At 61.4% G+C, this 57,671-nt stretch carries 44 protein-coding genes (2 of these 44 running past the window's edge); 18 read left to right on the forward strand and 26 right to left on the reverse strand.

Going from position 1 to position 57,671, the window contains the following annotated elements:
• Positions 1-984 carry the end of a DUF4394 domain-containing protein gene (locus O9Z63_RS11880; RefSeq protein ID WP_270125437.1) on the forward strand. 996 nt of this gene lie to the left of the window's left edge, so 984 of the gene's 1,980 nt are visible here — the last part of the coding sequence; the start codon falls outside the window, past its left edge; it ends in the stop codon at positions 982-984.
• Between the two features lie 100 nt (positions 985-1,084).
• Here O9Z63_RS11880 and O9Z63_RS11885 read toward each other — a convergent pair whose 3' ends face one another.
• Positions 1,085-1,804 (reverse strand): RDD family protein, encoded by a 720-nt coding sequence (locus O9Z63_RS11885; protein WP_270125438.1) that lies wholly within the window; start codon positions 1,802-1,804, stop codon positions 1,085-1,087.
• Between the two features lie 191 nt (positions 1,805-1,995).
• On the opposite strand from O9Z63_RS11885, the gene O9Z63_RS11890 reads away from it, so the two are divergent.
• The 6 genes from O9Z63_RS11890 (at position 1,996) to O9Z63_RS11915 (ending at position 8,860) form a co-directional block, all read left to right on the forward strand.
• Entirely contained in the window at positions 1,996-2,949 is a 954-nt protein-coding gene (locus tag O9Z63_RS11890) for a stage II sporulation protein M (RefSeq protein WP_270125439.1), read from the forward strand.
• Positions 2,950-2,981: 32 nt separating this feature from the next.
• A complete protein-coding gene (locus O9Z63_RS11895; protein WP_270125440.1) occupies positions 2,982-3,965 on the forward strand; it encodes a hypothetical protein in 984 nt (327 codons plus the stop codon).
• A gap of 41 nt (positions 3,966-4,006) precedes the next feature.
• Positions 4,007-4,801: a DUF4129 domain-containing protein gene (locus O9Z63_RS11900; RefSeq protein WP_270125441.1), complete on the forward strand. Its 795-nt coding sequence runs from the start codon at positions 4,007-4,009 to the stop codon at positions 4,799-4,801.
• A 14-nt stretch (positions 4,802-4,815) separates the two neighbouring features.
• Entirely contained in the window at positions 4,816-6,231 is a 1,416-nt protein-coding gene (locus tag O9Z63_RS11905) for a DUF4350 domain-containing protein (RefSeq protein WP_270125442.1), read from the forward strand.
• A gap of 166 nt (positions 6,232-6,397) precedes the next feature.
• On the forward strand, positions 6,398-7,453 hold the full coding sequence (locus tag O9Z63_RS11910; RefSeq protein ID WP_270125443.1) for an AAA family ATPase: 1,056 nt from the start codon (positions 6,398-6,400) through the stop codon (positions 7,451-7,453).
• Between the two features lie 51 nt (positions 7,454-7,504).
• The gene (locus O9Z63_RS11915) at positions 7,505-8,860 is read left to right on the forward strand and encodes a DUF58 domain-containing protein (RefSeq protein WP_270125444.1); all 1,356 of its coding nucleotides are present in this window, start codon (positions 7,505-7,507) and stop codon (positions 8,858-8,860) included.
• Between the two features lie 132 nt (positions 8,861-8,992).
• Here the strand turns inward: O9Z63_RS11915 and O9Z63_RS11920 are convergent, their stop codons facing one another.
• Positions 8,993-10,795 carry a hypothetical protein gene (locus tag O9Z63_RS11920; RefSeq protein ID WP_270125445.1) on the reverse strand — a complete coding sequence of 601 codons (1,803 nt, stop codon included), beginning with the start codon at positions 10,793-10,795 and terminating at the stop codon, positions 8,993-8,995.
• Between the two features lie 291 nt (positions 10,796-11,086).
• Between O9Z63_RS11920 and O9Z63_RS11925 the strand changes: the two genes are divergently transcribed.
• Positions 11,087-13,156, forward strand: a complete 2,070-nt coding sequence (locus O9Z63_RS11925; RefSeq protein ID WP_270125446.1) for a beta-N-acetylhexosaminidase — start codon at positions 11,087-11,089, stop codon at positions 13,154-13,156.
• A gap of 57 nt (positions 13,157-13,213) precedes the next feature.
• Here the strand turns inward: O9Z63_RS11925 and O9Z63_RS11930 are convergent, their stop codons facing one another.
• From O9Z63_RS11930 to O9Z63_RS12025, 20 genes are all read right to left on the reverse strand, one after another.
• On the reverse strand, positions 13,214-13,726 hold the full coding sequence (locus O9Z63_RS11930) for a hypothetical protein (protein ID WP_270125447.1): 513 nt from the start codon (positions 13,724-13,726) through the stop codon (positions 13,214-13,216).
• Between the two features lie 129 nt (positions 13,727-13,855).
• The gene (locus tag O9Z63_RS11935; protein WP_270125448.1) at positions 13,856-17,635 is read right to left on the reverse strand and encodes a hypothetical protein; all 3,780 of its coding nucleotides are present in this window, start codon (positions 17,633-17,635) and stop codon (positions 13,856-13,858) included.
• A 231-nt stretch (positions 17,636-17,866) separates the two neighbouring features.
• Positions 17,867-21,589, reverse strand: a complete 3,723-nt coding sequence (locus O9Z63_RS11940; protein WP_270125449.1) for a sensor histidine kinase — start codon at positions 21,587-21,589, stop codon at positions 17,867-17,869.
• Between the two features lie 90 nt (positions 21,590-21,679).
• Positions 21,680-22,093, reverse strand: coding sequence for a DUF983 domain-containing protein (locus O9Z63_RS11945; protein WP_270125450.1), 414 nt, complete (start codon positions 22,091-22,093; stop codon positions 21,680-21,682).
• Complete coding sequence (locus O9Z63_RS11950) at positions 22,093-22,350, reverse strand: hypothetical protein (RefSeq protein WP_044016643.1); 258 nt, start codon at positions 22,348-22,350, stop codon at positions 22,093-22,095. Before O9Z63_RS11950 ends, O9Z63_RS11945 begins: the two co-directional genes overlap by 1 nt.
• 109 nt (positions 22,351-22,459) lie before the next feature.
• Complete coding sequence (locus O9Z63_RS11955) at positions 22,460-23,014, reverse strand: DUF420 domain-containing protein (protein ID WP_270125451.1); 555 nt, start codon at positions 23,012-23,014, stop codon at positions 22,460-22,462.
• Positions 23,001-23,633, reverse strand: coding sequence for an SCO family protein (locus O9Z63_RS11960; RefSeq protein WP_270125453.1), 633 nt, complete (start codon positions 23,631-23,633; stop codon positions 23,001-23,003). Before O9Z63_RS11960 ends, O9Z63_RS11955 begins: the two co-directional genes overlap by 14 nt.
• Positions 23,634-23,670: 37 nt before the next feature.
• Positions 23,671-24,009 (reverse strand): cytochrome C oxidase subunit IV family protein, encoded by a 339-nt coding sequence (locus O9Z63_RS11965; RefSeq protein ID WP_270125454.1) that lies wholly within the window; start codon positions 24,007-24,009, stop codon positions 23,671-23,673.
• A gap of 96 nt (positions 24,010-24,105) precedes the next feature.
• Positions 24,106-24,882, reverse strand: coding sequence for a cytochrome c oxidase subunit 3 (locus O9Z63_RS11970; protein ID WP_044016636.1), 777 nt, complete (start codon positions 24,880-24,882; stop codon positions 24,106-24,108).
• A gap of 21 nt (positions 24,883-24,903) precedes the next feature.
• Positions 24,904-25,491 (reverse strand): cytochrome c oxidase subunit 3, encoded by a 588-nt coding sequence (locus O9Z63_RS11975; RefSeq protein ID WP_270125455.1) that lies wholly within the window; start codon positions 25,489-25,491, stop codon positions 24,904-24,906.
• A 121-nt stretch (positions 25,492-25,612) separates the two neighbouring features.
• Positions 25,613-26,476, reverse strand: a complete 864-nt coding sequence (gene cyoE, locus O9Z63_RS11980; protein ID WP_052381528.1) for a heme o synthase — start codon at positions 26,474-26,476, stop codon at positions 25,613-25,615.
• Positions 26,477-26,528: 52 nt separating this feature from the next.
• Positions 26,529-27,620: a COX15/CtaA family protein gene (locus tag O9Z63_RS11985; protein WP_270125456.1), complete on the reverse strand. Its 1,092-nt coding sequence runs from the start codon at positions 27,618-27,620 to the stop codon at positions 26,529-26,531.
• 176 nt (positions 27,621-27,796) lie between these two features.
• On the reverse strand, positions 27,797-29,650 hold the full coding sequence (locus O9Z63_RS11990) for a cytochrome c oxidase subunit I (protein ID WP_270125457.1): 1,854 nt from the start codon (positions 29,648-29,650) through the stop codon (positions 27,797-27,799).
• Between the two features lie 28 nt (positions 29,651-29,678).
• Positions 29,679-30,740, reverse strand: a complete 1,062-nt coding sequence (locus O9Z63_RS11995) for a cytochrome c oxidase subunit II (protein ID WP_044016628.1) — start codon at positions 30,738-30,740, stop codon at positions 29,679-29,681.
• Between the two features lie 87 nt (positions 30,741-30,827).
• Positions 30,828-32,147, reverse strand: a complete 1,320-nt coding sequence (locus O9Z63_RS12000) for a quinol:cytochrome C oxidoreductase (RefSeq protein WP_270125459.1) — start codon at positions 32,145-32,147, stop codon at positions 30,828-30,830.
• A 6-nt stretch (positions 32,148-32,153) separates the two neighbouring features.
• Positions 32,154-32,903, reverse strand: a complete 750-nt coding sequence (locus O9Z63_RS12005) for a c-type cytochrome (RefSeq protein ID WP_270125461.1) — start codon at positions 32,901-32,903, stop codon at positions 32,154-32,156.
• Positions 32,903-33,427, reverse strand: coding sequence for a DUF3341 domain-containing protein (locus O9Z63_RS12010; RefSeq protein ID WP_044016625.1), 525 nt, complete (start codon positions 33,425-33,427; stop codon positions 32,903-32,905). Before O9Z63_RS12010 ends, O9Z63_RS12005 begins: the two co-directional genes overlap by 1 nt.
• Positions 33,420-34,877 (reverse strand): NrfD/PsrC family molybdoenzyme membrane anchor subunit, encoded by a 1,458-nt coding sequence (gene nrfD / locus O9Z63_RS12015; RefSeq protein WP_270125462.1) that lies wholly within the window; start codon positions 34,875-34,877, stop codon positions 33,420-33,422. The genes O9Z63_RS12010 and nrfD overlap by 8 nt, the downstream gene beginning before the upstream one ends.
• 103 nt (positions 34,878-34,980) lie before the next feature.
• Entirely contained in the window at positions 34,981-37,998 is a 3,018-nt protein-coding gene (locus O9Z63_RS12020; protein WP_270125463.1) for a TAT-variant-translocated molybdopterin oxidoreductase, read from the reverse strand.
• Positions 37,999-38,152: 154 nt separating this feature from the next.
• A complete protein-coding gene (locus tag O9Z63_RS12025; RefSeq protein ID WP_270125464.1) occupies positions 38,153-39,499 on the reverse strand; it encodes a c-type cytochrome in 1,347 nt (448 codons plus the stop codon).
• Positions 39,500-39,859: 360 nt separating this feature from the next.
• Between O9Z63_RS12025 and rpsF the strand changes: the two genes are divergently transcribed.
• The 6 genes from rpsF to priA all read left to right on the forward strand — a co-directional run bounded on the left by rpsF (position 39,860) and on the right by priA (position 48,444).
• Complete coding sequence (gene rpsF / locus O9Z63_RS12030; protein WP_044016622.1) at positions 39,860-40,234, forward strand: 30S ribosomal protein S6; 375 nt, start codon at positions 39,860-39,862, stop codon at positions 40,232-40,234.
• A gap of 10 nt (positions 40,235-40,244) precedes the next feature.
• Positions 40,245-40,496: a 30S ribosomal protein S18 gene (gene rpsR / locus O9Z63_RS12035; protein ID WP_022822548.1), complete on the forward strand. Its 252-nt coding sequence runs from the start codon at positions 40,245-40,247 to the stop codon at positions 40,494-40,496.
• 95 nt (positions 40,497-40,591) lie between these two features.
• The gene (gene rplI, locus O9Z63_RS12040) at positions 40,592-41,035 is read left to right on the forward strand and encodes a 50S ribosomal protein L9 (protein ID WP_044016618.1); all 444 of its coding nucleotides are present in this window, start codon (positions 40,592-40,594) and stop codon (positions 41,033-41,035) included.
• A gap of 177 nt (positions 41,036-41,212) precedes the next feature.
• Positions 41,213-43,729 (forward strand): GSCFA domain-containing protein, encoded by a 2,517-nt coding sequence (locus O9Z63_RS12045; RefSeq protein WP_270125466.1) that lies wholly within the window; start codon positions 41,213-41,215, stop codon positions 43,727-43,729.
• Positions 43,730-43,794: 65 nt separating this feature from the next.
• Positions 43,795-45,825, forward strand: a complete 2,031-nt coding sequence (locus tag O9Z63_RS12050; RefSeq protein WP_270125467.1) for a thioredoxin domain-containing protein — start codon at positions 43,795-43,797, stop codon at positions 45,823-45,825.
• 69 nt (positions 45,826-45,894) lie between these two features.
• Positions 45,895-48,444, forward strand: coding sequence for a replication restart helicase PriA (priA, locus tag O9Z63_RS12055; RefSeq protein WP_270125468.1), 2,550 nt, complete (start codon positions 45,895-45,897; stop codon positions 48,442-48,444).
• A gap of 17 nt (positions 48,445-48,461) precedes the next feature.
• Here the strand turns inward: priA and O9Z63_RS12060 are convergent, their stop codons facing one another.
• Both O9Z63_RS12060 and O9Z63_RS12065 read right to left on the reverse strand, forming a co-directional pair.
• Positions 48,462-49,058, reverse strand: a complete 597-nt coding sequence (locus O9Z63_RS12060; protein WP_270125469.1) for a hypothetical protein — start codon at positions 49,056-49,058, stop codon at positions 48,462-48,464.
• Positions 49,059-49,211: 153 nt separating this feature from the next.
• The gene (locus O9Z63_RS12065; protein ID WP_270125470.1) at positions 49,212-49,796 is read right to left on the reverse strand and encodes a hypothetical protein; all 585 of its coding nucleotides are present in this window, start codon (positions 49,794-49,796) and stop codon (positions 49,212-49,214) included.
• 195 nt (positions 49,797-49,991) lie between these two features.
• On the opposite strand from O9Z63_RS12065, the gene O9Z63_RS12070 reads away from it, so the two are divergent.
• From O9Z63_RS12070 to O9Z63_RS12080, 3 genes are all read left to right on the forward strand, one after another.
• Complete coding sequence (locus tag O9Z63_RS12070; protein WP_270125471.1) at positions 49,992-50,777, forward strand: class I SAM-dependent methyltransferase; 786 nt, start codon at positions 49,992-49,994, stop codon at positions 50,775-50,777.
• Between the two features lie 51 nt (positions 50,778-50,828).
• The gene (locus O9Z63_RS12075; RefSeq protein WP_270125472.1) at positions 50,829-52,067 is read left to right on the forward strand and encodes an S-adenosylmethionine:tRNA ribosyltransferase-isomerase; all 1,239 of its coding nucleotides are present in this window, start codon (positions 50,829-50,831) and stop codon (positions 52,065-52,067) included.
• 124 nt (positions 52,068-52,191) lie between these two features.
• Positions 52,192-52,509 carry a hypothetical protein gene (locus tag O9Z63_RS12080; RefSeq protein WP_270125473.1) on the forward strand — a complete coding sequence of 106 codons (318 nt, stop codon included), beginning with the start codon at positions 52,192-52,194 and terminating at the stop codon, positions 52,507-52,509.
• Between the two features lie 172 nt (positions 52,510-52,681).
• Here the strand turns inward: O9Z63_RS12080 and O9Z63_RS12085 are convergent, their stop codons facing one another.
• Positions 52,682-55,240 (reverse strand): M14 family metallopeptidase, encoded by a 2,559-nt coding sequence (locus O9Z63_RS12085; protein WP_270125475.1) that lies wholly within the window; start codon positions 55,238-55,240, stop codon positions 52,682-52,684.
• Positions 55,241-55,456: 216 nt separating this feature from the next.
• Here O9Z63_RS12085 and O9Z63_RS12090 point away from each other — a divergent pair, with 216 nt between their 5' ends.
• Positions 55,457-57,376, forward strand: coding sequence for a CocE/NonD family hydrolase (locus tag O9Z63_RS12090; RefSeq protein ID WP_270125476.1), 1,920 nt, complete (start codon positions 55,457-55,459; stop codon positions 57,374-57,376).
• Between the two features lie 69 nt (positions 57,377-57,445).
• Here the strand turns inward: O9Z63_RS12090 and O9Z63_RS12095 are convergent, their stop codons facing one another.
• Positions 57,446-57,671, reverse strand: partial view of a hypothetical protein gene (locus O9Z63_RS12095; protein ID WP_270125477.1) — the 3' portion only. Its footprint extends 41 nt past the window's final position; only the last 226 of its 267 coding nucleotides appear in the window; its start codon lies beyond the right edge, outside the window; its stop codon occupies positions 57,446-57,448.

Below are 57,671 nucleotides of genomic sequence, written 5' to 3' on the forward strand. Positions count from 1 at the left end.
ACGTCGGTGGGCATTACGGGCGTAGATGCCGCCCAGACCCTGGTGGGCATGGACGTGCGGCCGGCCACCAACTCGCTGTACGCGCTGGGCTACAACGCCACGGCCCAGACGGCTACCGTGTATACCATCAATGCCGCAACGGGCGCGGCGCGGGCTATCAACGCTACGCCAGTGGCGCTGGCACTGGGCACGGGCAGCATCGGCTTCGACTTCAACCCCACCGTGGACCGCATCCGGGTGGTGGGTGCTAACCGGGCCAACTTCCGCCTCAACCCCAACGACGGCACTGTAGCCGCCACCGACGGCCAGCTCACTTACGCTGTCGGCGACGCGAATGCCGCCAACACGCCCTCCATCGGCGCGGTAGCCTACACCAACAGCGTGGCCGGTGCTACCACCACCCAGCTTTTCGACTACGACGAGGCCCGCAACGTGCTGGCTCTGCAGAACCCACCGAATGACGGCACATTGAACACAATAGGTGCCACCGGCCTCACCGCCACCGTAGCCCGCGACGTGGACATGGACATCTACAGCGTAGGTGCCAACAACACGGCTTACTTGGTAGCCAATGCCGCGGCTAACGGCAACAGCACTTTTTATAGCATCAATACCGCCACCGGCGCTACTACTGCCTTGGCCATTATTGGCAACGGCAGCGCTATCCGTGACATTGCGGTGGCGGGTGCAGCCGGCGTAACGGGTGTGCGTCGGGCCGAGCTGGCCACCAATCTGGCCCTCTACCCCAACCCGGTACGTGGCCAGGCCAGCATCAGCTTTGGGCTGCCCCGCGCCGCCCGCGTCACCATGACCGTGACGGACGCGCTGGGCCGCACCGTAGACACGGTAGACGCAGGCCTGCGGAATGCTGGCCCGCAAGTAGTGAAGTGGGACAGCAAAGGCCGCGCCGCCGGCACCTACTTCCTGAACCTACGCTTCGACAACCAGCCCGCCGGCACCCGCCAGGCTGTCGTGACGGAATAGGTTTCGCCTGAAACAACAAGCCTCCGCAACGGGCGTCTCGCAGTGAGATGCCCGTTGCGGAGGCTTTTTTGTTTGAACCTGCCGGGTTGACGCCGGACGCCTACGCCTGCGCGGCGGCCAGGTGGGCATGGTCGCGCAGGATGGTGCGCAGGAAGGCTTCGTCGGGCAATTGGGTCTGGATGCCGGTGAGGGCTTTCACTTTGTTGGCGACTTCGTTGAGCAGCTCGTAGTTTTCGTGCTCCAGCCCTTTGTAGAGCAGCTGCCGGATGGTGGCCACGTCGTGGTCCTGGAGGGCGGCGGCCTGCGGAAACACCACCATGTAGTCGGTATCGGTGAAGGCGGGAGCCAGCGGGCCGCCTTGCTGCCGGGGGCGGGTGCTCACCACCGAGGTGCCGGCGGCCAGGTCGCCGAGGCGCTGCCCGCGGCCGTTGGCCAGAATCACGACCACCGCAATCAGGCCGCTCATGATGCCGGTGTCCACGATGCGCAGAATCCAGCGCAGCAGGTAGTCGCCGAAGCCGGGGCGGGTGCCGTCGAGGCGGATGACTTTGATGTGACGAGCTTTCTTGCCCAGGCTCTGGCCGTTGAAGAACAGCTCGCACAGTAGGTGGTAGAACACAGCCGGCACTCCTGCCACGATAATCAGTATTGCTGCCAGAACCTTGTTGGAGCCCAACAAATCGAACAGCAGCAGCCAGAGCACCACCCAGGCCACCAGAATCAGGCCGTCGATGAGGGCGGCTACAATTCGCTCGCCCACGCTGGCGACTTCGTATTCGAGGGTGACGTTCTGGGCCGTCTGGACGCGGATGGTACTCATGGGGTAGCAGAAACCGGCCGCCGGGCCGGCTGGAATTTATAACGCGGAACGAATAGCAGCGGGGTCAAAAAAATTGGCAATCTTCGCCCTGGCTGGAAAGCCGCAAATTACGGGTTCTGCCCACATTACGGCCACTTCCGCGCGGCTTATTCTATCTTGGTTGCTGCTTCTTCTTTTCAACAGGTATCCGTATGCGCGAGGCAGTATTTCTGCGGGTGAATGAGGCCAAATGGAAGCAGTATGAGCTGCAACCGCCCGCCGGGCCCGACGAGTTGGCCGCCCGCTTCGTGGAGCTGACCGACGACCTGGCCTACGCCCAGACCTTCTACCCCACCTCCCCCACCACCCGCTACCTCAACGACCTGGCCGCCAAGCAGCACCAGGCCATCTACCAGAACAAGCCCGAAACCACCAACCGCTTCGCCCACTTCTGGCGGCAGGAGCTGCCGCTGCTGGTAGCCCGCCACCACCGCACGCTGCTGGTTTCGCTGGTGCTGTTCACGGTGTTCACACTGCTCGGGGCGCTGTCGGCGGCCTACGACGACACGTTTGTGCGCGTGGTACTCGGCGACGCCTACGTCAATAAAACCCTGGAAAACATTGAGCGCGGCGACCCGATGGCCGTGTACAAGGGCATGAGCGAAACGCCCATGTTTCTGGCCATCACCGCCAACAACATCTACGTGGCCCTCACGGCCTACGCGCTGGGCGCCACGCTGGGGCTGGGCACCGTGTACGCGCTGTTCCGCAATGGCATGATGCTGGGCTCGTTTCAGTACTTTTTCTATCAGAAAGGCGTGCTGCTGCCCTCGCTGCTCACCATCTGGATCCATGGCACGCTGGAAATCTCAGCCATTGTGCTGGCCGGCGGCGCGGGCTTCGTGATGGCGCGCGGCCTGCTCTTCCCCGGCACCTACTCCCGCACCGACGCCTTCCGCCAGGCCGCCCGCGACGGCCTGAAGCTGGCTCTCGGGCTGGTGCCTATCTTCATTGTGGCCGGCTTTCTGGAAGGCTTCGTGACCCGGCACACCGGCATGCCGCTGTGGCTGAGTCTGGGCATTATCGGCTCGTCGGCCACTTTCATTGTCTGGTACTTCATCCTGTACCCGCTGCGCCTGAAGCGCGCCAGCCAGGTGCCCGCCTGATTTTCCTTCCCTTCGTTATCAATTACCACAGTATGCAAGCAAAATTTACCCGCGAAGCCGATTTCCGCCAAGAGCGGGATTTTGGGGCCAAAATCGGGGCCACGTTCGAGTTTCTGGGAGCCCACTGGCGGCCATTGGGCAAGTGCCTGCTCTACTTCGTACTGCCAGTGTCGCTGGTGATGGGCATCGGGCTGGGGTTGATCATGAACAACATGTTCAACCTGATGGGAAAGGTGCAGTCCAACCCGCAAGCTATGCGCGACCCTTCCGACATGTTCGGTGCCTCCTACTTTTCCGGCATGGGCCTGGTGATGATCGGCAGCCTGCTCTCCTTTGTAGCCGTGATGAGCACCGTGTACAGCTACGTGCGCCTGCTGCTCACCACCGAGCCACAGGCGCCGCCGACGCCCGCGCAGGTCTGGCATCTGATGAAGCAGCGTATTGGCCGTATTCTGCTGTCGTTTGCTTTGTTCATGGGGCTGTACCTGGCATTTATCGGCGTGTTTGTGGGACTGATAGCGGTGCTGCAAAAAATGTCGTTTGTGCTGATGCTGGTGCTTTTTCCGGCCCTGCTGTACGTGGGCGTGCCGCTGATGCTGTATTTCCCGGTGCTGCTGCTGGAGGAAGGCGGCGTGCTGGCAGCGCTGCGGCGCTGCTTCGTGCTGGCCCGCGGCAAGTGGTGGTCGACGCTGGGGCTGGTGGTCGTGGCCGCCATGATTCAGGGCATGCTCACGATTCTGTTTGCGCTGCCGCAGTACGCCGTGATGTTCGGCAAACTGCTGAAGGTGCCCGTGCTGGGCTCCGACGTGGTGGGCATGGCCGCGCAGTGCGTGTACGTGGCCGGGGCCATGCTCACGTATCCGGTGCTGCTGCTGGCGCTGGCGTTCCAGTATTTCAACCTGGTGGAGCGCAAGGAAGGCGTAGGCCTGCGCAACCTAGTTGATAGCCTGGGCGCCGGCCCTGCCCCGGTAGCGTACAGCCACACCTACCGCCCCGACGACGAAGGCGAGTACTAAGCCTGCCAACCAACTATCTGCTCCGCTTTTCCATCCCGTTTGTGGTTGCTGCCCACTCCTTTTCCTTGCTGATAACAGGCCGCTGCCGCCGATGGCTGCTGCTGCTGGCGCTGGTGCTGCTTTGGGCCGGCGGGCCCGTTGCGGCCCGCACGCCGGTTCGCAACGAGGCGTCCGTGCGCCAGCTCCCTCCCGACCGGACAGGTGCGCCCACGCTGCGCCAGCCGGCACCGGCCCGGCTGCGCGACTTCCGCAAGCAGCGCGAGTTTCAGTACGTGGAAGTGAAAAGCGAGCAAAGCGCCTGGGATTTGTTCTGGGTGCGGTTTTGGCGCTGGCTGGCCGAGCTCCTGGATACCCGCTCCGGGCAGGTGGTCTGGAAATACGGTATCTACGCCGGGCTGGTGGTGGCGCTGGTATTCGTGGTGCTCAAGCTGCTGCAGATTGATTTCACCCGCGCCTTTGGCCGGGCCCCACGCGCGGCGGTCCTGCCCTACGATGTGGAGAGCGAGGACATCCACGGCCTGCAGTTTGACGAGCTTATCGGGTCCGCCGAAACAGCCGGCAACTACCGCCTGGCCGTGCGCCTGGGCTACCTGCAGGTGCTCAAGCAGCTCACCGACCAGGGCCTGATCCGGTGGCAGCCCGATAAAACCAACCACGACTACCTATTTGAGCTGCCCCCGGGCCCGCTGCCCGACGCCTTCCGGGAGCTGACCCGGCAGTTCGACTACGTGTGGTACGGCGAGCAGGACGACCTCACGCCCGGCCACTACGCCCAGGCCCGCGCTACGCGGCTGGCCTTCCAGCAACTCCTTTCCGACGGCCGCCGCGCCGCCTGATTTCCCCCTCGCCCATGACCACTTTCCGCTGGTATCTGCTGGGGTTGGCGCTGCTCTTCGGGGCCTACGTGGCCGTGGAATACTACCGCCCCAAGCCGCTCGACTGGACGCCCACCTTCCAGAACAAAGACAAGATTCCGTACGGCACCTACGTGCTCTACGACGTGCTGCCCGAGGTGATGGGCGTAGCCAAGCGCGAGGTAAAAGCCGTGCGCGTGCCCATCTACAACCAGATTGAGGGCGAAGACGAGCCCACAATGGCCGCTGAGGACACCACGGCCGAAGCCGCCGACTCCACCGAATCCTTCAGCGCAGCCGATACCATTTCCTCCGAAGATGCTACCGCCAGCACCGCCGCCACGCCCGAGCGCAGCACCACCGAAGCCGTGGAAACCAGCGACGCCGACTACATGGCGGGCCTCGCAGAATCCGGCTTCCCCAAAGCCACCTACGTGTTCGTGGACGACGAATTCACGCTCAGCAGCTCCGACTGCCGCTCCTTGCTGCGCCACGTGGCCCGCGGCAACGACGTGTTCATCGCCGCCGAGCAGTTCGACCGGCAGTTTGCCGACACGCTGGGTTTTCGCACGGCACCCTTCGTGCAACGCCCGCGCCTGAAGAAGGCCTCCGCCGAGACCCTGCTCAACGATTCGGTGCAGCTGCAGCTCAGCAACACCGGACTGGCCCGCCAGACCCGCCGCCCCTACTTCCGGCTGCCGGCCCTGGGCGCCTCCTACCGCCTGCTGCCCGACAGCACCATGCGCGCCACCCAGCTCGCCGCCGACACCGCCGGCCGGGCCGTGCTGGTGCGGGTGCCGCACGGCCGGGGCCACCTCTATCTGTGCACCGTGCCGCTGGCCTTCACCAACTACTTTGTGCTGCAGCCGGCCACCAGCAACTTCGCGTTTGCGGCGCTGTCGTACCTGCCCACGGGCCGGCCGGTGTGGTGGGACGAGTACCAGAAGCAGGGCCGGCTAGAAGAACAGTCGTTGTTGCGGGTGCTGCTGGCCCACGATGCCTTGCGCTGGGCTCTGTACCTGAGCTTGCTGGGCGCCTTGCTGTTTGTGGGCGTGGAAGCCCGGCGTCGGCAGCGCATCATCCCAATTCTGCGGCCCCTACCCAACACCACGCTGCTGTTTACGCGCACCGTGGCCAGCCTCTACCGCCAGGGCAACAGCCACGCGCCCATTGCCGAGAAAAAGATTCAGCTGTTTCTGGAGCACCTGCGCACCCGCTTCCATGAGCCCGGCCTCGACCTCAACGACGAAGCCGCCCGCGAGCGGCTGGCCCAGAAAACCGGTATTGCCCGCGCCGAAGTCGACGCGCTGGTGCGCCGCATCAATTTCCTGCTGACTGCCCCGCGCGTTTCTGATGCGGAACTGCTGGCCCTCAACAAGGCCCTCAACGAGTTCAGGAAAGCCGCTGCCTAAAATTGCACTATGGTCTTTAGTTGCATTTTACCTTTTATAACTATTTCAATATACCTAATATAACGCGCTAAACACGCATTTTCTCTACACATAGAATAAAATCTATGATATTATCCCGCTACGCTCCTTTCTCCCAATTCGATTCTTCCTGCTTTTGACTGCCAAGATGGAAAATAATCTGACGCCCGAAAACGAATTCTCCCAGCCCACCCCAGAGCCGACTGCCGAAGCTGCCGTTGCACCGGACACCGCCGTCCCCTTCGCCGCCCGCACCGATCTGAGCGCGCTCAGCCGCCACGCCGAAGCCATCCGGCAGCAGCTCAGCAAGGTGATTGTGGGGCAGCAGGCCCTGGCCGAGCTACTGCTAACCGCCATCCTGGCCGACGGCCACATTCTGCTGGAAGGCGTGCCCGGCGTGGCCAAGACCCTCACGGCCAAGCTGCTGGCCCGCACCCTCGACGTACCCTTCAGCCGCCTGCAGTTCACGCCCGACCTCATGCCCTCCGACGTGCTGGGCACCTCCATCTTCCGCCCCAACAAGGCCGAGTTTGAGTTCCGGCCCGGCCCCATCTTCGCTAGCATCGTGCTGATTGACGAGATTAACCGCGCTCCGGCCAAGACGCAGTCGGCGCTGTTTGAGGTGATGGAGGAGCGCCAGGTGACCCAGGACGGCACCCGCTATGCCGTGCCGGAGCCGTTTGTGGTGCTGGCCACCCAGAACCCCATCGAGCAGGAAGGCACCTACCGCCTGCCTGAAGCCCAGCTCGACCGGTTCCTGTTCAAGCTGCACGTGGGCTACCCCACCGTGGAAGAGGAAATTGCCATTTTGCAGGGCCACCACGCCGGTTTTGGCGGCACACCGCTGGAAGCGGTGCAGGCCGTGCTCAGCGCCGATGACCTGCGAAGCTTGCGCGAGCAGGTGCGTCGCCAGCACGTCGAGCCAAAGCTGCTGGAGTACATTGCCCGGGTGGTAGGCCAGACCCGCGCCCACAAAGGCCTCTATCTCGGCGCCTCCCCGCGTGCCTCGCTGGCGCTGCTCAACGGCGCTAAAGCCCTGGCCGCCCTCCGCGGCCGCGACTTCGTGACGCCCGAAGACGTGCAGTACCTGGCCGCCCCAGTGCTGCGCCACCGCATCCAGCTCACCCCCGAGCGCGAAATGGAAGGCAGCACTCCCGACGACATCGTGAAGCAGATTCTGCAGCAGATTGAGGTACCACGGTAGCCCATTGCCATTGCTACGCTTCTCTCGCAATAGCGGGTCAGAACAGCTTATATGAAATCCTTCTTTCTCACCCGCCGCTTCTTTCTGCTGCTCACCGCTCTTATCCTGGGGCTGGTGGTGGCGTTTTTTCTGCCGGGCTGGCTGGCGCTGGTGCAGCTGGCGCTGGGCTTGCTGCTGGTGCTGCTGGCCCTGGATGTGCTGCTGCTCTACGCCCCGGCCAAAGGCGGCGCCGGCCACCTGTTCGGGCGGCGGGTGCTGGGCGATAAGCTGGCCAACGGCTCCGACAACGACATCAGCCTCTACCTCGAAAACCACTACCGCTTCCCGGTCAGCACCAAAACCATCGACGAGATTCCGCACCAGTTTCAGCGCCGCGACGTGCTGTTTTGGGCCGCTATCCGGCCGGGCGAGACGCAGGTAATCCGGTATCAGCTGCGGCCGGTGAAGCGCGGCGAGTACGAGTTTGGAGCCTTGAACGTGTACGTGGCCTCGCCGCTGGGGCTGGTGCGGCGGCGCTTCCAGTTTGATGAGAAACGGGTGGTGCCGGTGTATCCGTCGTTTCTACAGATGCGGCAGTACGAGCTGCTGGCCATCAGCAACCGCCTGACGGAAGTGGGCGTGAAGCGCATCCGGCGGGTCGGGCACAGCATGGAGTTTGAGCAGATCCGGCCCTACGTGCCCGGCGACGACCCGCGCTCCATCAACTGGAAAGCCACCGCCCGCCGCACCACCACCGGCCATGCCGCTGACTCCTTGGTGGTGAATCACTTTCAGGACGAGCGTGCCCAGCAGGTGTACTGCCTGATTGATAAGGGCCGCGTGATGCGCATGCCGTTCGAAGGCTTGAGCCTCCTGGACTACGCCATCAATGCTACGCTGGTGGTCAGCAACATTGCCATCCTTAAGCACGACAAGGCCGGCCTGATTACCTTCTCGCACCAGCCCGGCACGGTACTACCCGCCGACCGGCGCGGCGGCCATATGCGCAAGCTGCTAGAGGTGCTGTACCGGCAGCGCACCAAGTACCTCGAAACCGACTACGAGCGGCTGTACATCAGCGTCAAAAACAACGTCCGGCAGCGCAGCCTGCTGATTCTGTTCACCAATTTCGAGACGCTGAGCGGCATGCAGCGCCAGCTGCCCTACCTGCGCCGCCTCGCCAAAGACCACCTGCTGCTGGTGGTATTCTTTGAAAACACCGAACTGCGCGAGTTTCTGGACGCCTCCGCCGCCACGCCCCAGGACGTATACAACCAAACCATTGCCGAGAAATTCGCGCAGGAAAAGCGCCAGATCGTGCGCGAGCTGAACCGCTACGGCATCCACGCCCTACTCACGGCCCCGCAAAACCTGACGGTGAACACCATCAACAAATACCTGGAGTTCAAGGCAAGGGGGCTGATATAATCACGGATTTTTGCGAATTAAACGGATTAGTCGGATTTCGTGGACGGCGCGCCGTGGCAGGGTTCTGCTACCTCTATAGGCGCTGACGACTACAAAATCCGACCAATCCATTTAATCCGCAAAAATCCGTGATTAGTCGAATGCCTCCAGCCGGGCATTGTCTAGGAGCAGGTTGGCGCTAGTGCCGTAGTAGAGGAAGGTGATGGAGACGTTGTCAAAATCGGCTTGCGGGGGGCGCATATCGAAGTGCAGCTCGCGGGGCCAGCCGCCTTCCAGGGCCCGCTGCAGGCGCACAGTGCGCTCCTTCACCACCTCCTGGCCGCGGCGGAAGCGCACCACGTACTGCGTCATGCGGTTCATGTCCCACTCGGTCTGGTCGGCGCGGGCCTGGGCGGAGGCGCGCACCCAGGTGAACTGGCCGGGCTGGACTGGTACCGTCCATTCGGTGCTGTGCGGGTGCTGGGCGTCGAGGGCCAGGGAGCAGGCACCTTGCAGGGCCGGTGTGCCGCAGAGGCCCGGCGCGGGCTGCTCGAAATCCTGCTGCCACAGCACGCGGGTGTTGCGGGCTTCGCCCGTGAATTCGGAGTTGCTGTCGAGCAGCAGACGGGTTTCGGGGGGCACTTCGTAGCGGAACAGGATGTGGCGCAGGTAGGTGCGGTTCATGTCGCCGGCTGCCAGCAGGCCCTGGCCGCCGGGAATGGCCATCTGCGTCAGCCAGTAGCCGTAAGCGCAGCCCAGCAGCAGCAGCGGCGCAGCGGCCACGGCCCAGCGCGGCCGGGCCAGCAGCCAGCGCAGGGCAGCGGCCAGCGGCCAGGCCAGCACGGCGTAGCTGTCAATCATGGCGCGCGCACCCAGTCCGCCGCCGTATAGCCATTCGTTCCAGGCAAACGTGACGTAGGTGAACAGCACCGTGAACACCAGCAGCGGCCAGAACGCCGCCGGCTGCTGCCGCCGCAGCGGCCCGAAGCCCAGCAGCGCCACCACCAGCACCGGCGAGTACATCAGCCAGCCCGTCCGGAAGCTGAAGATGCCCTCGAACAGGTGTGGCTTCAGCCAGTTGAAGCCTTGCTCCTGGTAGCTGTACACGATCCAGCGGCCAGTAGCATACTGCCAGTACAGCGGCTGCAGACTCAGCAGCACGCCGCCGGCCACCGCCGCCACCAGCAGCAAAAGCCAGTGCTGCCGCCAGAACGTGAGCCGCTCCCGTAGCGCCACCCGCGTGCCCAGCCCCCACAGCAGCGGCAGCAGCACCGCCAGCAGCGCCGTGGGCCGCGTGAGCGTCATCAGCCCGATAATGGCCCCGATACCCGCGGCCCGCACCCAGCCGGGACGCGCGTAGAAGGCGGGCGTGAGCAGCAGCAAGGCGGCGTACCAGGTCAGCAGCCAGCTGTGCGTCATGCCGGCGTGGCCGGCGCCGCTGTAGGTGAGGTAGTTGGTGCCGAGCAGCAACACCAGCAGCACGCCCGCCGTGGGCCACTCGCCAAACCGCGGCAGCAGCGCCCGCCGAATCAGCCAGAACCCCAGCACCGACACCAGCAGGCTGCCCAGCTTCACGGCCAGCTGATACGGCGCCGAAAAGCCGTCGGGCGCGTAGCCGAGCGGGGCCGCCACGGCGTGGGCCGCCAGGAAAAACGGCAGCTCCTGCAAGGCCAGGCCGGCCGGATATTTCAGCACGAAATGGCCGCTGGCGGAGTCTCGGTAGGCCTGGTAGAAATCGGGCGTGGGCGCGTAGTCGCGCATGTATGTGTCGCGGAAATTCAGCTCGCGCAGGTCGTGGTAGATGATGGTGGCCGGCAGGTAGAGGTAGTAGCCGGAAGCATCCCAGTTTATCACCGGCGACTTATTGCCGCTCTGCGGGGCCGGATAATACCACCAGGCCAGCACCAGCAGCAGCGCCGTGCAAACCCAGGCCGCCCATCGGGAAGGAGAAGTCATGAATAGGAACAATAGGGATACGCTGCCGCAAATTGCGGAAAAGCTCGCGCCTTTGCCACACATGAGTTGCGGCCGAGGCCAGACCGCTGTAGCGCGAAGCTTTTGCTTCGCGCACCACAGCACGTAGGCGCCGCGCAGAGTGAGTGCGACGAATAAGGCCATTTTCCAAGGGTACGCGAAGCAAAGGCTTCGCGCTACAATCGTTCAAGCCCGGCACGAATGGTGCATAGCAACACCTGTCGATTCGGCGGGTGCCGTATCTTTCGCCCCCACCCTGCTCTTTTGCTGCTTATGCTTTTCCGCTTTTTCGCTGTGCTGCTGCTGGCTGCGCTGGTGCCCGCCGGCCCGCTGCAGGCGCAGGCCGTTGCCCCAGTCGCTACTCGCAATCTGCTGCCGGTGCCTACCTCCGTACGCTGGGGAACGGGCAGTTTGGGTGCCAGACTGGCACTGCGGCCCCTGCTTACCGGCCCCGCCGATCCACTGCTGAAGGCCGCCGTTGGGCGTACGCTGGACCGGCTGCGCCGCAACGGCAGCGCCCTGCCCGCCGGCAGCCCGGCAGCCGCGCCTTTGCAGATTCGCTACGGCCGCGTGGGTTTGCCCGAGCTGCAGGACGAGGAGCGCTACAGCCTCCGCGTGACGCCCACCGGCGTGCTGATTGACGCGCCCACCACGCTGGGCGTGCTGCGGGCCCTGGCCACACTGGAGCAGCTGCCGCAGCCCGACGGCCGCCGCACGGTGCTGCCCGAAGTGGACATCCAGGACCAGCCGCGCTTTGTGTGGCGGGGCTTGCTGATTGACGCGGCCCGCCACTTCATGCCGGTGTCGGTCATTAAGCGCAACCTCGACGCCATGGCCGCGGTGAAGCTGAACGTGCTGCACTGGCACCTCGCCGACGACCAGGGCTTTCGGGTGGAAAGCCGCACGCTGCCGCGCCTGCACGAGGTCAGCGGGCAGCACTACAGCCAGGCGCAGGTGCGCGAGGTGCTGCGCTACGCCGCCGCCCGCGGCATCCGGGTGCTGCCCGAGTTCGACGTGCCCAGCCACACCATTGCCTGGATGGCGGCCTACCCGCAGCTGGCCTCCAACGACTCCATCTACGGCGTGTACCAGAGCTGGCGCACCGCCAACCTCGCCATCGACCCCACCAAGGAAACCACCTACGCCCTGCTCGACACGCTGTTCCGGGAAATGACGGCGCTGTTTCCGGACCCCTATTTCCACATTGGCGGCGACGAAAACGACGGGCGGCAGTGGCGCAAGAGTGCGCGCATCATGGAGTTTGCCCGCGTCAACGGCATGCTGAAAGCCGATAAATCCCTCGATAAGCACGCCCTGCAAACCTACTTCAACCGCCGGGTGCTGGCCATCGTCACGAAGTACAACAAGAAGATGGTGGGCTGGGACGAAATCCTGGGCCCCGGCCTGCCGCAGAACGCCGTTATCCAAAGCTGGCGCGGCAAAAAGGGCCTCTACGATGCCGCCAAAGCCGGTAACCCGGCCCTGCTGTCCAGCGGCTACTACCTCGACCTCTACCTGACGGCCGCCAGCAGCTACACCACCGACCCGCTCCCCGCCGACAACCCGCTCACGCCCGAGCAGCAGGCCCTGATTCTGGGCGGCGAGGCCACGATGTGGAGCGAGTTTGCCGACAGCGTGGTTATCGATTCGCGCATCTGGCCCCGCGGCGCGGCCGTGGCCGAGCGGCTGTGGTCGGCGCGCACGGTGCAGGACGTGCCGGATATGTACCGCCGGCTGGAGTTCGTGGCGGGGCAGCTGGAGAAGCTGGGCTTGCAGCACCGCCGCGCGCCGCTGCAGCTGCTCCGGCAACTCGCCGGCCCCGATCCGGCCGCGCTGGCGCCGTTGCGCACCTTTGCGGCCGTGCTGGAGCCCGTGAAGGAATACAAGCGCCACTTCCAGGGATTTACCTACACCCCCGGCACGCCCCTCACCCGCCTCGTCGATGCCGCACCGGCTGAATCGGACGTGGCGCGGCAGTTCAGCTGGCGCGTGGATTCGCTGCTGGCCCTGCGCCCCGCCAAAACCGCCGCCCTGCCCCGCACCGCCCCCGCCCGCGACCTGCACAAGCGCCTGCGCACGCAGCTGGAACTCTGGCAAACCAACGACCCGCGCCTGCAGCCGCTGCTGCTCACCTCTCCTACCCTCACCGAGTACGCTCCGCTTTCCGGACAGCTGCGCCTGCTGGCCGCGCTGGGCCTGGAGCGCCTCACGCAGCTGGAGCGCGGCACCGCGCCGTCGGCTGCGTGGCTGGCCGCCGCCCAGAAGCAGCTGGACGCCGCCAAAGCTCCCGCCGGCCAGACGGAGCTGGCGGTAGTGGCCGGGTTCCGGAAGCTGCTGCTGTAGCGCACATATTCACTAACTGCAAGCCGGCACACTCCGCAACGCTTCCTCTGTCTTCATCTACAGAATGGTATAGAGATGCGGCCGATGGTATGTGAAACTTGTTTGGCCGATATGAATGGCCTGAGGCTGATTTTGCAAATCAGTAACATACAGAACGAATGTTCCCGCTAATACTTGCTGCCTCCTCAGCTTGGCTATTGGGCGCGTTGTGCATTGTACGCGGTACACATCTGGAGAATAGGAACGGATGCCCATGTCGCCGGCCCGGATAACGGCTACCCCAGAACCGAGAGGCTGTTGGCCGTTCATCAGCGCATAGCGCACGGAGTCCAGCCGCAGATATTGCCTCGTGCTGGTATGGAAATCAATATCCATAATGCAGCTGTCGGAGCGGGAGATTTCCCAGGCTGTCAGCGGTAAGGGCAGGAAGCTCGTGGCGTGCAGCAGTTCAATGCGAATGTGCGATTTACCCGTTTGCGTAACTTCCGGCGGCTGGTGCCACACCCACGATTCCGGCTTGCGCCACGCCACGCAGCCGCCTGCCAAAGCACCGTATAGCAATAGAGCCATTGTCCCCAACTTTCCTGCTATTCTCCGATTCATACGCAACGTCAGTATCTGATAAATCACCAAACTTAGGCATGTGCTGAGTATGTCGTTTAAGATACTGATGCACCAGATAGCGCCCAACTATCCGACCTAAAACAGCACCGACACCTGCATCCGCCCAGTGTGCACGGCGCCTATGCCGTTGGCTTTGCGGCCGTCGTAGGCTAGGCTCAGGTTAAGGCCGTTGCTGAGGCGCTGCTCGGCGTTCAGGTTCCAGGTGAAGTTGCTGCCGGGGCGCAGGGCGTTCAGGATTTCCAGGCCCACCACCGAGTCCTGGGAGCCGTCGAAGCTGATACGCACGTAGCGCGTGGTGGCCGTGATGGTGCGCTTGCTGACCTGGCTGATGCGGGTTTCTATACCCAGCTCGTCGAAGACGCCGCGGGCCTTGTTGGCATCGTTGATGGGCGCGACGTTGTTTTTGTCGGTGCGCAGGTAGGTGCCGGTGAAGCGGAAGGTGCCGTTGGGCTGGTAGCTGATTTCGGGAGCCACCTCGTAGGCCAGCACCCGGAAATTGCGGGTTTCCAGGTACGTGGAGCTGTTTTGCCGGATGGTGCGGCTCAGGTTCAGGCGGCCCGTAAACGACTGCGCCAGCGTGCGGCGCAGCAGCAGGCTTTGGGCCGCCAGGTTGCGGATGTCGGAGCCCTGCGTGAGCAGCACTTTCTGCTGGGTTTGCTGCACGGTCATTTCCGCCCCGAAAATGGGATTGGACCGGTTGAAGTACAGCGTATTGCGCAGCAGCTTGTTGAGGCTCAGCAGCAACGAGTCCTCAGTCTGAAACGCAAAAGGGTTAAGGCGCGACGACAGGCTGTTATCCGTCGTGCGGCGGTCCAGCGTGACGGTGCTGATGGCCGAGAAGCGGGCCGCGGCGGCGCGCCAGCCGCCAGCTTCGCGCCAGGCGCGCGGGGCGCTGGTTGTGAGGCGGTAGCTGAAGCGGTTGGTGAAGGCCAGAATGTAGTCGTCGGTGGGCAGGTACACCTTGATGTGGGTGCGGTAGACGGCGTCCGAGGTCTGGGCTTCCAGGAATTCGTCGCGGTCCTCGGTGTTGTTGCCGTTGGTGTCGCCGCCGTAGTAGTGCGTGCCCTGGCCGTTGGGCACGGCCACGAAGGCGTAGTCGCGCTTCAGCTCGCGGCCGGTAGCCACCTGGTAGCTCAGCTCGGAGCGAATCTGGTTTTGCAGCAAGCTGGCGTTCCAGTCGATTTTGGCCAGCACGTTGCGCTGGCGGGCGCTGTCGCGCACGGCCAGGTTGCGGTAGGTGGCCAGGATGGCCAGGTCCTGGCTTTTGCCGAGGCGCGTGGTCATGGTGCCCTGCCAGGTCTGGGCGGTGCTGCGCGGCTGGATGGCGGTTTGCTCGGGGTTGGGCGTCTGGTCGCGGCGGAATGTGTAGTCGGCGCGGAAACGGGTTCGGGCCGAGTCCTGGCTTTGCAGGAACACGTTGTGCTCGTCGAAGTAGTTGGCCGACGTGACGGAGTCGCCGGCGGGCAGCGCCACCCGGTTTTTGTCGAAGCGGTAGGCGTAGCCGGGCACGATGGGCGCGCCCACGTAGCGCGCCGCCGCCTCTCCCCGCGCCCAGCGCGACTCCTTGCGCCCCGCCTGCGAGTTCAGCAGAAACAAGCTGCCGCGCAGCTGCACGTCGCCGACCTGGCGGGCGGCATCCAGCCAGTGCTGCAGCCCGCTCACCTCCCCCGACCGAAACCGGCGGCTGAGGCGGTAGTTGACGGCGTTGTTTTCGTCTTTGGCCGCGCCCACCGCAAAGTTCAGAATGTTGTCGGCGTGGGCCTCGCGGCGGGTGGCGTTGCCCTGCACGGTGCTGGCGGTGCTCCAGTTGCGGTCAAACTCGATGTCGCGGAACCGGTCCACGGGCGCGAACCGGCTGCTGGTGTACTCGTAGTCGAGGGCGCTGCGGAAGCGGTAGTCGCGCAGGAAACCCAGGCCGGGCAGGCGGCGGTCCTGCACGGCGTAGCCCACGCGCATGGCCTGGCCCTTGTCGGAAGCCGGCGAAAAGCGGTTCAGATCCAGCTCCGACACGGCCACATCCACGAACACCGAGGCCGTGGAATCCAACTGAAAGCTGGCCCCGCCGGACACAATCTGCTTGAGCAGCGGCGCCGGCAGCAGCCGGATGGGCGCGTAGCGGCCCTGCCGCACGCCGGCCACCGGCGCCACAAACTCAAACACCCGCCCGTTGGCGCCCGGAAAGCGGGTGCTAAGGTTGTAGTCGCCGTTGCCGGGGCCCACCTCCGTGAAGCGTACGTTGTACACGTCGCGCGTGGAGTCGGCCGGGTACGTGAATACCTCCACGGGCAGGCCGTTGATGGTACGGATTTCGCGGTTGTAGAGCACCTGCGTGCGGGTGTAGGCCACGGGGCTGCCGCCGCCGGGCGTGCTGGCCTGCGCCACATTGTCGGGCAGCTCGCGCAAGCGGCGGCGGTCCACGCTGTCGAGCTGGAGGTTGGGCGAGTTGTCGGGGTTGTCGGCTTCGCGGTAGAAGTTGGCGTGCACGTTCAGGCGGCCCGCCTGCTGGTAGTGGCTGGCGTGGTAGAGCGAGCGGGCGTAGTTGAAATCGGAATACTCGAAGTCAATCTTGATGCGCGAATTGCGGGTAATCAGGTGCTGGGGCGAGAACGTGACTTCGGCCTGGTTGTAGTCGATGACGTAGTCGTTGTCGAAGCCGCGCGTCATCAGGCGCCCGTCCAGATACACCCGCTCGGAGTTGGCCAGCACGATGATGAACTGCTCGCCGTTGGGCCCGCGCAAACGGTACGGGCCCTGCACGTTCTCAATCGGGGCCACATCAATGCTGGCAAACTTGCCCTTGGCCACGCCGCCCGCCACCGTGGTAGACGACCGAACTGGCCCGAACCGGCCGCGGCTTTCGCCTGAAACGGTGGTGCCGGCCACCTGCGGCACGCCCAAACCTACCGGCGCCAGCGGGCTGCCGGGCGCGGTGGTGGCGCCCTGCTGCCCGCCGTTGGTGATGGTGGTGGTCGAGTACGAGCCCGAACCGACGCCCGGATAGCCGCTGAGTGGTGTGAGCTGGGGCGTGCTGAAGCCGCTGAGGCCGCCCGCATTCTGCCCCAAGTTCACTTCCAGGGCCGCGCCCTGCACGTTTTTGTAGAAGCGCAGGAAGTAGTCGGGCTTGTTGCGCATCACCACGTCGCCGGCCGTCAGGTTCCAGCGCGGACTGGTGAGCGTGATGTAGATCCGGTCGAATTCCTGTAGCTGCTGGGTGTTGCCCTCGGGCTGAAAGGGCACGTTCTGGTCGCTGATGGCGGCCGTCAGGTTGATGTTGTCGGTGAGCTGGCCTTCGAGCTGCAGGTTCAGTGAGGAGTTCACAAACACGTTCTGGGCGTTGCCGAAGCTGATGCCGCGGGCCAGGTTGCCGGTTTTGTTGATGCCCGGCGTACTCAGAATCTGCTCTTTCACCGTGAAATCTTCCTGCCCGAACGTGCGGCGCGGGAAACTCAGGCTGTCCAGCAAGCCGCGAGGCCGCCGAAACGCCGGGGCCGCCAGCCGCAGCGGCAGCACCCGGTAGCACACCAGCACCGAATCGAGGCCGGGCACCGCAATATCCGGCTGGCCGGGCTCGGGGCTGGGCAGGCGGCGGCCGGGCTCCACGTAGCGGTACCGGTCCTGGCGCACGTCGTAGGCCACGGCGCGGCCTTTGATGCTCACGGAAGTGGGCACTATGGTCAGCGTGTCAGTCAGTGTAAAATCTGTGGTATCCCGGCCGGGCAGCAGGCGCACCCACACGCAGCGGCGCGTGTTGGGCGGGGTTTCGGGCCGCTGTTGCGCCTTCGCGCCCGCCCACGCCACCACGCACGCCAGCAGCAGGCACAGGCGCAGAAAGTGGGGCGGAAAGCTGCTACTCATAGAAAAGATATACACGCCGGCAGGCTGCCGGTAGCTCAACGTAAAAATAGCGTGGATTCGTGCCAGCCTTACCCCACCCCAACCCCTCCCCAAAAGGGAGGGGCTTAGATTACTACCACAACGACAGGATGACGTGCGCTGCAATGCCTGCGTAAGGCTGCCAATACACGAGTGCATGACGTTGCCAAAGTAACAAAAGCCCCTCCCTTTTGGGGAGGGGTTGGGGTGGGGTCAACCCGCCAGCGGCAGTTCGATATAGAACGTGGTGCCGGTACCTTCCTCCGTCTCAAACCAGACGCTGCCGCCGGCGCTTTCGATGCCGCGGCGTGCCACAGCCAGCCCGATGCCGGAGCCGGTGGCTTTGGTGGTGAAGTTGGGAATGAAGATTTTCTCGCGCACATCGGCCGGGATGCCGGCGCCGTTGTCCTGGATGCTGATCTGCACCCGCTTGTTGCTCTGCACGCTCAGTTGGGCCGAAACCTGGGCGGCGCGGCCTTCAGGTACGGCTTGCAGGGCGTTGATGAGCAGGTTATTGAACGTGCGCACCAACAGGTTTTCGTCGGCAAACACGATAGTGGGCGTCTCTTCCTCGGGCAGCTGCAGCTCGATGCGGGCGTCAGGGCGGCTGCCCTGGTGCAGCTCCACGCAGCGGCGCAGAATAGGGGCTACGTCGAGGCGCTCGGGGCGCATGGCGGGTAGGTTGGTGAAGGTGCTGAACGAGGTGGCAATGTCGGTCAGCACGTCAATCTGGGTGATGAGCGTCTGCGACACCTTGGCAATCAGTTCGTCGAGGTTGGGGCGCTGGTCCTGGATGGCGCGCTGCAGAAACTGCAGGCTCAGCTTCATGGGCGTGAGCGGGTTCTTGATTTCGTGGGCCACCTGCCGGGCCATTTCGCGCCAGGCGGCTTCCTTTTCCTGGGTGGCCAGCTCCAGCTTGCTTTCCTCCAGCTTGAGCAGCATGGCGTTGTACTCGCGTACCAGCAGCCCAATTTCGTCGTCCGACTGGTAGTCGAGCGTTTCGTTCTGGCCGGTGAGCGTGGTTTGGCGGAGCTTCTGGGTGAGCAGCTTGAGCGGATTGGTGAGCATGCGCGAGGCCACAAACGTGAGCACCAGAAACACAATGAACATGCCCGTGAAGATGTTGAGCAGAGTCGAAATCAGCTCAATCAGCTTGTTGTCCAACTCTTTCTCGGAGTCGAAGAACGGAATGCCCACGTAGCCCAGCACCCGCCCGGCCTGCCCGGCCTCAGTTTCGGCGGCCCGCAGCGGCAGATACAGTGAGTTGAACGACAGCGAGCCGGCCCGCTCCATCAGCAGCACCCGCGGCTGGGCGCGTTCCTTAAGCGCCGCCACGGCCTGCGGGTTCATCAGCGGCCCCAGCAGCCCCGACTCGAACATGATGGGCTGGCTGCTGACGATGAGCTGGCCGCGGGCGTCGTAGAGATTGAGGTCGGTTTCGGTGAGCGAGGCCACGTTGTCGGCCAGGGCCAGCAACGCGGGGCGGCCGGCCGAGTCGGTGAGCAGGGCGCGGTTCTGCAGCAGGTTGTCCTGCACGGTGCGGCCGCGCCGCTCGTAGGTGCGGCGCAGGTCGCGCTTATACGACGACGTCACCTGGCTGGCCGTGGCAATACTCACCAGCACCAACGGCACCAGAATCCCGAAGTTGAGAAACAGCTGAATCTTGGTGCTGAAGTTGGTACGCAGCACGGCCAAATACTCGCCGCGCACCAACAGGTACAGCGCCATGGCCAGCAGCCAGTAGAAGGTGTGCAGCAGGAATAGGAACGAGAAGTTGGCCAGCCAGTCGGAGAAGCTGTACGTGGACGTGGTGACGACCACCGTGCGGTGCTGGGTTTCGTCGCGCACGGCCAGGTGATGGAAGCGGCCCACCACCAGCCCCGTGCGGTACAGGCGCGGGTCGTTGTACTGCTGGCGGCGCAGGCGGTTCACGTAGTCGAAATCTCCTTCGCTGTACACCAGCCGGTCCTGCTCGTAGCCGGCGTAGCTCAGCTCGGCCCCTAGCCCGGGCTGAAAGAGCTTCTGGTCGACCAGCAGCTCGGGCACCACGCTGTAGGTGGTCAGCTTCTTGAGGCTAAGCTCCAGTAGCACGGTGTTGGTGCCCTGCCCCGCCCCGGGCACGGCCACGAAATCCACGTAGCGCCGGGTGCTGAACGAGTTGTTGCCGCGCACCAGAAACAGGTTGAGCTGGTCGGTGCGGGTGGAGTTCTGCAGCAGCCGGTACCGCGCCTGCGACAGGGTTTCGGCCCCCTGCCCCGCCCCGATGGGCCGGCCGGCGGCATCAAAAAACGATATCGTGACTTCGTATTTGCCGAAGTAGTTGCCGAGATAATGTTTCACAATTTTCTGGCGCACCACTTCCGGGTTGGCAAACGGGCCAGCCAGCACCTTGCGGATCAGCGGGTCGGCCGCAATTTCGCGGGCCCGCTCCGTAAGCAGAAACTCGCCCTGCAGGTCGTTGTCGGTGAGCAGGTTGCCGGCCAGGTTCTGCTTGTTCTGCACCAGCTGGCGGTCGAAGTGCTCGAACAGCGCCAACGCGCCCACGGCCGCGCTGACACTAAGCATCAGGAAGATGAACAGATACACCTGATAGGTGCCCATGGCCGCCACGCGCCGCAGCCCGGTCAGGCGCAGCAGCAGAAAAATCCAGAGCGTGATGCCCACCAGCATCACCTGCACCTGCCCCAGCGCCACACCCACCGGCAGAAACAGCAGCGCCCCCAAACCCAGGCCAAACACACCTTCTCGGCCTTTGCCGGTACCCAGCGTGGCACTGAACAGCTGCGCCACCAGATAATACCCCACCAGATAGGCCCCGGTGTGCAGAGCAATGGCCAGCGTCAGCAGCAGCTTAAGGCCCGATACCGAGATATCCTGCGTAATGTCAAGTATGACCCGCGAGTTGTTGAAGCTGTTGGAATAGAACTGAAACTGCAGCTCCAGCAGCACAAAAAACAGCACCCCGGCCACCACGCCTACCGTCGTGCGGTCCGAGGTTTTGGTGAGGCGCTCCACCCAGCGGGTGGGATTGTAGTGCCGGAACAGCCGCAGCCCGCAGTAAGCCGCCAGCGCCAGCAGCAGCGCGTTGATAAACAGGTCGCCGAGCGAGGGCGACAGCCACGACGCCGCGTACACCCGCGGGTCGAACAGCGGCAGCTCAATAAAGGAAAACGGCAGCCCCAGCGGCAGCAGCACGGCCCGCAGCAGGCCCAGCGGCAGCAGCAGCGCCGCGCTGCCAGCCAGCACGCGCCCCGCCCCGAACAGCCGCCGGGCCCACATCAGCCAGCTAGCCAGGTAGAGCAGCAGCCCCACCACCAGCAGCGTCATCGGGATGTACTTGCCGGTGATGGGGTTGCGCTGCAGGCGCTCCAGCGAGAACAGGTAGCGGCCTTCATCCGATTCAATAGCTGGCAGCCCAGGCTTCTTATCGGTTACCAGCCGCACGTTCAGCCCACGGAACAGGGCCTTTTCGGAGCCGTCGCGCAGGTAGCGGTTGCTGATGCCGTAGCGCTTTTCCAGCGGCACATAGGTCAGTACTACGTAGGGGCCCGAAGCCTGCCGTAGCGCCAGGTAGCGCCCAAACTGCATGTCCACCAGCTTTTCCCGAAAGCTCTGCCCGACGTTTTCGGGCTGGGGCCGCGTGGTGTGGTCGGACCAGTAGCGCAGCTGGCCGTTCTGGTAGATGAAGCTCGGATAAGTGGTGCGGCCCACCAGCGTGCTAAAGCGCAGCTCGCCCCGCACTGCCTGCTGCAGCACGTCGGTGGCTTCCCGTTCGGCTTTTTGCTCGGCATCCCGCACCAGCTTCTGCAGCCGTAGCGCATCGGCGCGCAGCAGCACGTCGGGCGTCTGGCCATAGCGGTTGCTCAGGAAAGCACCCGCAAAACAGAGGAAAGCGGCCAGCAGCAAGGCTAGCGGTAGGGAACGGGCGAACTTCAACAGGCGCAGGATTGAGCGGCAGCACACGGCTACGCAGAAGCCGCTACCAAACAAAAATGCCGCCAAATGGCGGCATTTCCTAGCTGGCTCCTATTCCGCGGGGCGCAGCGGCAAACTTTCAGCGAATCGGGGAGTGTAGTGGATGCCGCCAAAAAAGTACAACATCACCACGCGAGCGTACCGGAACAGCAATGGCGTCAGGGCAACAACCACTACGGCCACTGCCGTCACGTACACCCATACCGGCGGGTCATGGGCCAGGTAAAACAGCAGCACGCCGGTCAACACCACAATCAGGGTAGAGAAGCCGTAGCTGATGTACATGGCTCCCCAGTAGAATCCCACTTCCGGCTCGTAGTGCTGCCCGCAGACCGCGCAGCTTTCATACATATCGTCGAAGCGGGTGAGGTGCAGCGCCGAGTAGCGAAACAGCGGACCCCGGTGGCAGCGCGGGCACTTCTGCGCCAGCATGGCCGCCACCGTCGAATCGGCCCGAGGGGCCACTAGCGGCGCGCCGGCTTCTTGGCTTTGGAATTGCGGTACCAGAAGTAGCCCACAGCCCCTACCAGCAGGTACGGAATGGCCGCCATGTACAGAATGCCCTTGTTGAGGCCCGAGAAATCATACCCATCCTTTTCCGTCCGGGCCGACTCCACCTGCGTTTTGCACATGGTGCACTGTGCCGCCGCCGGGCTTGGGGCCAGGCTGAACAGCACGCCCAGCAGAAGGGCAAATACCGAGGTTACAAACAGCTTTTTCATACTCTTACCAACTGCGTTTGTAGGTGGATGGTTTGCCCGGAAAGACAAATGGTACTCCTGCTGACAATGAGGCCAGGCGGCTGCTCTGGCGGCTGCCCTCCTGCGCACTCTATGTGTAGTACGGCGCAATCATGAAGTACACAATCACGCCCGTCACGGACACGTACAGCCAGATCGGGTAGGTCCAGCGCGCAATGCGGCGGTGCTTCTGAAACTGCTCGGTCAGCGCGAAATACAGCGTGAACAGCACCAGCGCCACCGTAACGGCAGCCAGCAGAATGTGCGAAATCAGAATGAAGTAGTACACGCTCCGGATCAGGCCCTGCCCGCCAAACGTGGTGCTGGGCACCTGCGAGTGGTAGGCCACATACGACACCAGAAACAGGGAGCCCAACAGAAAGGCCAGTCCCATCATGGCGCGGTGCTTGGCAATGTCCTTGCGCCGGATGAAGTAGTAGCCGGCCATTAGCAGCAGCGCCGTCAGGGAGTTAAGCACGGCATTTACGGCCGGCAGCATCTTCACTTGCGCGCCTTCGATGCGGAACACGTTGGGGAAGAAGTGCAGCACCGCCACAGCCACCGGAATGACTGCGCCAAGTACGGCCGCCAGCACCTTGAATTTGGTGTTACCGCCGGCGGAAGCAGAAGGGTTATTCGTGTTCATAGGAGTAGAGCAGCACGTCGATTTCCGTCATGAGGCGCTCAACGTCTTTGGTTTTGGTGCCGTCGTAGATGCCGCGCACCCGATGGTCGCGGTCTACGAGGTAGAGTTTCTGGCTGTGCTCGATGCCGGGCGCCTGGCCCTTGGGAGCTTCCAGCCGAAACTCGTCCGTGATTAACCGGTAAAGCGCCGTTTTGTCTCCGGTCAGGAAAAACCATTTGCCGGCAATGGCGCCATACTGCTCGGCGTAGCGCTCCAGCACGGCCACCGAATCCTGAGCGGGGTCAACGGTAAACGATACCAGCTTTACGCGCGGATCTTTGCGGTACCGTTCCTGCACGCGCGCCATCTGGCTGTTCATGCGCGGGCAGGCGCCCGGGCAGGTGGTGTAGAAGAAATTGGCCACATACAGGCCGTTAGCCGCCACCTCGCGCTGCGTTACCACCCGGCCAGATTGCGACGTAAACCGGAAATCGGCCAACTGGTGGAAAACAGTATCGCGCCGCCACTTCCCTTCCACCAACGTCGAATCGACGCCCGTGGGCAGGTAAGTGGGCAGCGCGTAACGGTTGGTGCCGAATGTGTACAGAAACACAAAGGCCAGCACCGGGACCAACAGCATGAGGCCCAACAACAGGACGTGTTTGGGCCTCATGTAGTTAGTTGAATACGTTCCAGAACGAGTTCTGATAGGTTCCTTCCGTCACCAGAGCAATCAGCAGCCAGACGAGCAGGGCCATCGGAATGAGGATCGTCCAGATCAGCGCTTTCACTTCATGCTTCAAGTGCATGAACTCGGCCACGATGAAGAACGCCTTGAAAATCGTCAGGATGATGAAGATGGAGTTGCGGAGCGTGCTGGGCTCCATCAGGAATACGAAGACGAATTCCAGGGCCGTAATACCAACCAGAATGAAGAAAGTCTTCCAGATCCAGCCGGTGTTCGGCTTGGCGATTTCGCCGGGAGCAGTGGGCTCAGTGCCTGCGTGATTAGCCATTTGATTGAATGGTTAAATTGTTGAATTGCTAAATAGGCTACGGTGCTACAAGTCAGTCGAAGGATCAACCAGTCAACACTTTAGCCATCGAACAATTTAAACGAGGTAGAAGAAGGTGAAAACGAACACCCACACCAGATCTACAAAGTGCCAGTACAGGCCAATCTTCTCGACCATTTCGTAGTGGCCACGCTTTTCGAACGTGCCGTTGGTGGTGGCAATAAACGACCACACCAGCAGGCAGACACCCGAGAATACGTGCGTACCGTGGAAACCGGTAATAAAGAAGAACAGGTCAGCAAACAGCACCGGACCGTACTGGTTTACGGCCAGGTTGGCGCCGTACACTGTGGTACCGTCCAACATTTTGGTGCCGGCATCGGTGCCATGGATGAAGTGGCTCCACTCCCAAGCCTGCGAGCCCAGGAACGTGGCCCCGAACAGGATAGTCCACAACAGCCACTTCTGCACGTCCTTCTTGTCCATGCGGTGGCCGGCTTCTACGGCCAGTACCATCGTCACGGAGCTGAAGATGAGAATCATCGTCATCAGGGCCACAAAGCCCAATGGTACATCCATGCCGTGCAGGCCGGGGAAACCATTGAACACCTTGTCCGGCACCGGCCAGTAGGCGGTCGAAAACTCGAACGCCTTGCCAGCGGCGGCATCAAATGCCGGATAGCGGTGGCGGATCAGGCCGTAGGTGGTCAGGAACGCGGCGAACGTGAAGGCGTCCGACAGCAGGAAGAACCACATCATCAGCTTGCCGTAGCTGGCCTTGAAGGGCTCGTTGCCTCCGTCCCAGTTGCCGCTACGCGGCCGGTCGGCGGCGCTGGCAGTAGAGAGGGGCTGCGTCGTGGAAATCGTGGACATACAGTGCGGGGTAAGACGAAACTAGTGGTTCAAAAGTAGGAACAAATACAGGTACAACCAAAGCCCGCCCAGGAAGTGCCAATAGATGGTGCAGTTGGCGATGGGCATCATCTGCCGCGAATGCACCTGATAGCGAAGGGTTTTCAGGTAGGTCTTGACCAGAAAAATCACTCCGGTGATGAGGTGAAATCCATGGACGCCCATCAGTACATACACAAACGAGCCGGAAGGGTTGGCATCTACCCCACCAAAATAGGTGCGGCCAGCCACCAAATCGCCCCACGAGAACCACTGGCCCACCAAAAAGGCGAAGCCCAGCAGCACGGTCAGGCCCATGGCCAGCTTGGCGCGGCCCAGCTCATCGCGCTTGGCCGAGGCGTAAGCCCACTGCATGGTAACGCTGCTCAGCACAATCACAATGGTGTTGTAGAGCAGGCTGATGGGCAGATCAAATTCGCGCCAGTTGCCTTCTTCGCGGCGCACGATGAAGCCGCTGGTGAAGGCCGCGAACATCATGATGATGCTGATGATCATTAGAATCAGCAGCAGCCGCAGCGGGTGCAGCCCGGAGCCGGGCTCTTTGGTTTCTAAGGATTCGGTGGTTTGCATGAAGTATGGGGTTTGTTACTCTCTTTCGGCTGCAGTGGTTTCAGCGTATGTCAGGCATTTCACTACCTCCGGAGCATTAACAATTAACTGCGCAAAAGAGTCAACCAAGCGTTGCGCTTTACTAGAGTTTGTCGAGAACAAGGGCTATCTGCACGATGGGCAGATACAGAAACGAGCCGAACATGATGCTCATGGCCGCTTTTTTGGAGCAGGTGCGCATCAGGTAGAAGGTCTGCATCAGAAATAGCACCCCGCACACCACCGCTACCAGCGCCGATACTTTGCCGCTGATGCCGAACTGCAGCGGCAGCAGGCTCATGGGAATCAGCAGCAGCGTGTAGGTCATGATCTGGAAGGCCGTGCGCAGGTCTTTGCGGCCCGGCGACGGCAGCATCTTGAATCCTGCAGCCCGGTAGTCTTCATCGAGCACCCAGGCAATAGCCCAGAAGTGCGGAAACTGCCACATAAACTGAATGCCGAACAGCACCCAGCCGCCAATGCTGGCGGCCCCGGTAATGGCGTTGGTGGCGGCCACCCACCCGATAAACGGCGGCAGGCCGCCGGGAATGGCGCCCACAAACACACAGATCGGGGAAAGCTGCTTGAGCGGCGTGTAAATGAAGCCGTACAGGATCAGCGAAATCAGGGACAGCGCCGCCGCCAGCGGATTGAAGCAGTAGGCCAGCAGCCCCAGCCCAAATGCGCCCAGCACAACGGTGAACACCCAAGCCTCTGCCACCGACAGAACCCCGAGGGGCAGCGGCCGGTTGGCCGTGCGCTTCATCAGCTTGTCGAGGTCTTTTTCGTAGATCTGGTTGATGGTATTGGCCGAGCCGGTGATGGCCAGGCCACCCAGCATCACCAGCAGTGCCCGCCCCCAGTCGAAGGCATGAGCCCCCAGCAAAAAGCCTATGGCACTGGAGAAGGCGACCGTCAGGGCCAGCCGAAACTTAAGCAGTTGAAAATACGCCCTGGCTTTGATCATCAGAAGTTAAAACAACACGGGCGGCGGAAGGACTCCAAACCGGGCCGCAAAGTTACGCAACAACGCGCGGAATAGCGGCCTGCCCCTGTGTTTTCGTCTGGCGGCGGTAGCGGATAATCGTCAGAAACTGTGCTCCAAAAAGCACGGTGGCCAGCGTCAGGTGCACGGGCTGCACGGCGGCCGGCAGCGCGAAGTAGGCCAACGTGACGCCAGCCGCTATTTCCAGACCCAGCAGCACAATCACCACATTGGCTAGGCGCTGCAGGCGCTGGGAGCGGGTCTGGTACAGGCGGAAGGCTACGTACAGGTTCAGCAGCAGCAGCAGCAGCGAAAACGAGCGGTGTACTTTAAACGTCAGGCCTAGCTGCTCCACCCAGTTGGCGCGGCTGCCATAGTCGGCGGCCGCGGCTACCACATCTATCTGCTCCCGCACCTGAGTGCCCAGGATAATCTGGCCGAAGGTGGCCAGCGTAATCACCCACAGCCACAAGCTAAGACCCGCTGACGGCGTCCAGGATAGTTCGGCCTCTTGGCTGTCCTGCCCTACCCGCTGCGAACGGTCAACAGCGTAAATCAGCAGCGCCACAATCAGCAGCGCGACGGCCATGTGTACCGTTACCATTTCGGGCAGCAGGTTGGTAGACACCACCAAGGAGCCCAGCCAGCCCTGGAAGCCGGTCAGCAGCAGCGAAACGAAGGCCAACCCGAACACCACCGGGTCACGACGCAGGTACGGCAACGCCAGCAGCACCGTCAGGAAGATAAAAACGCCAATCAGGGCCCCCAGCAGCCGGTTTAGGTACTCAATCCAGGTTTTGGTAGCGTTGAAGTCGGTTTCGATGTATTGCGTGGGGTGAGCAAAAATCTGAGCGGCTACCTGCTTGAATCCCAACTTATCCAGCGTCTTGGCAATGCGCTGGTTTTTGGCTACCCGCTGCTCAGTATAGATTTCTTTGTAGTTGGCTGGCAGCTGGCCTACCGCCGTAGGCGGCACCCAGGTTCCAAAGCACTTGGGCCAGTCGGGGCAGCCCATACCGGAGCCCGTACTCCGGACGATACCACCGACCAGAATCAGCAGATACACTGCCACCACCGTCAGAATGCCGAAGAAGCGAAACCGCCTCACAAAAGCAGGTTGATTCATAGAAAAAGGGGCCCAACCTCTCGTTGTGCCATCAGTCAGAAAAAGGAAGTAGCTACCACTACTGGCGGCACCCGGACCAGCAGTAAAACAGCAATGCAGCAGGCTTAGTTTGCCGTAAAACAAAACGGGCCGCCGTAAATACAGCGGCCCGTTTCGGGAAGATTGTCAAATGGTGACTATTCCATTTCGCTCTCGTACGGCAGGTTCGAGGACTGGGTCTTCGAATACGGTACGTTCTGCGGGATGAAATCGTCTTCAGCACCGGGCTTGCTATAGTCATAGGGCCAGCGATACACAGCCGGAATCTCGCCGGGCCAGTTGCCGTGGCCGGGGTTGACAGGCGTAGTCCACTCCAGCGTAGTCGAACGCCAAGGGTTTTCGCTAGCACGACGGCCGCGGAAGATGCTGTAGAAGAAGTTGAAGATGAACACGAACTGGGCGAAGAATGCCAGAATAGCGGCCACCGATATGAACTTGTTCAGGTCAGCAAACTGGCTGAATGAATCGAAGCCCGTCCAAGCGTAGTAGCGGCGAGGGAAACCGGCGATACCTACGTAGTGCATCGGCAGGAACACCAGATATACACCCACGAAAGTCAACCAGAAGTGGATGTAGCCCAGTTTCTCGTCCATCATGCGGCCAAACATCTTGGGGAACCAGTGATACACACCGGCAAACAGGCCGAAGAACGCCGAGCTACCCATTACCAGGTGGAAGTGAGCTACCACGAAGTAAGTGTTGTGCATCTGGATGTCCAGCGCGGCGTTACCGAGGATGATACCCGTCAGACCGCCCGAGATGAACAGCGACACGAAACCAATCGAGAACAGCATGGCAGTGGTGAAGCGGATGTTACCGCGCCACAGTGTGGCCAGCCAGTTGAAGGTTTTCACGGCCGATGGTACGGCAATGATCAGCGTCAGGAACATGAAGACCGATCCGAGGAAGGGGTTCATACCCGTTACGAACATGTGGTGAGCCCACACGACGAACGACAGCAGCGAAATACCCAGCAGCGAACCAATCATGGCGCGGTAGCCGAAGATCGGCTTACGAGCGTTGGTAGCGAGGATCTCCGAAACCATACCCATAGCAGGCATGATTACGATATACACCTCGGGGTGACCCAAGAACCAGAACAAGTGCTGGAACAGCACCGGCGAACCACCGGTGTTATTCAGAGCCTGACCGGCAATGTAGATATCCGACAGAAAGAACGAGGTGCCGAACGAACGGTCGAAGATCAGCAGCAGAGCAGCCGAGAACAGTACCGGGAACGACAAGAGGCCCAGGATGGCCGTCAGGAAGAACGACCAGATGGTGAGCGGCAGCTTGCTCATGCTCATGCCGCGGGTACGCAGGTTGATAACCGTAGTGATGTAGTTAACACCACCCAACAGCTGCGACACGATGAACAGCGCCATCGACACCAGCCACATCGTCATACCCATGCCGGAACCAGGAATAGCCTGGGGCAGGGCGCTCAGCGGCGGGTAGATTGTCCAGCCGGCCGAGGCAGGACCGGTTTCGAGGAACATCGAGCTGAACATGATGATACCGGATACAAAGAAGAACCAGTACGAAAGCATGTTCATAAAACCCGAAGCCATGTCGCGGGCACCAACCTGCAGAGGAATCAGGAAATTGGAGAACGTACCCGACAGGCCAGCAGTCAGCACGAAGAACACCATGATGGTGCCGTGCATCGTTACAAGAGCCAGATAGAACTCCGGATTCAGCTTACCAGCTTCAATCCATTTGCCCAACACGGGCGTCAGCCACTCCAGCGTCGACTCGGGCCAGCCGAGTTGCAGACGGAACAAGCTGGAGAGAGTACCACCCAGGATAGCCCAGAAGATACCCGTAATCAGAAACTGCTTGGCAATCACCTTATGGTCCGTGCTGAACACGTACTTGAACAGCCAGTGCTGATCGTGGTGATGGTCGTCGTGCAGGTGCTCATCGTGCAAGATGCCTGGCTCGGTTACCCCGATGCCCCCCTGCACTTGAGTGGGAAGATTAGCAGCCATAAAAAGCGTACAAATTAACTGCGTTGAACTAGAGTGAAGCGTTGGCAGCAGGCACCGTCACGGCGGCAGCAGCCTCTTTTACAACCAGCTTTTCCTCTTTCTGTTTGAAAGAAGCCAGCACATCTGGGTTCTGTTCAGAAAAAGATTTTTGCTGACCAAACCAGGCTACGTAGTCGTCTGGCTCGTCTACTACGATGTTGAGCTTCATGGCGAAGTGACCACGGCCACAGATCTGGTTGCAGGCCAGTTCATAGTTGAACTTGGGGTTGCCCAGCTCGGCGCGCATCTCGTCGGTCGTCTTAGTAGGCGTAAACCAGAATTTGGTTGGCATACCAGGCACTGCGTACATCTGCACGCGGAAATGTGGCATGTATACTGCGTGCAGTACGTCACGCGAGCGAATCTTCAGCAATACAGGGTGGCCTTTTGGCACGTGAATCTCACCGGCCACGAAGTCATCCAGACCCGTTTTGTCGGTCAGGTCGAAGCCGAATTCGTTGGTGGCGTCAATCAGGCGGTAGTTTACTACGCCGAGCTTAAGGTCACGGCCGGGGTAGCGTACAAGCCAGTTGAACTGCTTGCCCATTACTTCCAGCACAACCGAGTCTTTGGGAGCCGGACCAGTGATACGGGTCCATTCTTTCCAGCCGGCAAACACCAGACCTGCCATCACAATGGCCGGGATTACCGTCCAGATGATTTCGATCTTGTTGTTGTGGGGGAAGAAGTAAGCCCGACGGCCTTCCTTCTGCTGGTACTTATAGGAGTAGTAAAACAGGGCTACCTGCGTCAGAACGAACACGATGCCGATGATGATCATCGTGGTCCAGAACATACGCTCAGTTGCCAGGCCGTGAACGGAGGCAATCGGCGGATTCATTTTATTGAAGTTGTCGCCGAACGACCAAGCGAAGGCCGCACCACCGACTACCATAAAGACGATCATCAGCACCGCGTTGACGCGGTTGCTCATCCCAAATTCGCGGGCCGAGCTGCCAGAGAAAATCGAGGTCAGAATCTGGAGGCGGAACAGCAGGCCGAATACGACCAGCAGCAACACCAGCACCAGCAGAATACCAAGAGCAGTCATTGGGTAAGGAAAGAGGTGAGATTTTCGAGGCTGGCAGGGAGAGAAGCAAAAGGTGTCTGCTCCTCCCCTGCCGGCACTCATGTCTGATTAGGTGGTGTGATGCACGCTCTCGTCGAGGAACGGATGGTGCAGCGGCACCAGCGAGGCTTGTGCCAGTCGCTTGGTCATGAGCAGCAGGAAGCTACCCAGGAACACCAACGCAACCCCGAACTCAATGATGAACCCGTTATTCTCCTGCATAGTTGCAGGCATGATCATCAAATAGAAGTCAAACCAGTGACCAATCAGAATGGCGATGGTAACGATTTTCAGCATGATCATCTGGCGCTTTGCATCCCGTGTCATCAGAACAAGGAAAGGGAAGGCAAAGTTGATGAGCAGGTTGAAAAAGAACAGCCACGTGTACTGGCCATTGAAGCCGCCCAGACGCTGGTTGAAGTACACAGCTTCCTCAGGAAGGTTGGCGTACCAGATCAGCATGAACTGCGAGAACCATACGTAGGTCCAGAAGATGCTGAAGCCGAACATGAACTTGCCCAGATCGTGCAGATGGCCTGCTTTAACCCAACGCAGGTAGCCGGCATCCTTCAGCAGAATGGTGCAAAGCGTAGTGGCAGCAATGCCCGATACCCACCACGAGGCGAATACGTACCAGCCGAACATGGTCGAGAACCAGTGTACGTCAACCGACATCACCCAGTCCCAGGCCGCAATCGACGAGGAAACGGCGAACAGCACCAGGAACAGGGCCGATACGTTGATGCACTTGTGGAAGTACTCCGTGCCGCCGTTCAGGTCTTCGGCCAGCGATAGGTCGCGCAGCTTCTTGGTGAAGAAAGCCCAGATGGCAATGAAGACGATCATGCGGCCCAAGTAGAACGGCATGTTCAGGAAGCCCGATTTGCCAGCAATGATGGCGTCGTAAGTTTCGCTGCCCTTCTCCATAATGCCCGGCACCGTCCAGTGGAAGATGTCGTTGTTGATCAGGCCCAGGCAGAAGATGATAACCATCAGCACACCGCCCGGAATTACCCAGGCGCTGAGGGCCTCATATACCCGCTTGATCAGAACTGACCAGCCGGCGTAGGCTACATATTGGATGGCCATGAACACCGTACCTACCACCGATACCCCGGTGAAGAATACGTTGTTGTGCCAAAGGCTTACAATCAGGCGCTTCAACCAAAGCGGGCTGCCATGGTGGCCGCCTGCATGGCCGGCAGCAGCACCGTGGGCACCAGCGGCGCCTTCAGCGTGCTCCGCGCCGATGTTGAAGTAAGCGACAATCAGACCCGTCACCAGCAGCAGAACGCCCGCCAGGATGATCATCATGAATTTCTTGCGAGTACCGGCTGAAATCTCCAGGTATTCCGCCGTAACGCCTTCGTGTTGCGTCAGAGTTGCCATAGTGGATTAGTTTGCGGTGCCGTTACGTGCCTGGTCTCCTTGGCCCGGAGTTTCCGAGCCTTTGTCTGCCTGCGCTTCCTGAACGGGCGCCTGCGTTTGCGTGTCAGTGGTCTGCGACGAGTCGGACGCGGCTACACCAGCAGCTGAGGCGCCGTTGGCTTTCAGCAGGTCGGCCACGCCATCAGCGCCTTTGCCCAGTTGCAGCGCGCGAACGTACATGGCGATTTTCCAGCGCTCCTCAGGGTTTACCTGCGAGCCGTGCGGCATCATGCGGTTGCGGCCCCACTGAATGACGTGGTAAATGTGCCCGTCGTTCATGGTTTTGTAAGCGCCGGCCGAGTAGTTCGGTACACCTTTGAACTTGATGCCTACCGGACCCTGGCCGTCACCCTGCTCACCGTGGCAGTGCTGGCAGTTGCGCACGTACAGCGACTTGCCTTCCTCCAGGTTCTCCTTGGTGTAAGAGTAAGGGTTGCGCAGTTTGGTTTCAGCAGTAGCCACATCGTCTTTGGCGATGTGCGAGTAGTATTCGGCTTTGCCACGGGCCACGGTGCCTACCACAGGGGTGCGCTCGTTGATGCCCATCGGGTTTACCGTATTGGCATTCACCTGACGCAGGGGGTCGTACGGAATAGATTCGTACATCTCCGGAGCGTACTCAATGCCAGGATCATCGGCGCGGTTGCAGCCGGTGGTCAGCACCGAGGCAAACAGGATTGCCGACGCTTGCAGACCTAGTTTCAGCGAATGCGTCATTAGAATTTGGTCATTTCTTTTTCGTTCACCTCTGAGGCGCCGTTGGCGCGCAGCAGCTGCGTCAGATGGTTCAGGTCGGTCTTCTCGTTCAGCTCGATGGCCATCACAAACTTGTCGTCGGTGGAGCGTACGTCCAGAACAGGCGTCTTCCAGCGGGGGTACAACTTGCTGATGGTATAGAAGGTAATCACCATACCGTGGCAGCAGAAGAATACCGTCAATTCGAAGGATACCGGAATGAAGGCCGGCAGCGCGATGTGGGGCTTACCACCGATGATCATCGGCCAGTCGAAACCGAGCGTGTAGATCTGCAGCCACAGGGCGAAGCACAGACCAACCAGCCCGTAGAAGAACGCGGCGATGGGCAGCCGCGACCGTTCGATGCCGAGGGCATCGTCGATGCCGTGAATCGGGAACGGGGTGAAGACTTCGTAGATTTTCACGCCCGCTTCGCGGACGTTTTCAACGGCGTGCAGCAGCACGTCTTCGTCTTCGAAGATGCCGAGGGCGAAGCGCTTAGTCATGCTTATCGTAGTTTATGGGAGCCGAAGCCGGCACGCCGTGGGTGGCGGGTTGATGAACTGCGTGATGATGCGGGTCGTGGCCGGTGTACGTCGGGCCGTTATCGACCGTGTACTTCAGTACCGACTTCACTTCTGCCATGTTGATTACCGGGAAGAACTTGGCAAACAGCAGGAACAGCGTGAAGAACAGACCCAGCGTACCAACATAGATACCGATGTCGATGATGCTAGGCGAGAACATAGCCCAGCTCGACGGCAGGTAGTCGCGGTGCAGTGAGGTTACGATAATCACGAAACGCTCGAACCACATACCGATGTTTACGATGATCGACAGGATGAACGTCAGCGGGATGCTGTAACGTACCCGACGAATCCACACCAACTGAGGCGTAATTACGTTGCAGGTCATCATCGACCAGTAAGCCCACCAGTAAGGACCGGTTGCGCGGTTGATGAAGGCGTACTGCTCGAACTCAACACCCGAGTACCAGGCAATGAAGAACTCGGTGATGTAGGCTACCCCTACGATCGAGCCAGTCACCATCATGATTTTGTTCATGAGGGCAATGTGCTCGATGGTGATATAGTCTTCCAGCTTAAATACTACGCGGGTAATGAGCATCAGCGTCAGTACCATGGCGAAACCCGAGAAGATAGCGCCCGCTACGAAGTAGGGAGGGAAGATGGTGGTGTGCCAGCCTGGTACTACCGAGGTGGCAAAGTCCATCGATACGATGGTGTGTACCGAGAGTACCAGCGGGGTCGAAACACCGGCCAGGATCAGCGACACCGTTTCGTAACGGCTCCAGTGCTTGGCCGAGCCTTTCCAGCCCATGCTCAGCAGCGAGTAGGCTACTTTGGCAATCGGACCTTTAGCCCGGTCACGGATGGTGGCGAAGTCAGGTACCAGACCCGTGTACCAGAACACCAGCGACACCGTGAAGTAGGTCGAGATGGCGAATACGTCCCAGAGGAGCGGCGAATTGAAGTTCACCCACAGCGAGCCCAGCGTATTCTGCAGCGGGAACACATAAAAAGCGAGCCAGGGACGGCCCATGTGCAGTACCGGGAACATGGCCGCGCAGATTACTGCGAAAATGGTCATGGCCTCAGCAGCCCGGTTAATGGAGGTACGCCACTTCTGGCGGAACAGCAGCAGTACTGCCGAAATCAGGGTACCGGCGTGGCCGATACCTACCCACCATACGAAGTTGGTGATGTCCCAGGCCCAGCCAACGGTTTTGTTCAGGCCCCATTCGCCGATGCCGTACCACAAGGTGCGATACACGGAGTAGAAGAATACGCCAAGAAAGAAGAGAGCCACGGCCAAGGCGGCCATCCAACGGACGTTGGGAGCGGCTTCTACCTGGCGGCACACGTCCTGGGTGACGTCGTGGTACGTTTTCCCCCCGGTTACGAGCGGCTCCCGTACAGGCGATACGTGCTGCATAGTTTTAGAATTTTGGGTCTTGGGAACTTAGGGGCTCAGCTTTTTGCGGCAGTGGTATCTGGTAAAACCAAGACCCCAAACTCCCAAGCCCCCAACTACTGATTTACGCGTTGCGAACTTCTTCCGTGTTGCGGATTTTCGTCAGATAGGTCATGTTCGGCTGTACGTTGATGGCGTCGAGCACGTGGAACGCACGCTCGCCGTCTTCCCGACGCAACAGCTTCGACAGACGCGACTCGGGGTCACGCATATCGCCGAATACGATAGCCTGCGTGGGGCAGGACTGGGCGCAGGCCGAAACAATCTCGCCATCCTTCGGACGACGCTTTTCCTTTTTAGCTTCGAGCTTGCCGAGCTGGATACGCTGCACGCAAAGCGAGCATTTCTCCATCACACCACGGGCACGTACCGTTACGTCCGGGTTCAGCACCATGCGGCCGAGGTCGGTGAACATGTGGCCGTTCACAGCTTCGAACTTCTCGTTGGAGTAGTACGAGAACCAGTTGAAGCGACGCACCTTGTACGGACAGTTGTTGGCGCAATAGCGGGTACCAACGCAACGGTTGTAGGTCATCTGGTTGAGACCTTCCGAGCTGTGGGTGGTAGCCAGTACGGGGCACACCGTTTCGCAAGGAGCGTGGTTGCAGTGCTGGCACATCATCGGCTGGAAGATAACCGAGGGGTTCTCGGAAGGGTCTTCCATAGCGGCGTAGGTCGCCAGCTTGCCTTTGGTTTCGAAGTCCTCCTTGCTGGCGTCGGAGCTGTAGTAGCGGTCGATGCGCATCCAGTGCATCTCGCGGCGGTTGATAACCTCCTGCTTGCCTACTACGGCCACGTTGTTTTCAGCCTGACACCCTACCACGCACGAGCCGCAGCCGATGCAGGAGTTGAGGTCGATGGCCATGCCCCAGTGGTGGTTCTTGTACTCGTAGTCCTGCCACAGCGAAACCTTGTTGGGCTTCACGTTGCCTTCCGGCGTCGTGAGCAGTTCGTACTCGGTTACTTCTTTCGGGTTTTTGATGTACTGGGCCAGCGTCGACTCCTGCACCACCGGCTTGCGGTCCATAATGGTGTGGTGGGTCTGAGTCTGGGCGATAGGCGAGGTAGCACCGGTTTTCTCCAGCGTCACCGAGTTGGCGTACTGAACAGCACCGTTGCGCATCACCGCCAATGGCAGTACGTTCTCCCCTACTTTATCACCTACTTTGCCAGCTTTGGTGCGGCCGTAGCCGAGGGCAATCGAAACCGAGCCAGCGGCCTGGCCGGGCTGAATTAGTACGGGCAGCTCAATGGACTTGCCATTGGCAGTTACTTTCAGCACGTCGCCTTGGGCCCAGCCTTTTTCCTCGGCCATCTTGCGTGGCACGGCCACGTAGTTGCCCCAGGTGGCTTTCGATACCGGATCAGGCAGTTCCTGCAGCCAGGGGTTGTTGCCTTCCGAGCCATTGCCGACACCTACTTTTTCGTAGATGAAAAGCTCCGTGCCCGTGAGCTTGGGAGCCGAGTTGATAGCGCTGATGGCTTCGGCGGCACCCATGGCAGCACCTTGTGCAGGAGCAGCTAGCAGGGCCGAGCCCATGGCTACACCATCGTGTACCGCTTTGTCCCAAGCTTTAGCATCGCCGCCGGTTACGGCCTGCCACTGAGCGCGGAGGTAGTTGTAGTAGCTGGTTGGGTTACCGGCCCAAGTCAGCAGCGAATCCTGCGCCTGACGCGTGGCAAACAGCGGCGAAATCACCGGCTGGGCCAGACTCAGGTAGCCGCGCTTCGGCTCGTAGTCGTTCCACGACTCCATCCAGTGGTGGTCGGGAGCAGCGTACGTGCATAGGCTGCCGGTTTCGTCGAGACGGTCGTTCAGCGAAATAGTGGTTTTCACTTTACCACCTTTCAGCGCTTCGGCCAGCTGAGCACCCATCGGGTGGTCGAACACGGGGTTGGCGTGGTAGAAAATCACCGTGGCAATCTGGCCACCGATGATATCCTTCACCAACCGGTCCATGCGGGCGTCGTCGCCCTGGCGCACCATCGAGGGCGCGGCTACGTCGACGGCAGCACTGCCGAGGCTTTGGTTGATGGCGGTAACGAGGGCCTGAACAGCCGGGTCGTTGGAACCCGAAACCACGAGGCCACGGCTGCCAGCTGCTTTCAGGTCGGCAACGGCCTTTTTCAGCTGTGGGCTGCTAGCAGCAGCGCCGCCAGCAATACCGTTGTAGAGGGCAATGGCGGTAGCGCCCATTTCCGAAGGCTTCACCGGTACCCGTACGTCGGCGTTAGAGCCGGTCAGGGTCAGGGCGCTTTCGAACTGGTAGTGGCGCGACATGGAGCGCTTGTCGGAGCTAACCTTGCGGTTGGTCACGTACTGGCGCGCGAATTCCACCGGCGAAATCCAGGTACCGAGGAAGTCGGCACCCAGGCTCACAATGATATCGGCTTTGCTGAAGTCGTAGCTAGGCAGCACACCGCCGTTTGCGCGGAGCAGGCCCGAAGCCGAATTCACGTCGTACATGACGTGCTCAGTCCCGGCGTAGCGGGTCGCGAATTCAGCAATAACTTTCTTGGTGCTGGGGCTGATGATGGTCGGCGACACAATGGCGACGCGGCCACCCGCGGCCAGAGCCGTGCGGATTTCCTGGTCAACCTGGTCTTTGTCCTTCTTCGCGCCTTTGATGGCGAAGTGCTGCAGACGAGCACCGTCATAGAGGCTCAATACCGAAGCCTGGGCGCGGGCCGACAAGCCACCACGTGTAATTGGCGACTCAGGGTTGCCTTCCAGCTTGATCGGACGACCCTCGCGGGTCTTCACCAGCACGCTGTTGTAGTCCTGGCCCGTGAAATAAGTGGAGGCGTAGAAGTTGGCGATGCCTGGATCTACTTCTTCCGGCTTATTCAGGTAAGGAATAGCCTTTTTGATGGGGGTTTCGCAGCTGGCGAGGGTAGCGGCGGCCAGGCCGAAGCCCATGAGCTTGAGGAAGTCGCGACGCGGGGCTACCGTAGCGTCGGAAGAGCCATAGGTTTCCTTCACCGGCAGGAAGTCCGCAAACTCGGTGAGTGCATTCTTCATGAACTCCGGTGAGTTCTCCAGTTCCTCAATTCCCTTCCAGTACTTGGGCGACTCTTGCATTTGTTATGGGGACTTAGGGTCTTGCGGGCGCGGGCCGGGTTTTCTGAGTCGGCGCCGCCGGCAAGTTGAAGGCTTTTTTTAAAGGCGTTTCGGCGGAGAATCCTGCGCCGCCGGGAAGATAAGCTTTCCGGCGGCGCAGGATTCAGTCAGGCGATTAGTAGTGGCACTTCGAGCACTCCGTGCCGCCGTTCGACGACACCGTGAAAGGAGCGGCACCATTGGCGCTGTCGTGCAGCTTCACCAGGTTGTTGTAGTAGCCGTTGCCCTTCGTGTTGAGCGGAGTTTCGCGGTGGCAGTTGATGCACCAGCCCATGGTAAGGGCCGAGTACTGGTACACTACTTCCATGTTCTGGATTGGACCGTGGCAGGTCTGGCACTCGATGCCGCCCACTTGCGTGTGCTGCGAGTGGTTGAAGTACGCCAGATCGGGCAGGTTGTGCACGCGCACCCACTGGATAGGCTGCTTGCGCTCAATAGCACGGTAGATCTTCTTGATCTCGGGCGACTCCGTCTTGATCTGCGAGTGGCAGTTCATGCAGATGTTGGCCGAAGGAATGTTAGCCGACTTGCTCTTGTACACCGAGGTGTGGCAGTAAGCGCAGTTGATCTGGTTTTCACCGGCGTGCAGCTTGTGCGAGAAGGCAATTGGCTGGGTAGGCTGGTAGCCCTGGGTCAGGCCCACACCCATAGCACCTTGTACCGAAGTGTAGAGAATAGCCAGTACGAATACTACACCAGCAATGCCACGCAGCACCGGCGACTTGTAGAGCTTGCTCCAGTCGGTGCGCTGCTCCAGCACTTCCACGTCGCGACCATCAAGGTCTTTACGGCCGCGGAGCACGTCCTTCATGATGTTGGCAATGATAACCAGCGTTACCACCAGCACAATCAGCACCACTACCAATACGATGAGCAGGATGTCCATGTACTTACCACCACCATCAGCTTCACCGTTGGCAGCCGCTGTACCGTCAACAGCAGCTTGGTCACCACTATTTGGCTTGAGCTTAGTATCGGTACCACCCTGACCTTCCTGCGAAGTCACGTAAGCAATGATGGAGGTAATCTCCGTGTCGCTCAGCTGGAAGCTGGGCATCTGCTGCTTCTGGTACTGGTTGTAGATTTTCACGGCGTACTCGTCGCCGCTGGCCACTACTTTGCTGGAGTTCTTGATCCAGGGAATCAGCCAGGAGATGGGGCGGCGCTTGGTGATGCCAGCCAAGGCGGGACCTACCACCACGTCGTTGACGGCGTGGCACTGGGCGCAGTTGCCTTTAAAGAGGGCATCGCCGGCGGCGATGGCAGCGGCATCGCCACCGCCAGCAGCGGGAGCAGCCGCCGTAGCGGGAGTGGCGGCAGCCGTAGCGCCGGGTGCCACACCTTCTTTGCTCACGGCCGGAGCCGACCCAACATCCTGCGCCGAAGAGTTACCTACGGCAGCAAACGTCAGGAAAAGAGCGAGAAAGAGGCGGGAAAGGGGACGAAGTCGGATGCTATTCATAGCACAAATTGACTGGAAAAAAGAAACGCGGGGGGTGCTTCAAGGCCACAAATGTAGGTCGGGAAACCCAGAGAACAAACCCGTTCGGGCTAATTTTCGCCCTGCGAAGCTTGTCTGGAAGCATTCTAAAAGGAATTCTGATTCCTCTTTATATAGGTGATGCAGGCTTGCTACTCAGGGCTTTCCTTCTCTGCTTTTGTTAACTACTGCCTACGCATAAGGTTTGCCTGCTGATAAATAAGCTATTAGGCTTTTCTGGCCCGCTAGGTATATTCTGAAATGACTGTGCTGGTAATAGGATAAAAAGCGTATCTTTGCCGGCTCATTGATTTTTTTCACATCATATTTCACCCCGTCGTAATGGAAGTAAGAAATTACGAGACGGTCTTCATTCTGACTCCCGTTCTGAACGAGAGCCAAGTGCAAGAGACGGTCGAGAAGTTCTCGCAGGTGCTTAAGGAAAATAGCGCCGACATCATCAACACTGAAGCTTGGGGCCTTAAGAAACTGGCGTACCCAATTCAGAAGAAAAACACCGGCTACTACTTCCTCGTGGAGTTCACTGGCTCGGGCAACATTGTGGACACGCTGGAACTCGCGTTCCGTCGTGACGAGCGGATCATCCGCTTCCTCACCACCGTGCTGGACAAAAACGCAGTAGCCTACGCCGAGCGTCGTCGTAAGGGCGAAATGAACCAGCAGAAAGCTAAACAATCGGAAGCCGTTGCCCAGTAAGCCTAAGAAGATGAGTCTCGCCAACGAACGTATCCACAAGCAGGATACCCGCAAGAAGTATTGCCGCTTCAAGAAGAACGGCATCAAGTATGTTGATTACAAGGATCCGAACTTCCTGCTGAAGTTTGTGAACGAGCAGGGCCGCATTCTGCCCCGCCGTATCACGGGCACCAGCCTCAAGTTCCAGCGCAAGGTAGCTCAGGCTGTGGCCAAGGCTCGCCACCTCGCCCTGATGCCTTACGTAACCGACTCGTTGAAATAAGTTGTCAGTGTTTAGTTGTCAGTTGTCAGTTAACGGTCTTGTGCCTGCACAGTGACTAACAACCAGCAACCAGCAACTAACAACTCTATAAAGACATGGAAGTAATTCTGAAAGACGACGTAAAGGGCCTGGGCTACAAGAACGACACCGTAACGGTGAAGCCCGGCTTCGGTCGCAACTACCTGCTCCCGCAGGGTCTGGCTATCCTGGCCGACAAGACCAACAAGAAAATCGTTGCTGAAAACATCCGTCAGGCTGCTCACAAAGCCGACAAAGTGAAAGGCGACGCTCAGGCTATTGCCGACAAAATCGGTGACGTAGTTCTGGACATCCCAGCCAAAGTAGGTGAGAGCGGCAAAATCTTCGGCCGCGTAACCACGCTGCAGCTGGCCGACGCCCTGAAGGCTAAAGGTATCGACGTAGAGCGCAAGCGCCTCTCCTTCGACCAGGAGCCCGGTTCGGTAGGCGAGTACACCGCTACGGTGGACCTGCACCGCGAAGTGAAGCACAAAGTGCGTTTCAACGTGGTAGCTGAATAAGCTCATTCTCTTGAAGAAAGGCCCGGCTGTTTGCACAGTCGGGCCTTTTTTTTACCTGCTTCGGCACTGCCTGCTTTCCCTGCAGGAACATGGCTCCGGGAGCAGCGTGTTTGGTTGAACGCACGATGTTGAGTAGGTTGCCCGTCCGTTGGCTTGTTTTGGCCGTATCTTTTAGGAATGTTTCGCACTGAATTACCGCTTACTCCGCACCCGCAGCAGCTGCCGCTCTCCGCGCGCGTGCTGACTATCGGCTCCTGCTTTTCCGACAGCATTGGCTCGCGCCTCGCTGCCGACAAGGTGGCGACGCTGGTTAACCCGTTTGGCACCGTTTTCAATCCGCTGGCCGCCTGCCGCCTGCTGCGCGCCGCCGCGGGCGAAGAGCAGGACTGGCAGCAGCACGTGGTAGAGGCCCGCGGCCGCTGGCAGAGCCTCGACCTGCACGCCACGCACGGCGCCGACTCGCCGGTGGAGCTGTTGCAGCACACCCAGCAGCTACTGCGCGACACGGGCGTATTTGTGGCCACCGCCGATGTGGTGGTGCTGACGCTGGGCTCGGCGTGGGTGTACCGCTACAAGGAAACCGGCGAGTTGGTGAGCAACTGCCACAAGCTGCCCGCCGAGAAGTTTGAGAAAGAGCTTCTGACGCCGGATGAAATCATCAATACGGTAGCGGAAACGCATGCCTACCTGCGGCTGCACAATCCAAAGCTGTGCTTTGTGCTGACGGTAAGCCCGGTGCGCCACGCCAAGGATACGCTGCCGCTGAACGCCGTAAGTAAATCGGTGCTGCGGGTGGCCTGCCACTACCTGAGCGAGCTGCTGCCCGACGTATCGTACTTTCCGGCCTATGAGCTGCTGCTGGACGATCTGCGCGACTACCGCTTCTACGCGGAAGACATGCTGCATCCGTCGAAGGTGGCGGAAGACTACATCTGGGAGCGGTTTGCCCGCACCTACTTTGATGCGGGCTTCGGCCGCTTCCGCAAGGAATGGGAGGCTGTGCGCCAGGCCCTCAGCCACCGTCCGCTGCACGTGGCCGCGCCGGAGCACCGCCAGTTCCTGGAAAGCACGCTGGCCAAGCTGGAGCGTCTGGCTTCGCAAGCCGACGTGCGGATGGAACTGCTGGAAGTGCGCCATCAGCTGCAGAATCTGCCTCTGCCCGTGGCCAAGCCCGAGCCGGAGCTGGAAGACGATGGCGAGGAGCGGATTGACATTGGCGCCTACGCTGCGCCAGCAAAAGCCCAGCCGTCGGCACCTGCGCCCGCGGTGGCCGAAGAAGTGGAGGAGTTCGAGGAATTCGAGTCTGTTCGGGGTGACGATACCGCTGCCCCGGATGTGCTGACTGAAGACGACGAGGACGCTGAAGACGACGATGCCGCCACGGCTGAGTCGGATGCTGCCGACGTGCTGGATGCCCTTGCGCCGAAGAAAAAGCGCCGGAGCCGCGGTGGCGCCAAACGCAACAAGAAGAAGCATGCTGCCCGCCTGGCCGCAGAGCTGGCCGCCGCCGAAGGCGGTGCGTTACCGGCCGAGCAGGCAGTAGCCCCTACCCCACTTCCCGCGGCCCCCGCAGTATCGGTTATGGCCGACCCGGAAATGGCACCGCAAACGGCACTCGAGCGGCGGAAACGCAACTCGCGCCGGGGACGGGGCCGAGGCCAGAATGCCGCGCAGGCCACCGACAATGCCGAGGCCATGGTGACCGTGGACGCTCCAGAGGAGTTGCTTCCGGCCGCCGCAAATGAGCCAGCCAGCACTGAGCCAGCCCTTACCAGTGCGGCCCTGCCCCAGGAGCAGCCAGCCATCCAGCAGCCTGAAGCCACGGCACCCGCTACAGACCAGGAGCCTGAGGAAGCTGATGCCGCGCAACGTCCGGCGCGCACGGGCCGCTCGGCCAGCGAAAAGCGCGCCGATGCACTGCGCAAGCCACATCGGAGCGGCGCGCATCAGAAGCCACTGTACGCCGGCGAGCCGGCACCGGAAAGCCCGGAGCCTGCTGCATCAGTTCCTGCGCCAGAAACAGCGCCCAAAGCTGCGCCCGCCATTCCGTTAACGGTCGGCACCGGTGCTTCCGGCCGCCTGACGGAATCCGGCAAGGCGACTCTCAGTGCCCGCCCTGCTACTGTTCCCACTCCTACCCTCTCACCAACTGTGGCAGCGCCTGTGGCACCAGAAGCACCGGAACCCGTACGGACGCCTGCGCCTGCCGCAGAAGCAGCCAGCAGCGCTCCTGCAGCCACAACAGCAGTGCCCAAGGCACGCCGGGCGCCAGCTCGCAAAGCCAAAGTCACTCCTGCCGCCGTACCGGCACCAGACGTTTCGGTCGCAGCCGCAGCTCCTGTTCAGGAAGCTACTGCGGAAGCACCAGCAACCCCGGAACCCGCCGCTCCATCAGCCACTAAGCCCAAAGCGGTCCGGCCACCACGCAAGGCCAAGCCGGCCCCGGCCGCCCCGCAGGCTCCCGAACCAGTGACGGAAGCAGCCGTGGCGCCAACAGCCCCGGCCCTGAAGCCAGCTAAACCAGCTCGGCAGGCAGCCGCCAAGAAGCCTACGGCCCCGAAAGCCCCGGCTACGAAGAAGGCTGCCCCAGCGAAGAAAGCAGCCCCGGCCGCTAAACCGGCACCGGCCGACAAGCCCGCCCGGCCACCGCGTAAGAAGCCTGCCAAACCGGATACTCCGCCGGAAAACGCTTAATCCTTTATAATTCGAAACCCGGCCCCCAGCGGCCGGGTTTTGTTTTTTCACCTCCTCTCCTGCTCATGTCGTCCGCTGCCGCTCCCAATCGTCTGGCCCAGGAAACCAGCCCCTATCTGCTCCAGCACGCGCACAACCCCGTCGATTGGTACCCGTGGGGCGAGGAGGCGCTGCAGCGGGCCCGCGCCGAGCAGAAGCCCATTGTGGTGAGCATCGGGTACGCCGCCTGCCACTGGTGCCACGTGATGGAGCGGGAGTCGTTTGAAAACGCTCAGGTGGCGGCTCTGATGAACGCGCATTTCGTGTGCATCAAGGTCGACCGGGAAGAGCGGCCCGATGTGGACCAAGTGTATCTGGAGGCCTTGCAGGCCATGGGTGTGCAGGGCGGCTGGCCGCTGAACGTGTTCCTGACCCCGGAAGCCAAGCCGTTCTATGGCGGCACCTACTTCGCGCCCAGCAGCTGGGCGGAGCTGCTCACCAGCATCGGCGAAGCCTACCAAAACGCCGACCACCAAGAGCTGGAGGCTTCCGCCGAACAGGTTGCCCGGGCGCTGCAAACCAGTGAGCTGGAGAGATACCGCATTTCCGCTTCCGCGGAAGGCCTGTCGGAGGCGCAGCTGGCGGAGGCGCTGGACCAGTTGGCCGCCCGGTTTGATCTGGACGCGGGCGGGATGCGCGGGGCGCCCAAATTTCCGCTGCCCGGCGTGTGGCGCCTGCTGCTGCGCGCCAGCCGCATCCTCCCCGACACGGCACTGCTGGCCCACACCATCCGCACGGTACGCCACATAGCCTGGGGCGGCATCTACGACCAGATTGGGGGCGGCTTTGCGCGTTACGCAGTGGACGAAAACTGGCTGGTGCCGCATTTCGAGAAGATGCTCTACGACAACGGGCAGCTCCTCAGCCTCTATGCCGAAGCCTACCAGCTGCAGCCCAACGAGCTGCTGCGCGAAGTGGTGTACGATACGGTGGCCTTTGTGCAACGGGAACTGACCAGCCCCGAAGGCGGCTTCTACGCTTCACTGGATGCCGACAGCGAGGGCGAGGAAGGCCGGTTCTATGTTTTCACCAAGCAGGAGCTGCAGGACATTCTGGGCGCTGAGCAGCCGCTGGCCTCAGCCTACTACAGCTGCACGGCAACCGGCAACTGGGAGCATGGCCGCAACATTCTGCACCGCCGCCAGACCCCGGAGGCCTTTGCCGAAGCGCATCAGCTGCAGCCGGCCGTGCTGGCCGAGCTGGTGCAGAACTGGAAGCAAAAGCTGCTGGCGGCCCGCACCCAGCGCCCCCGCCCCACCCTCGACGACAAAGTCCTGACCAGTTGGAACGCGCTGCTGCTGCAGGGTCTGCTCGATGCCTACCGGGCCTTCGCAGAGCCTGAGTTTCTGGCGCTGGCCCTGCGCAACGCCCATTTCCTGCAGGCCCACCTGCGCCGGGGCCCGGGCCTGTGGCACAGCTACCAGCGGGGCCGCGCCACCATCGTCGGCTTCCTCGACGACTATGCTTTCCTGATTCAGGCCTACATCAGCCTCTACGAAGCCACTTTCCAGGAAAGCTGGCTACACGAAGCCAACCGGCTGACCCAATACACGCTCACGCATTTCTTCGACCCCGCTGAAGACCTGTTCTTCTATACCGACGACACCAGTGAGCAGTTGATAGCCCGCAAAAAGGAACTACTCGACAACGTCCTGCCTTCTTCCAACTCCGTGATGGCGCACAACCTGCACCGGCTGGGGCTGCACCTCGGCAATACGCAGTACGTGGAGCTGGCCGCCGCCATGCTGCGCCACGTGCAGGCGCTGGTGGTGCAGCAGCCCCAGGCCACTGCCAACTGGGCCGCCCTGTACACCACGCTGCTGCGCCCCACCGCCGAAATTACCATCGTCGGGCCAGAGGCGGAGGCGTACCGGCAGGAGCTGGGCCGGCACTTTTTGCCCAACGTGGTAGTGGCAGGCGCCACGGAAGGCAACTCTGAGCTGCCGTTGCTGACGGGCCGCACGGCCTTGCAGGGGCGCACTACGCTCTATGTCTGCCACCACCACGCCTGCCAGCGGCCGGTGCACACCGTGGCGGAGGCTCTGACGCAGCTCTAACGTGAACTTCTGCAGCACCGCGCCGGGCCAGCGTGTATCTTTACCTTTCGCTTTCTGACTGATTTTCCTTTGAGCCTTACGTTCGACTTTGTTCAGCCGCAGCCGGAGCCGGCCGCCGACCGGGTTACGCTCTTCGCCGACGTGATTCTGCCGCTGCCGCTGCCCAAGCTCTATACCTACCGCGTGCCCTTCGAGCTGAACGACCAGGTCGTGATTGGCGGGCGCGTGATTGTGCAGTTTGGGGCCAAGCGCACCCTGAGCTGCATTGTGGCGGCCGTGCACGAAACACCGCCCAAAGACTACCAGGCCAAGTACATCCTGGAGTTCATCGACGAAACGCCCGTCGTGACCCAGCCGCAGCTCAAGCTGTTCCGCTGGATGGCCGACTACTACCTCTGCACCCTGGGCGAGGTGATAAACGCCGCACTGCCGGCCGCCCTCAAGCTCAACTCCGAGAGCCGCGTGCAGCTGCATCCGGTGTGGCTGAACACCGACGAGGCCGACCGCTACCCGCTCAGTGAGCAGGAGCAGAAAGTGGTGGCAGCCCTGCTGGACGGCGAGGAAGGCAAGTCGATGACCTTTACGGAGGTGGGCGACGTGCTGGGCATTGCGTCCTTCCACAAGGTTATCAAGAGTCTGATGCACAAGGAAACCATCTTCCTGTTTGAGCATCTGGCCGATAAATACTCGCCGAAAGTGGTGAAGAAGGTGCGGCTGGCCCACCACTACGTGGCCGAGGCAGCGCTGGAAGGCCTGTTTGCGCAGCTGGCCAGCCGCGCCAAGCAGTTGGATGTACTGATGCGCTACCTGCAGAAGGTGCCCGTGTATCAGAACGAGCACGCCAACCACAACGGCATCGAGAAGGCCTACCTGTCGTCGGCGCCGCACCTGTCGCCGTCGGCGGTCAATACGCTCATCAAAAACGGCGTGCTGGAGCAGTTCGACGTCATCGTGTCGCGGTTTCCCTTGGATGATGCCACGGAAGCCAACATGCACTTCCGCCTTAGCGAAACCCAGCAGGCCGCCCACGACGACATTCTCGACCAGTTCAATACAAAGGACATTGTGCTGCTGCACGGCGTGACGGGCGCGGGCAAAACCGAAATCTACATCGAGCTGATCCGGCAGGCGCTGGACGGCGGCGGGCAGGTGCTGTACCTACTGCCCGAAATTGCCCTCACGGCCCAGATTGTGACCCGCCTGATGCGCGTGTTCGGCTCGCGGCTGGGCGTGTACCACTCCAAGTTCTCCGACAACGAGCGGGTGGAAGTGTGGAACGGCGTACTATCGGGCCGCTTCCAGGTGGTGGTGGGCGTGCGCTCCTCGGTGTTCCTGCCCTTCGACAACCTGGCGCTGCTGATTGTGGACGAGGAGCACGAAAGCAGCTACAAGCAGTACGACCCCGCCCCGCGTTACAACGCCCGCGAGGTGGCTTTGATGATGGCCAACTTCCAGGGCGCCAAAACCCTGCTGGGCTCGGCTACGCCGTCGGTGGAAACCTACTACCAGACCCGCACCGGCCGCTACGGCCTCGTGAGCCTCACCAAGCGCTACGGCGAGGCCGGCCTGCCCGAAATTGAACTGGTAGACACCCGCAAGGCCCGTGAAGCCAAAACCCTGCTCAACCACTTCACGCCCGAGCTGATGGCGGAAATGGAAAGCAAGCTGGCCCAGAAAGAGCAGGTGATTCTGTTCCAGAACCGCCGCGGCTACGCCCCTTTCATAAACTGCCTGGACTGCGGTTGGATTCCGAAGTGCACTAACTGCGCCGTGAGCCTCAGCTACCACAAGCAGGCCCACGAGCTGCGCTGCCACTACTGCGGCCACCACGACCGAATGCCAGTACAGTGCCCGGCCTGCGGCTCGCGCAACATCAAAACCGTGGGCTTTGGCACCGAGAAGATTGAGGACGACCTGAAGGTGATGCTGCCCCAGGCCAACGTGCAGCGCATGGACCTCGATACGACACGCGCCAAAAACTCCTACCAGCAGATCATTTCCGACTTCGAGCAGCAGGCCACCAACGTGCTGGTGGGCACTCAGATGGTCACGAAAGGCCTCGATTTCGCCAACGTGAGCCTAGTGGGCATCATCAACGCCGACAGCATCATTCACTACCCCGATTTCCGGGCGCACGAGCGGGCCTTCCAGATGTTTGTGCAGGTGAGCGGGCGCGCCGGCCGCAAGGGCAAAAAGGGCAAGGTCATCATCCAGACCGCCGACCCGCAGCAGGTGATTTTCGAAAAGGTGATCCGCAACGACTACCTGGAGTTCTACGAGTACGAAATCCTGCAGCGGCGCGAGCATGGCTACCCACCGTTCATGCGCATCATCCGGCTCACGGTAAAGCACATGGACCAGTTGCTGTGCGAGCGGGCCGCCATCCTGCTCACCGGCGAGTTGGTAGAGCGCCTGGGCCGCGAGGCCGTGCTGGGGCCCGAGGCACCCTACATCTTCCGCATTCGCAACTTCTACCTGCAGGAAATCACCATCAAGCTCAGCCGCGAACATACCGTGCTCCGGGCCGCTAAAGCCGACATCCTGGACGCCATCAACCTGATCCGCGACCAGAAGGACTACAAGCAGGCCCGCTTTGTGGCCGACGTAGACCCGATGTAGCGGGAGCCACTGCGCTTTTAGCCGGCCGCAGCTTTGCGGGCAGCGCGGCGCCGTTCCAGCTCCTGCCGGCGTGGGCTATCCTTGCCCCTGAAAAGAAAGAACGGAATGCTCATTAAGAGCGCAGTACTCCCATACAGCAAAAAGGCAAAAGCGGTCCAGCCAGTTGAAGTAGTGGTAAAGGCAGTGATGAACAGCGCAATTGCGGCTAGAAGCACGAGCACACCCACTACCCGCACCAATTTCGTAAACAGGTCAGTTTCTTTGATCTTGCGAAGTGGGATGTCAGCGGCCGGCCGTATCAGAGCGGTATCCGGCGCGAGTTGCAGCTTAGCTGGCGTTACGGGTTCGAGCGCCAACGCCGTTGCGGTTGCTTCTGACAGTGGAGTCGGCACCGTGCGAGCGGGCCTGACTGCGTTGTAGCGGACCGCAGATGTCGGCAATTCGGCCGTCAGCTCCGGCACAACGGCAGACTCCGCCGTCGGTTGCAGCAACTCAGGTTCAGCGGCGGCTGTATACGTACTTGACGCCGGCCGGAACAGGAAAGCCTGCTGACTCTGGCAACTTCCAAGCAACACTGCGGCACTCAGTAGCGCCATTGAGATATATCCTTTCATAACGATTTGATGCAACACGCTGCAAGAAAGCGTTATTTGAGTCTGCAAAGCCAGGTTGCCAGTAATGTTGCAGAAGATGTGCTACTCTCTAGACGCAAAAAAGCCCTTCCAATACATTGGAAGGGCTTTTTTTTGTGCATACTGAAGCAAGTATTACGCTTGATCCAACAGCCACAGGATGATGAAGATCAGACCGATAATGGCGATGATACCGCCAATCAGGCTGAAGATGCTACCAGGCAGAATCGTAATCAAAGCACCTACTATCAGTAGAATCAGACCAGTGCGCAAGTTGCCGCTGATGGCGTTGGCTTCAGCCGTTTCGCTCTTTTGCTTGAGCTGCAGCTTCGGGGCGTACTTGTCGAGCTTCTTGGCCACTTTGTTGAGGGCCACACGCTCGGCCAGACGCAGCTTCTGCGGAGCCGCCGTAGTTGGTGCCGCTTTGGCTACCGTAGCAGGCTTCTCGGCAGCTACCGAAGCAGCAGCGGGAGCTACTACAGCAGCAGTAGCCGTGCTTTTTTCTTCTACTACTGGAGCCGGAGTCTCTGCCTGAGCAGGCGTCTCATCAGCTACAACCACAGCGGGAGCCGGAGCGGGCTTTGTGGTGCCATGGTAGGTAGCGTGGTACGGCGTGGTCTTCGGCAGCATGGCGTACTCGGCGCGGTTGCAGCTGCTCATACTCAGGGCAATGGCGGCAACGGCCGCCAGCTTGGGCAGGTGTTGGAAGAGGTGCTTCATAAGAAGTAGGAAGGTTGGTGAAAGTGTTAAGAACGGACTTTGTACGGTACAAATCAGAACACGGCGAAAAAAAAGTGCGTTGTATAGCCATTTAAGCCCCGATTTCCGTGTGGTACTTGTTGCATACCAAACGCTGCCGAACGCTTCCGCCGGCTGGAATGTTGAGCGGAACACAGTTTATTTGCACCTGTGCGTATGACTCCTTACCCCCTGTTCCAGGCAGCTGTGCTGTCTGCCCTTCTGCTGCCGACCGCCTGCACCCAAACGCCCATGGAAAGCGCTGCCGCTGTAAGCGCCGAGCGCCGGCTGCAGGATAATCCATTGGCTGCCCCCGATACCTCCGGCTACCGGGTGGGCGCCCCCCAGGATCCCAACGGCATCGGCAAGTACTACCAGGGCCGCCAGATTGCCCACGTGATGGGCCACGAGGGAGCCGACTGGCTGGAGCGCAACGATCGGCAGGAAGAGGAAGGCACCGATATTCTGCTGCGCGAGCTGCAGCTCAAGCCCACCGACGTGGTGGCCGACATCGGAGCCGGCACCGGCTACTTTTCGTTCCGTATCAGCCCGCTGGTACGCAAGGGCAAGGTGCTGGCCGTGGATATTCAGCCGGAGATGATTGAGTACCTGCGCGACAACAAAGCCCGCAACAAGGCGCCCAACGTGCAGCCCGTGCTCGGCACCGTGCAAAACCCCAACCTGCCGGCCGCCGGCGTGGATCTGGTGCTGATTGTGGACGCCTACCACGAGTTCGACCACCCGCGCGAAATGATGCAGTCGATTTACAAGTCGCTGCGGCCGGGCGGGCGGCTGGCGCTGGTGGAATACCGCGCCGAAGATCCCAACGTGCCCATCAAGCGCATCCACAAGATGAGCGAGGCCCAGGCGCGTAAGGAAGTGGAGGCCGCCGGCCTGGAGTTTGTGGAAAACCGCCAGACGCTGCCGCAGCAGCACCTGCTGATTTTCCGGCGCGCCAAGTAAGATCTGGCCGGAATATAGGCGCAATAACGGCCCCGGGCTACCTTTGCGCCCATGTCCAGTTCCCTGCCCGACCCGCGCCAGCTTTCCATCCACGACTTCACCTACCAGCTCCCGCCCGAGCGTATCGCGCCCGAGCCCCTGGCCCAGCGCGACCAGTCGCGGCTGCTGCTGAGCCGCCAAGGCGCCATTGAGGACCGCACGTTTCACGAGCTGCCGGCCGTGTTGCCGGCCGATTCGCTGCTGGTTTTCAATGACACTAAAGTGGTGCGGGCGCGCCTGTTCTGCCACAAGCCCACCGGCGGCCAGATCGAGCTGTTTTGCTTGGAGCCGGTAGCGCCGCACCGGGCTTTGGAGCCGGCCATGCAGCAAACCGGCAGCTGCGTCTGGAAATGCTTGGTTGGGAATGGCAAGCGCTGGAAAACCGGGCCGGTACTGTTGGACTTTGAGGCGCTGGGCGAGCCCGCCACCCTCACGGCCGAGCGGCTGGAAGCCACTGCCGAAGGCTACTCGCTGATCCGTTTTAGCTGGGAGCCGGCCACGCTACCGTTTGCCGAAGTGCTGCGCGGGGCCGGCCACCTGCCCCTCCCCCCTTACCTCAACCGCGACGATACCGCCGTGGATGCCGTGCGCTACCAGACCGTGTATGCCGCCCACGAAGGCGCCGTAGCGGCCCCCACGGCCGGCCTGCACTTCTCCGAGGCCGTACTGGCCGAATTGGCCGAACGCGGCCACCAGCAGGCCCGCGTAACGCTGCACGTGGGCGCCGGCACCTTCCAGCCTGTGAAAGCCGACCGCATGGACGGCCACGCCATGCACGGCGAACCCATCAGCGTGAGCCGGGTGGTGCTGGAGCAGCTGCTGCACCACGCCCCGCACCCGATTATTGCCGTGGGCACCACCAGCCTGCGCACGCTGGAAAGCCTATACTGGCTGGGCGTACAGGCCGCGCAGGGCCTGCTCCCGACCGACAGCACGCCCCACGTAAGCCAGTGGCAGCCCTACGAGCCCGGCTCCGACCTGCCCACGGCCGCCGCCCTGCAGGCCCTGCTGCACCACCTTGACACGCAGCAGCAGGACGCACTGCACGCCACCACCCAGCTGCTCATCGCGCCCGGCTACCGCTTCCGCCTGATTCAGGGGCTGGTTACCAACTTCCATCAGCCCGAAAGCACGCTCCTGCTGCTAGTAGCCGCCCTGCTCGGCCCCGACTGGCGCCGCGTCTACGACCACGCGCTGGCCAACGGCTACCGTTTCCTGAGCTACGGCGACAGTTCGTTGTTGCTGCCGTAGCCAAGGGAGGTAATTGTGCTTTTGCCGGGTTGAAAACCGCATTTGTAGCCGCATCAGCAACCTATTTCAGGAGCGCCGTATAAGGGCTCAGGTTTACCTAAAACCTCTCCTAAAATCAGAAATCATGAAAAAGATGCTCATGCTGCTTGCTGCAGCTACCTTTTCCACTGCCGCTTTCGCCCAAGGCGACAAAGTAGTTGTGCGTGACGAAGCTACCGGTGCTAAAGCCGAAACCACTGTGCGCGACAACGGTACGGTGAAAACCGAAACCCGCACCGGCCGCACGGAAGCTGGCCAGAAGGCCTACAACACTAAAGAAGACGTAAAGTACGCTGGCAAGAAAACCGGCCGTACCGTAGAAAAAGGCGCTAAAAAAGCCGGCCGTGGCATCAAGAAAGGCGCCAAAGCCGTGAAAAACAAAGCCGAGGATATCGTTGACTAACTCCCGGATTCAGCCGGAAAGCCTGGGCTTTTCCAGACAATCCGGCTGAGGTAGATTACAGAAAAAGGGCTTGCCAGATGGCAAGCCCTTTTTGTTGTCAAGCGGCAGCGAAATTCGCCCGCGCCGTCCACGAAATCCGTGAACTCCGACTAATCCGCAAAAATCCGTGATGCTATTGGCCCACGAAGAACAGGGCGTTGCCGAACAGCAGCTTGCCGCCCTGCCAGAAGCCCCGGAACAGCGGGTTGTCGGCCATGTAGATGACCTGGCCGCGGCCCATGTCCTGGGCGCCGAACACGAACGTATCGGTGAGCTTGCGGCGGGCCTGGCGGCCGGCGAAACCGGCAGCATAGTTGTCGCGCTTGAGCACGCCCACGTTCCAGCCGCCTTCGCCGAGGAAGCGGTAGTTGAGCGTGTCGCGCACGAGGGCGAAGTAGGTGTCGCCGTAACCGAAGGCCAGCGGGTGCGTGTTGTCGAGCTGCACGCGGTAGACGCTGCCCTGCACGCGCTGCCCGATCTGCTCACGCTCGGCGTTAGCGTAGGGCTTGAGCAGGCGGTAGGGATTGGTTTTCTTGGTGGCCGAGCTATCGGCGGGCTTTGTGCGCAGCAGGAAGTCTTTTTTGCCAGCCAGAAACGCCGAGGCGCCTTCCATAGCAATGAGGCGGCCACCGCCGCGCACCCACGTTTTGAGGGCTTCCAGCTGCCGCTCGCTGTAGATGTCGGAATAGTCGCCATCGGGCAGAATCAGCACGTCGAACTTGGCCAACGGCACCGAGCGCAGATAGTCGGAGCCCAGCACCGTGACGGGGTAGCCAATCTGCTGCTCAAAGAAGTGCCACACCTCCCCAAACGCCGTCGACGACACGCCTTCGCCGGCCACTACGGCCACGTTGGGCCGCGCCACGTTGCGCACGTAGCCTGAGCCCAGGTCGGCCCCGGAGGTCGAGAAACCCGATTTCACGGCCTGCAACATCACGCCCGACGAATCGGCCTGGGCGCGCACCAGTTGGTCGAATTTCGCGCCCATGGTTTCGTTGCCAGTGCGGGTGATGACCAAGGTGCCGGGCTGGTACTTCTGGCCTTCTGCCTCAAAGGCCCGGCCCGCCACGCGCACTTTCACTTTCTGCTGCAACAGGCGGCTTAGGAAGCGCACGTCCTGCAGGTTGTTCCAGCGCGCCACGTAAGCGTAGGGCTGCCCGGTAGCAGCCGAGTTGTTGAGCGTGGCTTTGCTGGGGGCCTTGCCGTCGGTGGCAATCCGGTCTTTCAGGGCGTACGATTTCAGGCCGAACGAATACGGCAGCGCCCAGGCGGTGATGTCGTAGGTCAGGGAGTCTTCTAGGGCCGGGCGGGGCTCAAACAGCACTTTCACCAGCGTAGACTTCGGCTGGAACATGCTTACTACCACGTCCTGAGCTTCTACCTGCACGTTTTCCTCTTTGCCGCTGAAGTAGTTGAAGCCGCGGGTGCGCTGGCGGCGCGGCGCGTAGCCGTACTGAATCTGCTGGCGCTCCAGGTACTGCGTGAAGGCCTTGAGCTGGCCCGGGTCGCCGGCTCCGGCCACCACGAACGTCTTGTAGGTACCGCGCGGCTTGGTACGGGCATCATCGAAGTACTTCTTGAACTCCCGGATGAGTTCGGGCTGGCGCTCCGAGGCGGCCCGGATAGTAGCCAGGCTGGCCGCGTGGTGGTGGCTGATGCGCTGGGCCAGCGTGAGCGTGTCGCCGTCGGCCTTGGCGTAGCGCACGCCGGCGCGGCCCGAGCCGCCCTGCTCGTAGGTCATGCCGATGGCGCCGTTGAACGACGGGTAGGTGTCGCCGTAGCTGGGGTAGAACAGGTCGTAGGTTTCGCGGGTGAAGTAGAGCCAGTTGTTTTTGTCGAACACCGTGCGGTTGTAGTCCCCGATAATGCCCTGAAACTTGCGCTGGAAGTCGGTAATATCCTCGTGGTAGGGCTTGGCGGCCGGCGAGAAGTAGTACGGGTCGTCGGGGCCCATTTCGTGGAAATCGGCGTGCACCTGGGGCAGCCACTGGTTGTAGAGCGTGACACGCTGGCGGCTCTCCTGCTGGGTCTGCCAGGCCCAGTCGCGGTTCAGGTCGAAGTAGTAGTGGTTGTAGCGGCCACCAGGCCAGGGCTCATGGTGCTCCCAGGCGTAGGGCGAGGCATTCGGCGACTGGGCCCGCACGCGGTTGTACCACTGCGCATACCGCTCGTGGCCGTCGGGGTTCACGCAGGGGTCAATCAGCAGCACGGTATGCTGCAGGTACTCACGGGTCTGCTCGTTCTGGGGGTTGGCCAGGTCATACAGCACCTGCATCACGGCCTCCGACGACACAGCCTCGTTGCCGTGGATGTTGTAGCTGAGCCACACCACGGCCGGAGCTTCGGTACGGGCGGTGCCGGACTGCAGGCCGGCCAGGCGCAGGTTATTCTGGCGGATATCGTCGAGGCGGGCTAGGTTCTCGGGCGTTCCGACCTGCACCACTTCCAGCGGGCGGTTTTCGTAGGTGCTGCCGTAGGGCTGCACGCGCATACGGCCGGTGGAGTGGGCGGCCACGTGCTCTACGTAGCGCAGCAGCGTGGCGTGCGGCGTGAAGCGGGCACCCAGCTCATAGCCCAGAAACTGCGCGGGCGTGAGCAGCGCGCCGGTTTCGGAAGAGGTGGCGGGGGTGGTCTGGGCGTGGGCCGGCAGCGCGGCCGGGCCACCCAGCAGCGCCAGCCCACAGGCCAGCATAGCGGTAAGCCTACGGGGGAGGCAGTACACTTCTCTCATCAGGTAGCGGAAAGGATTGAAGGCGGCAAGGTAAGCAGCGGGTGACAGATGCCGCGTACCGCGAAAGTTGGTTGCGCGGCACCCGGATTCGCTGAAAGTCCCGCCCGGCGCTGAAAAGTTGCGCAGCCTGTGGTAGTTTGGGGTGTCTGTTAGCCGTTCCTTTTCTCCCTACCCATCATGACCCACACTTACCTCCGCTCGGCACTGCTGGCGGGAATCCTGCTGGCGGCGGCGGCCCCGGCCCGTGCCCAGCTCGTCACCCCTGCCGAAAAAGCCTACCAGGCCCAGCTGGCCGCCGACACGCTCTACATCCAGCAGCACTACACCAAAACGGAATACCAGATTCCGATGCGCGACGGCCGCAAGCTCTACACCGTGGTGTACGCGCCCAACGACGCCGATAAGGTGAAGTACCCGATTATGCTCAACCGCACGCCCTACGCCGTAGGGCCCTACGGCGCGGGCAAGTACAAGTACGCTCTCGGGCCCAGCAGCACCATGATGCGCGAGGGCTACATCTTCGCTTACCAGGACGTGCGCGGCCGCTACATGTCGGAGGGCGAGTTTGTGGACGTGCGGCCCGAGAAGGACACGCACAGCGGCAAAAATGACATCGACGAGGGCACCGACACCTTCGATACCATTGCCTGGCTACTGAAAAACGGCCCCAAAAACAACGGCCGCGTGGGCCAGTGGGGCATCAGCTACCCCGGCTTCTATACCGCCACTGGCCTGCTCAGCCGCCACCCGGCCCTGAAAGCCGCCTCGCCCCAGGCCCCCATTGCCGACTGGTTCTGGGATGACTTTCACCACAACGGCGCGTTTTTCCTGCCGCACGCCTTCAACTTCTACGCTAGCTTCGGGCTGCCGCGCCCCACGCCTACGCCCACCGGCAACCCCGGCTTCAAGCACGGCACCCCCGACGGCTACGACTTCTTCCTGAAGATGGGGCCGCTGAAAAACGCCGACGCCCGCTACTACAAAGGCCAGGTGGCGTTCTGGAAGGACATCGTGGCGCACCCCAACTACGACCAGTTCTGGCAGGAGCGCAACCTACGCCCGCACCTCAAAAACCTCAACAAAGGCACCGCCATCCTCACCGTGGGCGGCTTCAACGATGCCGAAGACCTGTTTGGGGCGCTGGAAATCTACAAGAGCATCGAGCGGCAGAATCCCGGCCAGCGCAACGGCCTCGTGATGGGGCCGTGGGTGCACGGCGGCTGGGCCCGCGGCCTGGGCGAACTGGTCGGCAACGTCGATTACGGCCCGTCGCCGTCGCAGTATTATCAGAAGGAAATAGAGGCGCCCTTCTTCAAGGCCAACCTGAAAGACGGCAAGTCCGCCGCCACGCCCGAAGCTACCGTGTTTGAAAGCGGCACCAACCGCTGGCGCACCTTCGATGCCTGGCCGCCCAAAGAAGCCAAGGAAAAGGTGCTGTACTTCCAGCCCAACGGCATGATTTCGTTCGAGAAGCCCGCCAGCGGCGCCGAATTCGACCAGTACCTGAGCGACCCGGCCCACCCGGTGCCGTCCAACGAAGGCATGGCCACCGGCATGACCAAGGAGTACATGACCGATGACCAGCGCTTTGCCTCGCGCCGCCCCGACGTGCTGACCTACCAGACCGACGTGCTGACCGAGGACATGACGCTGGCCGGCCCCATCCAGGCGCTGCTGCAGGTGGCCACCACCGGCACCGACGCCGACTGGGTGGTGAAAATCATCGACGTGTACCCCAACGACACGCCTGACAACCCGCGCCTGCTGCCCAACGTGCGCCTCGGTGGCTACCAGCAGATGGTGCGCTCGGAGGTGATGCGCGGCCGGTTCCGCAACAGCTTCGAGATGCCCGAGGCCTTCGTGCCGGGCCAGGTGACGGCCGTGCCCTTCACGGTGCAGGACCTGTGCCACACCTTCCGCAAGGGCCACCGCCTGATGGTGCAGGTGCAAAGCACCTGGTTCCCGATGGTGGACCGCAACCCGCAGACCTTCGTGCCCAACATCTTCGAGGCCGACGAGAAGGATTTCCAGACGGCCACGCACCGCCTCTACCACTCGCCGCAACACGCCTCGCAGCTCACGCTGAAAGTGCTGTAGGAGGTATTAAAGCGGCACAAAAAAAGCTCCCCGGCCAGTGCCGGGGAGCTTTTTTTGTGGATTCTGGCGCTAGAAGCGGGCCACGTTGTTGTAGTCGAAGCTTTCTTCCTGCTCTTTTTCTTCGAGCTCATATAGCACCCCTTCCGCCACACCTCGCCCAAACAGGCTGATGCCGGCGTTGAGTACGCCCAGGGCCAGGGTACCGGCTACTACCCATTCGCTGGCGGGAGCACCGTGCTGCTTTTTGCTGGCCGCCCACTGCACCAGGCAGGAACCCAAGCCGATTACCATGAGT

The organism is Hymenobacter yonginensis, from assembly GCF_027625995.1.
In the GTDB taxonomy this organism is placed as follows: Bacteria; Bacteroidota; Bacteroidia; order Cytophagales; family Hymenobacteraceae; genus Hymenobacter; species Hymenobacter yonginensis.

Excerpts from the sequence above, each read along its gene's own strand:
- O9Z63_RS12085 (WP_270125475.1), bottom strand. The coding sequence starts at position 55,240 with ATGCTGGCCTGTGGGCTGGCGCTGCTGGGTGGCCCGGCCGCGCTGCCG.
- rpsR (WP_022822548.1), top strand. The coding sequence starts at position 40,245 with ATGAGTCTCGCCAACGAACGTATCCACAAGCAGGATACCCGCAAGAAG.
- rpsF (WP_044016622.1), top strand. The coding sequence starts at position 39,860 with ATGGAAGTAAGAAATTACGAGACGGTCTTCATTCTGACTCCCGTTCTG.
- cyoE (WP_052381528.1), bottom strand. The coding sequence starts at position 26,476 with ATGATCAAAGCCAGGGCGTATTTTCAACTGCTTAAGTTTCGGCTGGCC.
- O9Z63_RS11925 (WP_270125446.1), top strand. The coding sequence starts at position 11,087 with ATGCTTTTCCGCTTTTTCGCTGTGCTGCTGCTGGCTGCGCTGGTGCCC.
- O9Z63_RS12025 (WP_270125464.1), bottom strand. The coding sequence starts at position 39,499 with ATGAATAGCATCCGACTTCGTCCCCTTTCCCGCCTCTTTCTCGCTCTT.
- rplI (WP_044016618.1), top strand. The coding sequence starts at position 40,592 with ATGGAAGTAATTCTGAAAGACGACGTAAAGGGCCTGGGCTACAAGAAC.
- O9Z63_RS11970 (WP_044016636.1), bottom strand. The coding sequence starts at position 24,882 with ATGTCCACGATTTCCACGACGCAGCCCCTCTCTACTGCCAGCGCCGCC.
- O9Z63_RS12010 (WP_044016625.1), bottom strand. The coding sequence starts at position 33,427 with ATGACTAAGCGCTTCGCCCTCGGCATCTTCGAAGACGAAGACGTGCTG.
- O9Z63_RS11920 (WP_270125445.1), bottom strand. The coding sequence starts at position 10,795 with ATGACTTCTCCTTCCCGATGGGCGGCCTGGGTTTGCACGGCGCTGCTG.
- O9Z63_RS11950 (WP_044016643.1), bottom strand. The coding sequence starts at position 22,350 with ATGAAAAAGCTGTTTGTAACCTCGGTATTTGCCCTTCTGCTGGGCGTG.
- O9Z63_RS11975 (WP_270125455.1), bottom strand. The coding sequence starts at position 25,491 with ATGCAAACCACCGAATCCTTAGAAACCAAAGAGCCCGGCTCCGGGCTG.
- O9Z63_RS12065 (WP_270125470.1), bottom strand. The coding sequence starts at position 49,796 with ATGAAGCACCTCTTCCAACACCTGCCCAAGCTGGCGGCCGTTGCCGCC.
- O9Z63_RS11935 (WP_270125448.1), bottom strand. The coding sequence starts at position 17,635 with ATGAGTAGCAGCTTTCCGCCCCACTTTCTGCGCCTGTGCCTGCTGCTG.
- O9Z63_RS11905 (WP_270125442.1), top strand. The coding sequence starts at position 4,816 with ATGACCACTTTCCGCTGGTATCTGCTGGGGTTGGCGCTGCTCTTCGGG.
- O9Z63_RS11995 (WP_044016628.1), bottom strand. The coding sequence starts at position 30,740 with ATGACTGCTCTTGGTATTCTGCTGGTGCTGGTGTTGCTGCTGGTCGTA.
- O9Z63_RS12075 (WP_270125472.1), top strand. The coding sequence starts at position 50,829 with ATGTCCAGTTCCCTGCCCGACCCGCGCCAGCTTTCCATCCACGACTTC.
- O9Z63_RS11890 (WP_270125439.1), top strand. The coding sequence starts at position 1,996 with ATGCGCGAGGCAGTATTTCTGCGGGTGAATGAGGCCAAATGGAAGCAG.
- O9Z63_RS12050 (WP_270125467.1), top strand. The coding sequence starts at position 43,795 with ATGTCGTCCGCTGCCGCTCCCAATCGTCTGGCCCAGGAAACCAGCCCC.
- O9Z63_RS11885 (WP_270125438.1), bottom strand. The coding sequence starts at position 1,804 with ATGAGTACCATCCGCGTCCAGACGGCCCAGAACGTCACCCTCGAATAC.
- O9Z63_RS11990 (WP_270125457.1), bottom strand. The coding sequence starts at position 29,650 with ATGGCTGCTAATCTTCCCACTCAAGTGCAGGGGGGCATCGGGGTAACC.
- O9Z63_RS11895 (WP_270125440.1), top strand. The coding sequence starts at position 2,982 with ATGCAAGCAAAATTTACCCGCGAAGCCGATTTCCGCCAAGAGCGGGAT.
- O9Z63_RS11985 (WP_270125456.1), bottom strand. The coding sequence starts at position 27,620 with ATGAATCAACCTGCTTTTGTGAGGCGGTTTCGCTTCTTCGGCATTCTG.
- O9Z63_RS12060 (WP_270125469.1), bottom strand. The coding sequence starts at position 49,058 with ATGAAAGGATATATCTCAATGGCGCTACTGAGTGCCGCAGTGTTGCTT.
- O9Z63_RS11960 (WP_270125453.1), bottom strand. The coding sequence starts at position 23,633 with ATGCTGTTGGTCCCGGTGCTGGCCTTTGTGTTTCTGTACACATTCGGC.
- O9Z63_RS12005 (WP_270125461.1), bottom strand. The coding sequence starts at position 32,903 with ATGACGCATTCGCTGAAACTAGGTCTGCAAGCGTCGGCAATCCTGTTT.
- O9Z63_RS12070 (WP_270125471.1), top strand. The coding sequence starts at position 49,992 with ATGACTCCTTACCCCCTGTTCCAGGCAGCTGTGCTGTCTGCCCTTCTG.
- O9Z63_RS12000 (WP_270125459.1), bottom strand. The coding sequence starts at position 32,147 with ATGGCAACTCTGACGCAACACGAAGGCGTTACGGCGGAATACCTGGAG.
- O9Z63_RS12020 (WP_270125463.1), bottom strand. The coding sequence starts at position 37,998 with ATGCAAGAGTCGCCCAAGTACTGGAAGGGAATTGAGGAACTGGAGAAC.
- O9Z63_RS11910 (WP_270125443.1), top strand. The coding sequence starts at position 6,398 with ATGGAAAATAATCTGACGCCCGAAAACGAATTCTCCCAGCCCACCCCA.
- nrfD (WP_270125462.1), bottom strand. The coding sequence starts at position 34,877 with ATGCAGCACGTATCGCCTGTACGGGAGCCGCTCGTAACCGGGGGGAAA.
- O9Z63_RS11955 (WP_270125451.1), bottom strand. The coding sequence starts at position 23,014 with ATGAACACGAATAACCCTTCTGCTTCCGCCGGCGGTAACACCAAATTC.
- O9Z63_RS12080 (WP_270125473.1), top strand. The coding sequence starts at position 52,192 with ATGAAAAAGATGCTCATGCTGCTTGCTGCAGCTACCTTTTCCACTGCC.
- O9Z63_RS12090 (WP_270125476.1), top strand. The coding sequence starts at position 55,457 with ATGACCCACACTTACCTCCGCTCGGCACTGCTGGCGGGAATCCTGCTG.
- O9Z63_RS11965 (WP_270125454.1), bottom strand. The coding sequence starts at position 24,009 with ATGGCTAATCACGCAGGCACTGAGCCCACTGCTCCCGGCGAAATCGCC.
- O9Z63_RS11915 (WP_270125444.1), top strand. The coding sequence starts at position 7,505 with ATGAAATCCTTCTTTCTCACCCGCCGCTTCTTTCTGCTGCTCACCGCT.
- O9Z63_RS12045 (WP_270125466.1), top strand. The coding sequence starts at position 41,213 with ATGTTTCGCACTGAATTACCGCTTACTCCGCACCCGCAGCAGCTGCCG.
- O9Z63_RS11930 (WP_270125447.1), bottom strand. The coding sequence starts at position 13,726 with ATGGCTCTATTGCTATACGGTGCTTTGGCAGGCGGCTGCGTGGCGTGG.